The sequence below is a fragment of the Streptomyces sp. NPDC058985 genome (genome assembly GCF_042740985.1).
Taxonomy (GTDB): domain Bacteria; phylum Actinomycetota; class Actinomycetes; order Streptomycetales; family Streptomycetaceae; genus Streptomyces.
Genome location: NZ_JBHYJX010000001.1, coordinates 296,350 through 352,359 on the forward strand (window position 1 = coordinate 296,350; position 56,010 = coordinate 352,359).

Annotated in this window: 60 protein-coding genes (2 of these 60 cut by a window edge); 28 read left to right on the top strand and 32 right to left on the bottom strand. The window is 69.2% G+C overall.

Translation table 11 applies throughout. The features are described from left to right. The 8 genes in view from nuoH to ACFW01_RS01435 are tightly spaced (at most 12 nt apart) and all read right to left on the bottom strand, a layout consistent with a single transcriptional unit that may run on beyond the window. A protein-coding gene (gene nuoH, locus ACFW01_RS01400) for an NADH-quinone oxidoreductase subunit NuoH (RefSeq protein WP_384502052.1) crosses the window boundary here: on the bottom strand, positions 1-746 show its 5' portion. Its footprint begins 631 nt before the window's first position; 746 of the gene's 1,377 nt are visible here — the first part of the coding sequence; its start codon is at positions 744-746; its stop codon lies beyond the left edge, outside the window. Then, positions 743-3,247 carry an NADH-quinone oxidoreductase subunit G gene (locus ACFW01_RS01405; RefSeq protein WP_384502054.1) on the bottom strand — a complete coding sequence of 835 codons (2,505 nt, stop codon included), beginning with the start codon at positions 3,245-3,247 and terminating at the stop codon, positions 743-745. Before ACFW01_RS01405 ends, nuoH begins: the two co-directional genes overlap by 4 nt. After that, positions 3,244-4,596: an NADH-quinone oxidoreductase subunit NuoF gene (gene nuoF / locus ACFW01_RS01410; protein ID WP_206328600.1), complete on the bottom strand. Its 1,353-nt coding sequence runs from the start codon at positions 4,594-4,596 to the stop codon at positions 3,244-3,246. The genes ACFW01_RS01405 and nuoF overlap by 4 nt, the downstream gene beginning before the upstream one ends. Then, a complete protein-coding gene (nuoE, locus tag ACFW01_RS01415; protein WP_384502056.1) occupies positions 4,593-5,465 on the bottom strand; it encodes an NADH-quinone oxidoreductase subunit NuoE in 873 nt (290 codons plus the stop codon). The genes nuoF and nuoE overlap by 4 nt, the downstream gene beginning before the upstream one ends. Then, on the bottom strand, positions 5,462-6,784 hold the full coding sequence (locus tag ACFW01_RS01420) for an NADH-quinone oxidoreductase subunit D (protein WP_122615670.1): 1,323 nt from the start codon (positions 6,782-6,784) through the stop codon (positions 5,462-5,464). Before ACFW01_RS01420 ends, nuoE begins: the two co-directional genes overlap by 4 nt. Then, positions 6,781-7,536, bottom strand: a complete 756-nt coding sequence (locus ACFW01_RS01425; protein WP_234958035.1) for an NADH-quinone oxidoreductase subunit C — start codon at positions 7,534-7,536, stop codon at positions 6,781-6,783. Before ACFW01_RS01425 ends, ACFW01_RS01420 begins: the two co-directional genes overlap by 4 nt. Beyond that, positions 7,533-8,087, bottom strand: coding sequence for an NADH-quinone oxidoreductase subunit B family protein (locus ACFW01_RS01430; RefSeq protein ID WP_018528252.1), 555 nt, complete (start codon positions 8,085-8,087; stop codon positions 7,533-7,535). The genes ACFW01_RS01425 and ACFW01_RS01430 overlap by 4 nt, the downstream gene beginning before the upstream one ends. A 12-nt stretch (positions 8,088-8,099) precedes the next feature. Next, positions 8,100-8,459 (bottom strand): NADH-quinone oxidoreductase subunit A, encoded by a 360-nt coding sequence (locus tag ACFW01_RS01435; protein WP_003974383.1) that lies wholly within the window; start codon positions 8,457-8,459, stop codon positions 8,100-8,102. Between the two features lie 744 nt (positions 8,460-9,203). Between ACFW01_RS01435 and ACFW01_RS01440 the strand changes: the two genes are divergently transcribed. Further along, positions 9,204-10,031, top strand: a complete 828-nt coding sequence (locus ACFW01_RS01440; RefSeq protein WP_234958036.1) for a C40 family peptidase — start codon at positions 9,204-9,206, stop codon at positions 10,029-10,031. A gap of 471 nt (positions 10,032-10,502) precedes the next feature. Beyond that, on the top strand, positions 10,503-11,141 hold the full coding sequence (gene def, locus ACFW01_RS01445) for a peptide deformylase (RefSeq protein ID WP_384502060.1): 639 nt from the start codon (positions 10,503-10,505) through the stop codon (positions 11,139-11,141). On the opposite strand, the gene ACFW01_RS01450 is transcribed toward def, so the two are convergent. Further along, positions 11,142-12,476, bottom strand: coding sequence for a geranylgeranyl reductase family protein (locus ACFW01_RS01450; protein WP_234958038.1), 1,335 nt, complete (start codon positions 12,474-12,476; stop codon positions 11,142-11,144). Positions 12,477-12,523: 47 nt separating this feature from the next. Between ACFW01_RS01450 and ACFW01_RS01455 the strand changes: the two genes are divergently transcribed. Beyond that, a complete protein-coding gene (locus tag ACFW01_RS01455; protein ID WP_234958039.1) occupies positions 12,524-13,057 on the top strand; it encodes a GNAT family N-acetyltransferase in 534 nt (177 codons plus the stop codon). Positions 13,058-13,140: 83 nt separating this feature from the next. Further along, complete coding sequence (locus tag ACFW01_RS01460) at positions 13,141-13,524, top strand: PASTA domain-containing protein (protein WP_384502063.1); 384 nt, start codon at positions 13,141-13,143, stop codon at positions 13,522-13,524. On the opposite strand, the gene ACFW01_RS01465 is transcribed toward ACFW01_RS01460, so the two are convergent. The 5 genes from ACFW01_RS01465 to ACFW01_RS01485 form a co-directional block, all read right to left on the bottom strand. Beyond that, a complete protein-coding gene (locus ACFW01_RS01465; protein ID WP_234958041.1) occupies positions 13,511-14,206 on the bottom strand; it encodes a demethylmenaquinone methyltransferase in 696 nt (231 codons plus the stop codon). The two genes, ACFW01_RS01460 and ACFW01_RS01465, sit on opposite strands and share 14 nt — an antisense overlap. A gap of 30 nt (positions 14,207-14,236) precedes the next feature. After that, entirely contained in the window at positions 14,237-14,839 is a 603-nt protein-coding gene (locus ACFW01_RS01470) for a hypothetical protein (RefSeq protein ID WP_234958042.1), read from the bottom strand. Between the two features lie 7 nt (positions 14,840-14,846). Continuing rightward, entirely contained in the window at positions 14,847-16,046 is a 1,200-nt protein-coding gene (mqnC, locus tag ACFW01_RS01475) for a cyclic dehypoxanthinyl futalosine synthase (RefSeq protein WP_161329215.1), read from the bottom strand. Between the two features lie 78 nt (positions 16,047-16,124). Then, positions 16,125-16,982: a prepilin peptidase gene (locus ACFW01_RS01480; RefSeq protein WP_384502066.1), complete on the bottom strand. Its 858-nt coding sequence runs from the start codon at positions 16,980-16,982 to the stop codon at positions 16,125-16,127. Between the two features lie 35 nt (positions 16,983-17,017). Then, entirely contained in the window at positions 17,018-20,029 is a 3,012-nt protein-coding gene (locus tag ACFW01_RS01485; protein WP_234958043.1) for a BTAD domain-containing putative transcriptional regulator, read from the bottom strand. Positions 20,030-20,310: 281 nt separating this feature from the next. On the opposite strand from ACFW01_RS01485, the gene ACFW01_RS01490 reads away from it, so the two are divergent. Next, complete coding sequence (locus ACFW01_RS01490; RefSeq protein ID WP_384502068.1) at positions 20,311-20,970, top strand: hypothetical protein; 660 nt, start codon at positions 20,311-20,313, stop codon at positions 20,968-20,970. After that, a complete protein-coding gene (locus tag ACFW01_RS01495) occupies positions 20,967-22,076 on the top strand; it encodes a hypothetical protein (protein ID WP_384502070.1) in 1,110 nt (369 codons plus the stop codon). Before ACFW01_RS01490 ends, ACFW01_RS01495 begins: the two co-directional genes overlap by 4 nt. 84 nt (positions 22,077-22,160) lie before the next feature. Here ACFW01_RS01495 and ACFW01_RS01500 read toward each other — a convergent pair whose 3' ends face one another. Both ACFW01_RS01500 and ACFW01_RS01505 read right to left on the bottom strand, forming a co-directional pair. Continuing rightward, the gene (locus ACFW01_RS01500) at positions 22,161-23,063 is read right to left on the bottom strand and encodes a hypothetical protein (protein WP_384502072.1); all 903 of its coding nucleotides are present in this window, start codon (positions 23,061-23,063) and stop codon (positions 22,161-22,163) included. A 33-nt stretch (positions 23,064-23,096) separates the two neighbouring features. Then, entirely contained in the window at positions 23,097-23,522 is a 426-nt protein-coding gene (locus ACFW01_RS01505) for an ATP-binding protein (RefSeq protein ID WP_384502074.1), read from the bottom strand. Between the two features lie 213 nt (positions 23,523-23,735). Here ACFW01_RS01505 and ACFW01_RS01510 point away from each other — a divergent pair, with 213 nt between their 5' ends. From ACFW01_RS01510 to ACFW01_RS01540, 7 genes are all read left to right on the top strand, one after another. Then, the gene (locus ACFW01_RS01510; RefSeq protein ID WP_384502076.1) at positions 23,736-24,587 is read left to right on the top strand and encodes a helix-turn-helix domain-containing protein; all 852 of its coding nucleotides are present in this window, start codon (positions 23,736-23,738) and stop codon (positions 24,585-24,587) included. 10 nt (positions 24,588-24,597) lie between these two features. Beyond that, positions 24,598-24,792, top strand: coding sequence for a DUF397 domain-containing protein (locus ACFW01_RS01515; RefSeq protein WP_234958049.1), 195 nt, complete (start codon positions 24,598-24,600; stop codon positions 24,790-24,792). Positions 24,793-24,868: 76 nt separating this feature from the next. Further along, entirely contained in the window at positions 24,869-29,494 is a 4,626-nt protein-coding gene (locus ACFW01_RS01520) for an RHS repeat-associated core domain-containing protein (RefSeq protein WP_384502078.1), read from the top strand. Beyond that, positions 29,484-29,984 carry an Imm50 family immunity protein gene (locus ACFW01_RS01525; RefSeq protein ID WP_234958051.1) on the top strand — a complete coding sequence of 167 codons (501 nt, stop codon included), beginning with the start codon at positions 29,484-29,486 and terminating at the stop codon, positions 29,982-29,984. The genes ACFW01_RS01520 and ACFW01_RS01525 overlap by 11 nt, the downstream gene beginning before the upstream one ends. Next, the gene (locus ACFW01_RS01530; RefSeq protein WP_384502081.1) at positions 29,971-30,375 is read left to right on the top strand and encodes an Imm50 family immunity protein; all 405 of its coding nucleotides are present in this window, start codon (positions 29,971-29,973) and stop codon (positions 30,373-30,375) included. The genes ACFW01_RS01525 and ACFW01_RS01530 overlap by 14 nt, the downstream gene beginning before the upstream one ends. 143 nt (positions 30,376-30,518) lie before the next feature. Next, positions 30,519-31,040: a hypothetical protein gene (locus ACFW01_RS01535; protein WP_384502134.1), complete on the top strand. Its 522-nt coding sequence runs from the start codon at positions 30,519-30,521 to the stop codon at positions 31,038-31,040. Between the two features lie 25 nt (positions 31,041-31,065). Next, positions 31,066-31,398, top strand: coding sequence for a hypothetical protein (locus tag ACFW01_RS01540; RefSeq protein ID WP_234958053.1), 333 nt, complete (start codon positions 31,066-31,068; stop codon positions 31,396-31,398). A 12-nt stretch (positions 31,399-31,410) separates the two neighbouring features. Here the strand turns inward: ACFW01_RS01540 and ACFW01_RS01545 are convergent, their stop codons facing one another. The 15 genes from ACFW01_RS01545 to ACFW01_RS01615 all read right to left on the bottom strand — a co-directional run bounded on the left by ACFW01_RS01545 (position 31,411) and on the right by ACFW01_RS01615 (position 42,141). Then, a complete protein-coding gene (locus ACFW01_RS01545) occupies positions 31,411-31,671 on the bottom strand; it encodes a hypothetical protein (protein WP_234958054.1) in 261 nt (86 codons plus the stop codon). A 221-nt stretch (positions 31,672-31,892) separates the two neighbouring features. Continuing rightward, entirely contained in the window at positions 31,893-32,285 is a 393-nt protein-coding gene (locus ACFW01_RS01550; protein ID WP_384502084.1) for a hypothetical protein, read from the bottom strand. Positions 32,286-32,359: 74 nt separating this feature from the next. Continuing rightward, complete coding sequence (locus ACFW01_RS01555) at positions 32,360-32,995, bottom strand: hypothetical protein (protein ID WP_384502086.1); 636 nt, start codon at positions 32,993-32,995, stop codon at positions 32,360-32,362. Beyond that, entirely contained in the window at positions 32,992-33,606 is a 615-nt protein-coding gene (locus ACFW01_RS01560; RefSeq protein ID WP_234958057.1) for a hypothetical protein, read from the bottom strand. The genes ACFW01_RS01555 and ACFW01_RS01560 overlap by 4 nt, the downstream gene beginning before the upstream one ends. 23 nt (positions 33,607-33,629) lie before the next feature. Further along, positions 33,630-34,967, bottom strand: a complete 1,338-nt coding sequence (locus ACFW01_RS01565) for a hypothetical protein (RefSeq protein WP_384502088.1) — start codon at positions 34,965-34,967, stop codon at positions 33,630-33,632. Continuing rightward, the gene (locus tag ACFW01_RS01570; protein WP_234958059.1) at positions 34,964-35,284 is read right to left on the bottom strand and encodes a hypothetical protein; all 321 of its coding nucleotides are present in this window, start codon (positions 35,282-35,284) and stop codon (positions 34,964-34,966) included. The genes ACFW01_RS01565 and ACFW01_RS01570 overlap by 4 nt, the downstream gene beginning before the upstream one ends. 115 nt (positions 35,285-35,399) lie before the next feature. After that, positions 35,400-35,873, bottom strand: a complete 474-nt coding sequence (locus ACFW01_RS01575) for a TadE/TadG family type IV pilus assembly protein (RefSeq protein ID WP_384502090.1) — start codon at positions 35,871-35,873, stop codon at positions 35,400-35,402. After that, positions 35,870-36,301, bottom strand: a complete 432-nt coding sequence (locus tag ACFW01_RS01580) for a TadE/TadG family type IV pilus assembly protein (protein ID WP_234958061.1) — start codon at positions 36,299-36,301, stop codon at positions 35,870-35,872. Before ACFW01_RS01580 ends, ACFW01_RS01575 begins: the two co-directional genes overlap by 4 nt. After that, positions 36,302-36,682 (bottom strand): TadE family protein, encoded by a 381-nt coding sequence (locus tag ACFW01_RS01585; RefSeq protein WP_226485995.1) that lies wholly within the window; start codon positions 36,680-36,682, stop codon positions 36,302-36,304. A 187-nt stretch (positions 36,683-36,869) separates the two neighbouring features. Further along, positions 36,870-37,130 (bottom strand): hypothetical protein, encoded by a 261-nt coding sequence (locus ACFW01_RS01590; protein ID WP_031035077.1) that lies wholly within the window; start codon positions 37,128-37,130, stop codon positions 36,870-36,872. Positions 37,131-37,213: 83 nt separating this feature from the next. Continuing rightward, the gene (locus ACFW01_RS01595) at positions 37,214-38,134 is read right to left on the bottom strand and encodes a type II secretion system F family protein (RefSeq protein WP_234958062.1); all 921 of its coding nucleotides are present in this window, start codon (positions 38,132-38,134) and stop codon (positions 37,214-37,216) included. Continuing rightward, positions 38,131-39,192 (bottom strand): type II secretion system F family protein, encoded by a 1,062-nt coding sequence (locus tag ACFW01_RS01600; RefSeq protein WP_384502093.1) that lies wholly within the window; start codon positions 39,190-39,192, stop codon positions 38,131-38,133. The genes ACFW01_RS01595 and ACFW01_RS01600 overlap by 4 nt, the downstream gene beginning before the upstream one ends. 7 nt (positions 39,193-39,199) lie before the next feature. Beyond that, positions 39,200-40,507 (bottom strand): ATPase, T2SS/T4P/T4SS family, encoded by a 1,308-nt coding sequence (locus tag ACFW01_RS01605; protein WP_234958063.1) that lies wholly within the window; start codon positions 40,505-40,507, stop codon positions 39,200-39,202. Beyond that, the gene (locus ACFW01_RS01610) at positions 40,504-41,403 is read right to left on the bottom strand and encodes a hypothetical protein (protein WP_384502095.1); all 900 of its coding nucleotides are present in this window, start codon (positions 41,401-41,403) and stop codon (positions 40,504-40,506) included. The genes ACFW01_RS01605 and ACFW01_RS01610 overlap by 4 nt, the downstream gene beginning before the upstream one ends. Before the next feature lie 18 nt (positions 41,404-41,421). Next, positions 41,422-42,141 (bottom strand): hypothetical protein, encoded by a 720-nt coding sequence (locus tag ACFW01_RS01615; protein WP_234958065.1) that lies wholly within the window; start codon positions 42,139-42,141, stop codon positions 41,422-41,424. Positions 42,142-42,639: 498 nt separating this feature from the next. Between ACFW01_RS01615 and ACFW01_RS01620 the strand changes: the two genes are divergently transcribed. Then, a complete protein-coding gene (locus ACFW01_RS01620) occupies positions 42,640-43,536 on the top strand; it encodes a hypothetical protein (protein ID WP_234958066.1) in 897 nt (298 codons plus the stop codon). A gap of 58 nt (positions 43,537-43,594) precedes the next feature. Continuing rightward, positions 43,595-44,338: a hypothetical protein gene (locus ACFW01_RS01625; protein WP_234958067.1), complete on the top strand. Its 744-nt coding sequence runs from the start codon at positions 43,595-43,597 to the stop codon at positions 44,336-44,338. Between the two features lie 1,403 nt (positions 44,339-45,741). On the opposite strand, the gene ACFW01_RS01630 is transcribed toward ACFW01_RS01625, so the two are convergent. Beyond that, positions 45,742-46,389 (bottom strand): hypothetical protein, encoded by a 648-nt coding sequence (locus tag ACFW01_RS01630; RefSeq protein ID WP_234958068.1) that lies wholly within the window; start codon positions 46,387-46,389, stop codon positions 45,742-45,744. Positions 46,390-46,547: 158 nt separating this feature from the next. Here ACFW01_RS01630 and ACFW01_RS01635 point away from each other — a divergent pair, with 158 nt between their 5' ends. The 13 genes from ACFW01_RS01635 to ACFW01_RS01695 form a co-directional block, all read left to right on the top strand. After that, positions 46,548-47,219: a hypothetical protein gene (locus ACFW01_RS01635; RefSeq protein ID WP_234958069.1), complete on the top strand. Its 672-nt coding sequence runs from the start codon at positions 46,548-46,550 to the stop codon at positions 47,217-47,219. A gap of 35 nt (positions 47,220-47,254) precedes the next feature. After that, on the top strand, positions 47,255-48,295 hold the full coding sequence (locus tag ACFW01_RS01640; protein ID WP_234958070.1) for a hypothetical protein: 1,041 nt from the start codon (positions 47,255-47,257) through the stop codon (positions 48,293-48,295). A 39-nt stretch (positions 48,296-48,334) separates the two neighbouring features. Then, positions 48,335-48,940 carry a hypothetical protein gene (locus ACFW01_RS01645; protein WP_234958071.1) on the top strand — a complete coding sequence of 202 codons (606 nt, stop codon included), beginning with the start codon at positions 48,335-48,337 and terminating at the stop codon, positions 48,938-48,940. 331 nt (positions 48,941-49,271) lie between these two features. After that, positions 49,272-49,928 (top strand): hypothetical protein, encoded by a 657-nt coding sequence (locus ACFW01_RS01650; protein ID WP_234958072.1) that lies wholly within the window; start codon positions 49,272-49,274, stop codon positions 49,926-49,928. Further along, entirely contained in the window at positions 49,916-50,959 is a 1,044-nt protein-coding gene (locus ACFW01_RS01655) for a hypothetical protein (protein ID WP_234958073.1), read from the top strand. The genes ACFW01_RS01650 and ACFW01_RS01655 overlap by 13 nt, the downstream gene beginning before the upstream one ends. An 88-nt stretch (positions 50,960-51,047) precedes the next feature. Further along, complete coding sequence (locus tag ACFW01_RS01660; protein ID WP_234958074.1) at positions 51,048-51,338, top strand: hypothetical protein; 291 nt, start codon at positions 51,048-51,050, stop codon at positions 51,336-51,338. Positions 51,339-51,382: 44 nt separating this feature from the next. Beyond that, positions 51,383-52,723 (top strand): hypothetical protein, encoded by a 1,341-nt coding sequence (locus ACFW01_RS01665; protein WP_234958075.1) that lies wholly within the window; start codon positions 51,383-51,385, stop codon positions 52,721-52,723. Positions 52,724-52,736: 13 nt separating this feature from the next. Then, positions 52,737-53,147 carry a hypothetical protein gene (locus ACFW01_RS01670; protein ID WP_384502100.1) on the top strand — a complete coding sequence of 137 codons (411 nt, stop codon included), beginning with the start codon at positions 52,737-52,739 and terminating at the stop codon, positions 53,145-53,147. Further along, positions 53,137-53,811: a hypothetical protein gene (locus tag ACFW01_RS01675; protein ID WP_384502102.1), complete on the top strand. Its 675-nt coding sequence runs from the start codon at positions 53,137-53,139 to the stop codon at positions 53,809-53,811. The genes ACFW01_RS01670 and ACFW01_RS01675 overlap by 11 nt, the downstream gene beginning before the upstream one ends. After that, positions 53,808-54,425 (top strand): hypothetical protein, encoded by a 618-nt coding sequence (locus tag ACFW01_RS01680; protein WP_234958078.1) that lies wholly within the window; start codon positions 53,808-53,810, stop codon positions 54,423-54,425. The genes ACFW01_RS01675 and ACFW01_RS01680 overlap by 4 nt, the downstream gene beginning before the upstream one ends. 287 nt (positions 54,426-54,712) lie before the next feature. Further along, positions 54,713-55,057 (top strand): hypothetical protein, encoded by a 345-nt coding sequence (locus ACFW01_RS01685; protein WP_384502104.1) that lies wholly within the window; start codon positions 54,713-54,715, stop codon positions 55,055-55,057. Positions 55,058-55,225: 168 nt separating this feature from the next. After that, positions 55,226-55,417, top strand: coding sequence for a hypothetical protein (locus ACFW01_RS01690; protein WP_384502106.1), 192 nt, complete (start codon positions 55,226-55,228; stop codon positions 55,415-55,417). Continuing rightward, positions 55,404-56,010, top strand: partial view of a hypothetical protein gene (locus ACFW01_RS01695; RefSeq protein WP_384502108.1) — the 5' portion only. The gene runs 26 nt beyond the window's last position; the window shows 607 of its 633 coding nt (coding positions 1-607); the start codon lies at positions 55,404-55,406; the stop codon falls past the right edge of the window. Before ACFW01_RS01690 ends, ACFW01_RS01695 begins: the two co-directional genes overlap by 14 nt.

A 56,010-nucleotide genomic window follows, 5' to 3' on the forward strand; every position in this document is an offset into this window, starting at 1 on the left:
GAGTACTCGGTGTTGAAGCCGCCCACCAGGTCGCCCTCGGACTCCGGCATGTCGAAGGGGGCGCGGTTGGTCTCGCCGATCATCGTGACGACGTAGAGGATGAAGGAGACCGGCAGCAGCACGATGTACCAGCGGTCGCCCTGCTGCGCGACGATCTCCGACGTGGACATCGACCCGGAGTAGAGGAAGACCGAGGCGAACGCGGCGCCCATCGCGATCTCGTAGGAGATCATCTGCGCGCAGGATCGCAGCCCGCCGAGGAGCGGGTACGTCGATCCCGAACTCCAGCCCGCCAGCACGATGCCGTAGATGCCGACCGAGGCGACCGCCAGGATGAACAGCATGGCGATCGGCAGGTCGGTGAGCTGCATCGCGGTGCGGTGACCGAAGATCGAGACCTCGTTGCCGGCCGGGCCGAAGGGGATCACGGCGATCGCCATGAAGGCCGGGATGGCCGCGACGATCGGTGCGAGGACGTACACCGCCTTGTCGGCGCGCTTGACGACCAGGTCTTCCTTGAGCATCAGCTTGATGCCGTCGGCGAGCGACTGGAGCATGCCCCAGGGGCCGTGCCGGTTCGGTCCGATGCGCAGCTGCATCCAGGCGACGACCTTGCGCTCCCACACGATCGAGAACAGCACGGTCACCATCAGGAAGGCGAAGCAGAACACCGCCTTGACGACGACCAGCCACCAGGGGTCGGTGCCGAACATCGAGAGGTCTTCAGCGGCGAGGTACGGGCTCATGCCTCCACCTCCTTGGGGGCCTCGCCGGCGGACGTCGCCGGACCGATGCGGACGAGGGACCCGGGCAGCACCCCGGCGTCGGAGGCGACGCCCGTGCCGGCCGAGTTCAGCGGGAGCCAGACCACCCGGTCGGGCATCTCGGTGACCTGCAGCGGGAGGGCGACGGCCCCGGCGGGCCCGGTCACGGCCAGCAGGTCGCCGTCCTTGACGCCGGCCTCCGCGGCCGTGGCGGCCGACACGCGCGCGTGCGCGGCGTGCCGGGTGCCGGCCAGCGCCTCGTCGCCCACCTGGAGCAGGCCCTGGTCGAGCAGCAGCCGGTGCCCGGCCAGGACGGCCTCACCGGGGGCCGGGCGCGGCAGCGCGCTCGCGGTCTGCAGCGGCTCGCCGGCCCGCGGCCCGTCCCAGGCGCCGAGCCGGTCGATCTCCGCGCGTGTGGTGCGCAGGTCCGGCAGGCCGAGGTGGACGTCCATGGCGTCGGCCAGCATCTGCAGGACGCGGCCGTCGGTGGGCGCGAGGCGGCGGGTCATCTGGTCGGGCTTGAGCGCGGCCTCGAAGAAGCGCGCCCGGCCCTCCCAGTTGAGGAACGTTCCCGGCTTCTCGGCGACCGCGGCGACGGGCAGGACCACGTCGGCGCGTTCGGTGACCTCGCTGGGCCGCAGCTCCAGCGACACCACGAAACCGGCCTCGTCGAGCGCCGCACGCGCGCGTGCCGGGTCGGGCAGGTCGGCGACCTCCACGCCCGCCACCAGCAGCGCCTGGAGTTCGCCCCGGGCCGCGGCCTCGACGATCTCGCCGGTGTCCCGGCCGTGGCGGTGCGGGAGGTCGGCCAGGCCCCAGACGGCGGCGACCTCCTCACGCGCGCGCGGGTCGGTCGCCGGGCGCCCGCCCGGCAGCAGCGACGGCAGCGCGCCCGCCTCGATCGCGCCGCGCTCCCCGGCCCGGCGCGGGATCCACACCAGCCGGGCGCCGGTCGCGGCGGCCGTCCGTACGGCGGAGGTCAGCCCCCCGGCCACGGAGGCCAGCCGCTCGCCGACGACGATCACGGAGCCCTCGGCGCGCAGCGCCTCGGAGGCCTGGCTGCCGCCGTCCTCGAGGCCGACGCCGCTCGCGAGGGCGTCCAGCCACTCGGTCTCGGTGCCGGGAGCGGCGGGCAGCAGTGTGCCGCCGGCCTTCTCCAGGCCCCGGGTGGCGTGCGTGGCCAGCGAGAAGACCTTCTGTCCGTGCCCCCGCCAGGCCTTCCGCAGCCGCAGGAAGACGCCGGGCGCCTCTTCCTCGGCCTCGAACCCGACCAGCAGGACGGCGGGCGCCTTCTCCAGAGCGGTGTAGGTGACGCCGGTGCCGTCCAGGTCGCGGCCGCGTCCGGCGATCCGGGCGGCCAGGAAGTCGGCCTCCTCGGCGCTGTGCACGCGCGCGCGGAAGTCGATGTCGTTGGTGTCGAGTGCCACGCGCGCGAACTTGCTGTACGTGTACGCGTCCTCGACGGTGAGCCGGCCGCCGGTGAGCACACCGGTGCGGCCCCTGGAGGCGAGCAGCCCCTGCGCGGCGATCTGCAGGGCCTCCGGCCACGAGGCCGGCTCCAGGTCGCCCTCCGCGTTGCGCACCAGGGGCGTGGTCAGCCGGTCCCGCTGCTGCGCGTACCGGAACCCGAAGCGCCCCTTGTCGCAGATCCACTCCTCGTTGACCTCGGGCTCGTTGGCCGCGAGGCGCCGCATGACCTTGCCGCGCCGGTGATCGGTGCGGGTCGCGCAGCCGCCGGAGCAGTGCTCGCAGACCGACGGCGAGGAGATCAGGTCGAAGGGGCGGGAGCGGAACCGATAGGCCGCCGAGGTGAGCGCGCCGACCGGGCAGATCTGGATGGTGTTGCCGGAGAAGTACGACTCGAAGGGGTCGCCCTCGCCGGTGCCGACCTGCTGGAGCGCGCCCCGCTCGATCAGCTCGATCATCGGGTCGCCCGCGATCTGGTTGGAGAACCGGGTGCAGCGGGCGCAGAGCACGCAGCGCTCCCGGTCGAGCAGCACCTGCGTGGAGATGGGCACGGGCTTCTCGTACGTCCGCTTCTTGCCCTCGAAGCGGGACTCGGACTGGCCGTGCGACATCGCCTGGTTCTGCAGCGGGCACTCGCCGCCCTTGTCGCAGACCGGGCAGTCCAGCGGGTGGTTGATGAGCAGCAGCTCCATCACCCCGTGCTGGGCCTTCTCGGCGACGGGCGAGGTGAGCTGCGTCTTGACCACCATGCCGTCGGTGCAGGTGATGGTGCAGGACGCCATGGGCTTGCGCTGGCCCTCGACCTCGACGATGCACTGCCGGCAGGCGCCGGCCGGGTCGAGGAGGGGGTGGTCGCAGAAACGCGGGATCTCGATGCCGAGCTGTTCGGCGGCCCGGATGACCAGGGTGCCCTTGGGCACGCTGATCTCGGCGCCGTCGATCGTGAGCGACACGAGGTCCTCGGGCGGGACGGCGGCCTCTCCTCCGCCGGAGGGAGCGCTGGTGGTCACAGTCATGCGTTCACCTCCGTACGGTGGTCGGCCCAGGCCGTGGACTTGGCCGGGTCGAAGGGGCAGCCGCGGCCCGTGATGTGCTGCTCGTACTCCTCGCGGAAGTACTTGAGCGAGGAGAAGATCGGCGAGGCGGCGCCGTCGCCGAGGGCGCAGAACGACTTGCCGTTGATGTTGTCGGCGATGTCGTTCAGCTTGTCGAGGTCGGACATCACGCCCTTGCCGGCCTCGATGTCGCGCAGCAACTGCACGAGCCAGTACGTGCCCTCACGGCAGGGGGTGCACTTGCCGCAGGACTCGTGGGCGTAGAACTCGGTCCAGCGGGTGACGGCGCGCACGACACAGGTCGTCTCGTCGAAGCACTGGAGCGCCTTGGTGCCGAGCATGGAACCCGCGGCGCCCACTCCCTCGTAGTCGAGGGGGACGTCGAGGTGCTCGTCGGTGAACATCGGCGTCGAGGAGCCGCCCGGTGTCCAGAACTTCAGCCGGTGGCCGGGCCGCATGCCGCCGCTCATGTCGAGGAGCTGGCGCAGTGTGATGCCGAGCGGGGCCTCGTACTGGCCGGGGCCCGCCACGTGGCCGCTGAGCGAGTACAGCGTGAAGCCCGGGGACTTCTCGCTGCCCATCGACCTGAACCATTCCTTGCCCTTGTTGAGGATGGCGGGAACGGAAGCGATCGACTCGACGTTGTTCACCACAGTCGGGCACGCGTAGAGGCCCGCGACGGCAGGGAAGGGGGGACGGAGCCGCGGTTGACCCCGGCGGCCTTCGAGCGAGTCGAGCAGTGCGGTCTCCTCACCGCAGATGTACGCGCCCGCGCCCGCGTGCACGGTGATGTCGAGGTCGAGTCCGCTGCCCAGGATGTTCTCGCCGAGGAAACCGGCCGCGTAGGCCTCGCGCACGGCCTCGTGCAACCGCCGCAGTACCGGAACGACTTCGCCACGCAGATAGATGAAGGCGTGCGACGACCTGATGGCGTAACACGCGATGATCATGCCCTCGATGAGGCTGTGCGGGTTCGCGAAGAGGAGCGGGATGTCCTTGCAGGTCCCCGGCTCCGATTCGTCGGCGTTGACAACAAGATAGTGAGGCTTGCCGTCACCCTGCGGAATGAACTGCCACTTCATCCCCGTCGGGAAACCGGCGCCGCCGCGTCCACGCAGACCGGACTCCTTGACGTACGCGATCAGGTCGTCCGGCGCCATCGCCAGGGCCTTGCGGAGCCCCTCGTACCCTTCGTGCCTCCGGTAGACGTCCAGAGTCCAGGACTCGTCCTCGTCCCAGAAGGCCGACAGCACGGGTGCGAGCAGCTTCTCCGGGCTGCTGCCCTTGATCTCGGCGGCCACGGTCATCACTCACCCTCCTCGGCGGTAGGCCCTGCCGGGTTGGCCGGGTCGGACGCCGACGTGTCCTGCGGCGCGTCGTGCGAGCTGAGGTGTTCCGTCGGTGACGGCTCGTGCACGTCCCGGTCCGGCGCGGCGTCGTGCGGCCCGCCGTCCCGCGGGTGCACCACGCGCGCGGCGGACGTCTCGCCCTTGGCCAGCTTCAGACCGGCCAGGGAGGCGGGGCCCGCGCTGCCGCCGGCCGCGACGGCGCCGTCCCGCTCGTCGGGGAAGCCCGCCAGGACCCGGGCGGTCTCCTTGAAGGTGCACAGCGGCGCGCCGCGCGTGGGCGTCACCTGCCGTCCCGCGCGCAGGTCGTCGACGAGGGCACGGGCGCTCGCCGGGGTCTGGTCGTCGAAGAACTCCCAGTTGACCATCACGACCGGCGCGAAGTCGCAGGCCGCGTTGCACTCGATGTGCTCCAGGGTGACCTTGCCGTCCTCGGTGGTCTCGCCGTTGCCGACGCCCAGGTACTCCTGGAGGGACTCGAAGATGGCGTCGCCGCCCATGACCGCGCACAGCGTGTTGGTGCAGACGCCGACCTGGTAGTCGCCGCTCGGCCGGCGCCGGTACATGGAGTAGAAGGTGGCGACCGCGGTGACCTCGGCGGTGGTGAGGCCCAGCACGTCCGCGCAGAACCGCATCCCGGTGCGCGTGACGTACCCCTCCTCCGCCTGCACCAGGTGCAGCAGCGGCAGGAGGGCGGACCGGGAGTCCGGGTAGCGCGCGACGACCTCGCGCGCGTCGGTCTCCAGCCGGGCCCGGACGTCGTCCGGGTAGGCGGGCGCGGGCAGCTCCGGCATGCCCAGGCTGACGCCCCGCTCCGAAGAAGAGGTGGTCACCGGTCGACGCCTCCCATCACGGGGTCGATGGAGGCCACCGCGACGATGACGTCGGCGACCTGGCCGCCCTCGCACATCGCCGCCATGGCCTGAAGGTTGGTGAAGGACGGGTCGCGGAAGTGGACCCGGAAGGGGCGGGTGCCGCCGTCGGAGACGACGTGCACCCCCAGCTCGCCCTTGGGCGACTCGACCGCCGCGTACGCCTGTCCCGGCGGCACCCGGAAGCCCTCGGTGACCAGCTTGAAGTGGTGGATCAGGGCCTCCATGGAGGTCCCCATGATCTTCTTGATGTGGTCGAGGGAGTTGCCGAGTCCGTCCGGTCCCAGGGCGAGCTGGGCGGGCCAGGCGATCTTCTTGTCGGCGACCATGACCGGCCCGGGCTCCAGCCGGTCCAGGCACTGCTCGACGATCCTGAGCGACTGGCGCATCTCCTCCAGCCGGATCAGGAAGCGGCCGTAGGAGTCGCAGGTGTCGGCGGTCGGGACGTCGAAGTCGTACGTCTCGTAGCCGCAGTAGGGCTGGCTCTTGCGCAGGTCGTGCGGCAGGCCGGTGGACCTGAGCACCGGGCCGGTGGCCCCGAGGGCCATGCAGCCGGCCAGGTCGAGGTAGCCGACGTCCTGCATGCGGCCCTTGAAGATGGGGTTCCCGGTGGCGAGCTTGTCGTACTCCGGGAGGTTCTTCTTCATCTTCTTCACCAGCTCGCGCATCTGGTCCACCGCGCCGGGCGGCAGGTCCTGCGCGAGCCCGCCGGGGCGGATGTACGCGTGGTTCATCCTCAGGCCGGTGATCAGCTCGAAGACGTCGAGAACCAGTTCACGATCGCGGAAGCCGTAGATCATGATCGTGGTGGCGCCCAGCTCCATGCCGCCGGTGGCGATGCACACCAGGTGCGAGGAGAGCCGGTTCAGCTCCATCAGCAGGACGCGGATGATCGTGGCCCGGTCCGGGATCTGGTCCTCGATGCCGAGGAGCTTCTCGACGCCCAGGCAGTACGCCGTCTCGTTGAAGAACGGCGTCAGGTAGTCCATGCGCGTCACGAAGGTGGTGCCCTGCGTCCAGGTCCGGTACTCGAGGTTCTTCTCGATGCCGGTGTGCAGGTAGCCGATGCCGCAGCGGGCCTCGCTGACCGTCTCGCCGTCGATCTCCAGGATCAGGCGGAGCACGCCGTGCGTGGACGGGTGCTGCGGACCCATGTTGACGACGATGCGCTCGTCGTCGGCGCGGGCGGCGGACTGGACGACCTCGTCCCAGTCACCGCCGGTGACCGTGTAGACGGTGCCCTCGGTGGTCTCCCTGGGGGAGGCGTGTGAAGTGCTCACGAGTACGACCTCCGCTGGTCCGGAGCCGGGATCTGGGCGCCCTTGTACTCGACGGGGATGCCGCCGAGGGGATAGTCCTTGCGCTGCGGAAAGCCCTGCCAGTCGTCCGGCATCATGATCCGCGTCAGGGCGGGGTGATCGTCGAAGACGATGCCGAAGAAGTCGTAGGTCTCCCGCTCGTGCCAGTCGTTCGTCGGATAGACGGCGACCAGCGACGGAAGGTGCGGGTCGGCGTCGGGTGCGCTGACTTCGAGGCGGATCAGCCGGTTGTGGGTGATCGAGCGCAGGTGGTAGACGGCGTGCAGCTCGCGGCCCTTGTCGTGCGGGTAGTGCACGCCGCTGACGCCGGTGCACAGCTCGAAGCGCAGGGCCGGGTCGTCGCGCAGGGTGCGGGCGACGCGGACCAGGTGCTCGCGCTCGATGTGGAAGGTCAGCTCGTCGCGGTCGACGACCGTCTTCTCGATGGCGTTGTCGGGCAGGAGTCCCTGCTCCTCCAGCGCGCCCTCGAGTTCGTCGGCGACCTCGTCGAACCAGCCGCCGTAGGGCCTGCTCGCCGGTCCGGGGAGGCGGACGGAGCGGACCAGGCCGCCGTAGCCGGAGGTGTCGCCGCCGTTGTTGGCGCCGAACATGCCGCGCTGGACGCGGATCTCCTCGCCGCCCTGGCCGCGCTGGCCCGGCAGGTTCTCCGCGGAGAGGTCCTTCTCGGGGTTCACCCCGTTCGCGTCACCCGGGGTGTTGTTGGCGTCGCTCACCGCAGCAGCCCCTTCATCTCGATCGTGGGCAGGGCCTTGAGCGCCGCTTCCTCCGCCTCGCGGGCCGCTTCCTCCGCGTTGACCCCGAGCTTGGAGCTCTGGATCTTCTGGTGGAGCTTGAGGATGGCGTCCATCAGCATCTCGGGCCGCGGCGGGCAGCCGGGGAGATAGATGTCGACCGGGACGATGTGGTCGACGCCCTGGACGATGGCGTAGTTGTTGAACATGCCGCCCGAGGAGGCGCAGACCCCCATGGAGATCACCCATTTCGGGTTCGGCATCTGGTCGTAGACCTGCCGCAGCACCGGCGCCATCTTCTGGCTGACCCGGCCCGCGACGATCATCAGGTCCGCCTGCCGCGGCGAGCCTCGGAAGACCTCCATGCCGAAGCGCGCCAGGTCGTAGCGGCCGGCGCCGGTGGTCATCATCTCGATGGCACAGCAGGCGAGGCCGAACGTGGCGGGGAAGACGGACGACTTGCGCACCCAGCCCGCGGCCTGCTCGACGGTGGTCAGCAGGAAGCCGCTCGGCAGTTTTTCTTCGAGTCCCATGTCAAAGGCCCCTCAGTCCCATTCCAGGCCGCCGCGCCGCCATACGTACGCGTACGCGACGAAGACGGTGAGCACGAAGAGCAGCATCTCCACGAGCCCGAAAATCCCCAGGGCGTCGAAGGTGACGGCCCAGGGGTAGAGGAAGACGATCTCGATATCGAAGATGATGAAGAGCATCGCCGTCAGGTAGTACTTGATGGGGAAGCGCCCGCCGCCGGCCGGCGTGGGGGTCGGCTCGATGCCGCACTCGTAGGCCTCGAGCTTCGCCCGGTTGTACCGCTTCGGACCGATCAGCGTGGCCATGACCACGGAGAAGATCGCAAAGCCTGCCCCGAGGGCTCCCAGTACGAGGATGGGCGCATACGCGTTCACCGCTCCTCGCTCCTCTCAGTCGGCACTGACTGCTGGCGGTTGCACTGGACTCACAGCCGCCCCAACAGCCCCACGAGCCCCGCTCGTCCCGGCGAAGATCGCGAACATGTGAAGCAGGTCACAAGCCCAACTGCCTCGCATCCTATGCCCGCCGCTCTGTGATCTGCGACACGGGGTATTCCACAAGCTTTGTGATCTCCACCACCTGACGAACGATCATGAAGTCGGATGAGCGGTGATCTTCACACAAGAAGCGTTCAGCTGATCACCAGAGGTGACATTTTCGATCGTCGCCGCTGGCCAGAGTGGGTCACCGAGGAGCGTCTCAATATCAAGATGCTTCCCTTGCATGCAAATTGGCGCTGGGCGAAGTGGCTTGATAGAGGACGCGTTCACACGTCGGAGGGAGGGGCGGGGTGCGATGTGGACACGTGCACGCGTTCACGAGCTCCCGGGCGCGCCGAGACGCAGGCGCCGGGGTAACCGTTCCGTGACCTGTGCCACATCCATGAGAGGCCCATGAGAACCGGGCTTGGCCAACTGAACCAACCAGTGGTAGGTGCGGGGCAATTCGGGCGTAATGATCAAAGACCGTGATCACAGGCCTGATATGGACAGTCCGCAATGTCCGTTACGGCGTCAATAAAGAGCGACACGCCCGGCGTTCGGGGGCTCGATTGAACAACTGTGGCGCAGCCCACGTTTCTTGAAGGTATGGAGGAGCTACTGATACCGGTTGTCCCTATGTCCCACACCGCTCACATACGCAGCCACCGGAAGCCCCGCCGCAGCGCGTCGAAAATCGCGATGCGGGCCGGAGTTGCCGGTGGCGTCCTCAGCACCCTGGCAGTCGCCGGTGCATCGGGGTCGGCCAACGCGGCCGAACCGGTGACGCAGACCCTCGAACTGCCCACCCTGACGGCCGACCTGGCCGCTCAGGTCGCCCAGTCCGCCGACGTCACGCAGCAGGCGGCGTCGAGCTACGAGCTGCGTGCCGAGCGTGACGCGGCTGCCGCAAAGGCCGCCAAGCAGGCCAAGGCCGACCTCGCCGACGCCAAGAAGAAGGCCGCGGAGGCCAAGAAGAAGGCCGAGGAGGCCGAGCGCAAGGAGGCCGCCGAGCGCGCCGCCCGCAGCGCCGAGCGCACCACCCTCAGCGCCTCCGCCGACACCGGCACCTCCAGCAGCTCGGACAGCGGCACCAGCACGTCCACCGCCACCGGTTCGGCCGCCGCGGTCGTCGCCTTCGCCCAGGCGCAGGTCGGCAAGGCGTACGTCTCCGGTGCCACCGGCCCGTCCGCCTACGACTGCTCCGGTCTCGTGCAGGCCGCCTTCAAGCAGGTCGGCGTCAGCCTCCCCCGGGTCTCCCAGGACCAGTCGACCGCCGGCACCCAGGTCGGCCTCGGCAACCTCCAGCCGGGCGACATCCTGTACTGGGGTGGCGCGGGCAGCGCGTACCACGTGGGCATCTACGTCGGCGACGGCATGTTCGTCGGCGCGCAGAACTCCTCCACGGGCGTCGTCAAGCAGACGCTGGACTACGACCCGCCGAGCGGCGCGGTCCGCGTGCTGTAGCACTCGGACACATCCGTACGAAGGGCCGCAGCCGCTCGGGGGCCGCGGCCCTTCGCCACGTCCCGAGGTCCCTCACTCCCCCCACCGCCCGGCTTGGCGTCCCGTCGCCTTCCCGCGTCCCGTCGCCTTCCAGCGTCCCGCGTCCCGCGTGCCCCGGGTGCCCGGCGTTCCCCGCCCCTCTCGCCTCCTCCCGGGCCCCCACGTCACCGCCCTGCGTCCCGCCGCCCCGTGGCGCCTCACCGCCCCCTGGGCACCCCGTCGCCTTCCCCCGCCCCCGACGCCCCGACGGCCCACGCGCCCTCGGCCACTCACGCCCCCTCTGCCCGCGCACCCGCCCACCGGCGGTAGCCGCGGTAGCGCGCACCATCGACCCCCGCCCGGATCACGCGCGGCCCCGCCGCGCCTCCTGGCATGCTCTGGCGCGGGCCGGCGCTCCCGTCGGTCCGTTCACGAGCCGGAGGAGAGAGCGTCATGCCGAGTGTGTTCGTACAGGGGCGGCCCGCCGCCGCGTATCCGCCGCTCGCGCCCGAGGCCCGGCGCGGGTCGGTGCGGCGGGTGACCGAGGTCGGTGAGGAGGTGCTGCACAAGCCCTGCCGGGACGTCACCGAGTTCGGCCCCGACCTGGCCGCGCTCATCGACGACATGTTCCGCACGATGTACGTCGCCGAAGGGGCGGGGCTGGCGGCCAATCAGGTCGGGGTCGCGCTGCGGTTGTTCGTCTACGACTGCCCGGACGACGACGGTGACCGACATGTCGGACACATCGTGAACCCGGTCCTCGAGCCCCTGGACCCGGCCGCCCGGCGGCTGCTGGACGAGGGCGAGGGATGCCTGTCGGTGCCGGGCGCCGTCATGGCCGTACCGCGGCCCGACCGGGCCGTCGTGCGGGGCCTGGACAAGGACGGGGAACCGCTGCTCGTCGAGGGCACCGGCTACTTCGCGCGCTGCCTCGCCCACGAGACCGACCACGTGAACGGGCAGGTGTACCTGGACCGGCTCTCCGCGCGGGAGCGGAAGGCCGCGCTGCGGCAGTCGGCGGACCGGCGCGCGGAGGTCTTCGCGCGCCGGGACGTCAACGCCCGCGCCCTCGACGAGGGGCCCGAGGGCTGATCACGCCTTGGGCGCGACCTTGCTCAGTCCGTTGATGATGCGGTCCATCGCGTCGCCGCCCGTCGGGTCCGTCAGGTTGGCGAGCATCTTGAGGGTGAACTTCATCAGGACGGGGTGGGTGAGGCCGCGCTGGGCCGCGATCTGCATGACCTTCGGGTTGCCGATGAGCTTCACGAAGGCGCGGCCGAGCGTGTAATAGCCGCCGTAGGTGTCCTTCAGGACGCGCGGGTAGCGCTGGAGGGCGATCTCCCGCTGGGCCGGCGTGGCCCGCGCGTGCGCCTGGACGATGACGTCGGCGGCGATCTGGGCGGACTCCATGGCGTAGGCGATGCCCTCGCCGTTGAAGGGGTTCACCAGGCCGCCGGCGTCGCCGACCAGGAGCAGGCCCTTGGTGTAGTGGGGCTGGCGGTTGAAGGCCATGGGCAGGGCGGCGCCGCGGATCGGGCCGGTCATGTTGTCCGGGGTGTAGCCCCAGTCCTCGGGCATGGACGCGCACCAGGCCTTGAGGATCTCGCGCCAGTCGAGGTCCTTGAAGGAGGCGGAGGTGTTCAGCACGCCCAGGCCGACGTTGGAGGTGCCGTCGCCCATGCCGAAGATCCAGCCGTAGCCGGGCAGCAGGCGGTCCTGGGGGCCGCGGCGGTCCCACAGCTCCAGCCAGGACTCCAGGTAGTCGTCGTCGTGGCGGGGCGAGGTGAAGTACGTGCGGACGGCGACGCCCATCGGGCGGTCCTCGCGGCGGTGCAGGCCCATCGCCAGCGACAGCCGCGTCGAGTTGCCGTCGGCGGCCACGACCAGCGGCGCGTGGAAGGTGACCTCGCGCTTGTCCTCGCCCAGCTTGGCGTGGACGCCGGTGATGCGGCCGGTGCGGTCGTCGACCACGGGGGCGCCGACGTTGCAGCGCTCGTACAGCCGGGCACCGGCCTTCTGGGCCTGCCGGGCGAGCTGCTCGTCGAAGTCGTCGCGCTTGCGGACGAGTCCGTAGTCCGGGAAGGAGGCCAGATCCGGCCAGTCCAGCTGGAGGCGGGAGCCGCCGCCGATGATGCGCAGGCCCTTGTTGCGCAGCCAGCCGGCCTCCTCGGAGATGTCGATGCCCATGGCGACGAGCTGCTTGACCGCGCGCGGGGTCAGCCCGTCGCCGCAGACCTTCTCCCGGGGGAAGGCGGTCTTCTCCAGCAGGAGGACGTCGAGCCCAGCCTTGGCCAGGTGGTACGCGGTCGTGGAGCCGGCTGGCCCCGCGCCCACGACGATCACATCGGCGGTGTTTTCGGAGAGGGGCTCGGTCACGGCGGGATCTCCCCAGAGTTCGAAATCTGCGTGCCGACGGGCACTGGACATGGGCAGTCTATTCAGCGTCACCGATCACCCGGCTGAAGGGCTGCCCAGTGAACCGAGCTGTGCCCGTTGTACGGTTGCGCGTCCCCACCGACGAGGACGCCGTCGCCTGGCACCGGATCTTCGCCGACCCGGACGTCATGGAGTTCCACGGCGGCCGGGCGGCGGAACTGTCCGTCTACGAGGAGCTGACCGCGCGCCAGCGCCGGCACGACGCCGAGCACGGCTTCTGCCTGTGGACCATGGTGGACGAGTCCGGGCGGGTCATCGGCTTCACCGGCGCCCAGCCGTGGCCGGGCGACTGGGGTCCCAAGGGCGAGATCGAGATCGGCTGGCGGCTCGGGCGGGCGCACTGGGGCAAGGGGTACGTCACGGAAGCGGCCCGGCAGACGCTGGAGCGGGTGCGCGGGGCGGGCGTGGCGGAGGTGGTCGCGATGGTCAACGCGCGCAACGCCCGGTCCATCGCGGTCACGGAACGGCTGGGGATGCGGCTCGCCGAGGTCTTCACGATCCCCGGCTCCGAGAGGCAGGGCCACTGCTACCGCCTTCCCCTCCACAGACCCTCGGAGCGTGACGCAGTGTAATCGACTGTCACAGAAAGCCACTTGGTGCTTCCGGGCGGTGCGCGGCGGAGCTACGCTGCCGGGTACCGCTGGGGGTGACGTCCGTGCGCCTGGTACCCGAGAAACCCGATGTCCACGTACCGCGCCTGGTCGGCCTGATGGCCGTGGACGCGCGGGAGACGGCACGCGCGCGGGGCCTGTCCCTGTACGCGTCGGACCGGCCCGATGTGCGCCTCGCCGTCGTCGACCACGTCGTACGCCAGTTTCCGCAGCCCGGGGCGCGGGTGCCGCGGGAGTCGACGGTGTACGTGTGGTTCGACTTCGGGGAGGGCGAGGGCGGCGGGGGCATCCGCGAGCCGCGGGTGCCGCGGCCGCCGCCGGGCGGGCTCCGGCGGGAGCTGGCCGAGCCCGACGGTGCGCCGGGCGAACCGGGCGGAACACCGCCCGGCCCCGGGCGGCCCTGCTGCGCGGCCCTCAGCTCGCCTTGAAGCCCCGGTGCAGCGCCACCACGCCACCCGTCAGGTTCCGCCACGCCACCTTCGACCAGCCCGCCTCGCCCAGCCGCCGGGCGAGCGCCGGCTGGTCGGGCCAGGCGCGGATCGACTCGGCGAGGTAGACGTACGCGTCCGGGTTGGACGACACCGCGCGGGCCACCGGCGGCAGGGCGCGCATCAGGTACTCGGTGTAGACGGTCCGGAACGGCGTCCAGGTCGGGTGCGAGAACTCGCAGATGACGACCCGGCCGCCGGGCCGCGTCACCCGGTACATCTCGCGCAGCGCCGCGTCCGTGTCCTGCACGTTGCGCAGCCCGAAGGAGATGGTGACGGCGTCGAAGACGTCGTCGGCGAACGGCAGCCGCGTCGCGTCGCCCGCGGTGAACGGCAGCCACGCGTGCCGCTCCTTGCCCACCTGCAGCATGCCGAGGGAGAAGTCGCAGGGGACGACGTACGCGCCGGTGCGGGCGAAGGGCAGCGACGAGGTCGCCGTACCGGCCGCGAGGTCCAGGACCTTCTGCGCGGGGCGGGCGTCGACGGCGTCGGCGACCTCCTTGCGCCACGCCCGGTCCTGGCCGAGCGACAGCACGGCGTTCGTCAGGTCGTACCGTCGCGCGACGTGGTCGAACATCGAGGCGACTTCGTGCGGCTGCTTGTTCAGGCTGGCTCGGGTCACCGGGCCATTGTCGCAGGCGGCCCCGGCCGGCTACGCGCGCCGGTACACCAGACGGCCGCCCACGACGGTCGCCACGCACGTCGAGGCGCCCTCCCGCACGAGCGCGGCCCGGTCGGGCACGTCGAACACCGCGAACCGCGCGGGCTTCCCGGCGCCGAGGCCCGGCAGCAGCACGAGGGGCACCGGGGAGAAGGCGGCGGGCCCGGGCAGCGTGCCCGGGCGCCCCGCCAAGGCGAGTCCCGGCCTGCGCACCGCGTCCAGGGCCGCGCGCCCGCGCAGTTCACCGGCGACCGCGACCGTGCCGTGCGCCAGCATGCGCTGCACGCCACGGCGTGCACTGGCTCCCCGCGCGGACGGGGAGCTGTCGAGGAGGGCCCGCGCGTGCTCGCCGAACAGCGGCTCGGTGCCGAGCCGGTCCGCCTCGCGCGGGTCGGGGTGGTACGCCTGCTCCAGCAGTTCCGGACCGTACGGGTTGAGCAGGCCGGGCGTCAGGATGCCGGGCCACCGCCGCAGCCGCGCGCCCGGGTGGGCGGCGGCCAGCTCCTCGTACGGGCCGACGGCGGCGAGCTGCGCGCCGTCGACCAGGACGGCCACCTCGGGCGAGGCCTCGGCGACGTGGATCGTCGTGGGCACGGTGACCTCAGTTGGGCGCGAGCAGCTTCAGTTCGGGGTGGGCGGTGCCGCCCTCGATGGCCGTGGACGAGATGTGGGAGACCACGCGCTCGTCGACGGGGTCGTCGGCCGGGTCGTCGTGCACGACCAGGTGCTCGTAGGTCGTGGCGCGCTGCGCCGGGACGCGTCCGGCCTTGCGGATCAGGTCGATGATCTCCAGCCGGTTGGAGCGGTGCTTGGCGCCGGCCGACGACACCACGTTCTCCTCCAGCATGATCGACCCGAGGTCGTCGGCGCCGTAGTGCAGGGAGAGCTGGCCGACCTCCTTGCCGGTGGTCAGCCAGGAGCCCTGGATGTGGGCGACGTTGTCCATGAAGAGGCGGGCGATGGCGATCATCCGCAGGTACTCGAAGAGCGTGGCCTGGGTGCGGCCCTTCAAGTGGTTGTTCTCGGGCTGGTAGGTGTACGGGATGAAGGCGCGGAAGCCGCCGGTGCGGTCCTGGACGTCCCGGATCATGCGCAGGTGCTCGATGCGCTCGGCGTTGGTCTCGCCGGTGCCCATCAGCATCGTGGACGTCGACTCCACGCCGAGGCCGTGCGCGATCTCCATGATCTCGAGCCAGCGCTCGCCGGACTCCTTGAGCGGCGCGATGGCCTTGCGGGGGCGCTCGGGGAGCAGTTCGGCACCGGCGCCGGCGAAGGAGTCCAGCCCGGCGGTGTGGATGCGCTGGATCGCCTCCTCCACGGAGACCTTCGAGATCCGCGCCATGTGCTCGACCTCGCTCGCCCCCAGGCTGTGGATGACGAGCTGCGGGAACTCCGCCTTGATGGCCGCGAAGTGCTTCTCGTAGTACTCCACGCCGTAGTCCGGGTGGTGGCCGCCCTGGAACATGATCTGCGTGCCGCCCAGCTCGACGGTCTCCGCGCAGCGGCGCAGGATGTCGTCGAGGTCGCGGCTCCAGCCCTTCTTGGTGTCCTTGGGGGCCGCGTAGAAGGCGCAGAACTTGCACGCCGTGACGCACACGTTCGTGTAGTTGATGTTGCGCTCGATGATGTACGTCGCGATGTGCTCCGTACCCGCGTACCTGCGCCTGCGTACGGCGTCGGCGGCGGCGCCCAGCGCGTGCAGCGGGGCGTCGCGGTAGAGGTCGAGCGCCTCTTCGGGGGTGATCCGCCCACCGGCGGCGGCGCGGTCGAGGATGGGCTGAAGGTCGGCCTTCTCGGTCACCGGCGTCCCTTTCGCAAGGTTCGTAAGGGTTGTGGACGGACGCGACCAGCGTACGCTAGGGAGTTCGGGCGCCCGCGCTCAGGCCGCGTAGGCCCCGGCCAGTACGCCGAGGAACGCGCCCGCGATCAGGAACGGGCCGAACGGGATGGCCGTCTTGCGGCCCGCGCGGCGTGCGACGAGGAGGGCGCCGCCGTAGAACGCGCCGAGCAGGAACCCGGCGAAGGTGCCCAGCATCAGCGTGGGCCAGCCGTACCAGCCGAGGACGGCACCCGCGGTGAGGGCCAGCTTCACGTCGCCGAAGCCCATGCCGGCCGGGTTGATGAGGAACAGGACGAGGTAGCCGGCGCCGAGGGCGAGGGCACCCAGCAGAGCGGTCGTCCACTCCCCCGCGTGCTCGGGCACGAGCGCGGTGAGGCCCAGGAGGGCGACGGCGGCGCCGGCCAGCGGCAGGGTGAGGGGGTCGGGCAGCCGCCGTACCTTCAGGTCGACGGCGGCGAGCAGGACGCCCACGGGCGCGAGCAGCAGCCAGACGGCCAGCTCGGGCCGGGTGCCGGTGGCGGCGGCGAGGACGGCGCAGACGAGCGCGGTGACGAGGGCGAGGGACGCGGCGCGGGGGCCGTAGGAAGGCTCGCCGGCCTCCCGGGAGCCGTCGACCACCTCGCTGGCCTCCCGGGAGCCGTCGACCACCTCGCCGGCCTCCCGAGAGCCGTCGACCACCTCGCCGGCCTCCCGAGAGCCGAAGGGCGTCTCCTCGCCCGCGCACTGCCCGCACCGGGCCCGTCCCAGCCAGCCGCGCACCGGATGCCCCTGGGGACACCGCTCGCGCCACGCCTCCCCCGACGGAGCGGAGAAGCGGTAGGCGGCCCGGGGCAGCAGCGCGCCGGTCGCCGCGCCCCAGAGCGCGGCGACGAGGACGGCCAGGAGGCCGAGGTCCATGCCGATGTCCATCCCGACCACGCCGGTCGCCCGGATCAGCCCGCTGCCGCGACGCCGTCGCGCCAGGTCGGCAGCAGTTCGTCGAGCAGCGCCTCGGTGCGCGGCGGCAGACCGCGCGCCCCGCTGCGGCCGATGAGGTCGGCGGCGAGGGCGCGCAGGCGGTCGGCGTCCTCGGTGGCGTGCGTGGCGCGAAGCAACTCGTGCCACAGGCGCTCGTCGGCCGGGGCGGTGCGCAGCGCGGCGTTCAGCGCCTCGATGGCCTTCTCCGCGCGGCCGCGCTCCAGGTGGAACTCGGAGAGCGCGAGCCCGGTGTCCGCGACCAGCAGCGGCAGCTGGGCGTCGATGATCTCGTGGGTCAGCCAGCGGTAACGGCCCTCGGGACGGTCGGCGAGCAGCGGCCCGCGCACCAGCACCAGCGCGTCGGTGAGCAGCCGGCCGCGCACCTGGCGGCTGTCGACACCGCGGCCCTGCGTGGCCTCGTAGTAGAGGGAGCGCAGGACGTCGAGGTCGGAGACGACGGACTTGGCGAGGGTGAGCCGCCCGGTGGCGTCGGTGCCGAGCCTGGGCGTGCCGTCGGGGTCGGTGCCCAGCCAGGCCCGCAGGCGCTCCAGGAGCGCGTCGCGCACGTCCTCCGTCACGCCGCGCGGCCAGAGCGCGGAGGCCAGCACGCGCGGGTGGACGCCCTCGCGGTGCAGCAGGAGCAGCGCCAGCGCCTCGTGGAGCTGGGCGCTGCGGTCGCCGTCGGGGGCGTCCAGGCCGATGATCTCGTACGACCCGACGAGGCGCGCGTACACCGCGGGCCGCCCCTGCTCGCTGATGTCGACGAGGAACGGCGGCGTGTTGGCCGGTCCACCGGGCCCGCGCTCGGGGTCGGCGTCGGTGAACAGCTCGACCACGGCCCGCTGCTGCGCGGCCGGCAGCAACTGCGCCTCCAGCTCGAGCCCGAGGAGCGGGGCGAGCAGCTTCCCGTCCCCGGTGATCTCCATCTCCCAGGCGGCGCCGGGCAGGTCGGTGCCCTCGGTGCCGACGAGGTAGCCGATGCCGAGGCGGCCTGCGTCGGCGGCGAGTTCGGCGAGCCGCAGGGCGTCCTCGTCGGACGGCTGCGCGGCGAGCAGGACGAGGTGGGGTGCCCAACGCGTGTGCTGGGCGGGCCCGGTACGGCCGGTGAGTACGGAGTCGTGCCCGGCGGCGCCGAGCGCGCCGCGCCGCTGCCGGGTCTCGGCGGACATGGTCTCGAAGAGGTCCTCGAAGCCGTCGAGGTGACGTATCCGGTTGGGTGCGAGCGGGGTGAGGTCGTCCCCGAACCCGACCAGCGTGATGGTCATACGGTCCGACCATCCGTTGGTGGCCAGTTCGGCGGCGACCGACGCGAACACGGCGGCCCGGTCGGCCTCGGCGCCGCTCAGCGAGACGAGGCCGGGCACGGCCTCCAGGTTGAGCAGCAGCCGGGAGTCGTCCATGGTGCCGAGGCTGACGAGGCCCGGGTACGGGGCCGCCGTCTCGGCGTCCTCGTACCGCTCGGCGTCGGCGCGGGCCAGCATCCAGAAGGTCTGGTCCTGCCCGACCTGCCAGGGCGTCGGCGGCTTCCCGGCCGGCTGGGCCAGTTGCAGGTGGAGGTCGCCGTTGCCGCCCATCCAGGCCGCGTAGACGACGGGCAGGGCACGCGACTCGGCGGCGAGCGAGGCGGCAAGCCCGCGCAGCGAACGGTCCAGCAGGCGTACGCCGTCGGGGTCGGCGCCGACCAGCAGCGCGTCCTGCGCGTCCTGGGCGTCGCCGGTCGGGGTGGGCGGCTCCATGCCGCGCCGTCCGCCGACCGCTCCGAGCGCCGAGTGCCACAGCGCCTGCCGGCGCCGGCGGCCGAGGGCGCCGAGCAGACCGGCGGCGAGCAGCGGGGCGGCGAGCAGGGCCTCGGGGAGCCCGAAGGAGCGCCCGGACTCCTCGGCGGCCGGGGTGGCGTGCTGCCCGCCGGTGGCGGGGCCGGGTGCGGGGGTCGCCGGGGTGACGGGCGTCGCGGGGGTGGGCGCGGGCCGCTGCTCGGGAAGGGAGACGTGGGCGTCCCCTCCCCCCTGGGCTCCGCCGCCTCCCTGGGCGTGGTCGCCACCCGTCTGTGCGTAGTCGCTGATTTGCTGCTGCACCTGCTCGGAGACGTTCGGCGCCTCGTCGGGCATCTCGACCAGCTCGCCGCCGCGGGCGTCGCCGGGCATCTCCATGATCCAGCCCGGCCGGATGAGGGACGCCTCGGACAGCTTGGACCCGTCGGGCTGCACGCGGTCCTTGTTGAGCTCGAAGATCTCCTTGTACCGGCGTCCGTCGCCGAGGTGCCGGTCGGCGACCTCCCAGAGGGAGTCGTGGTGACGCCCCTCGGGCGGCTGGATCCGGTAGTACTTCGTGTCGCCGCTCGCGGCCGACGCCCCGCCGTCGGCACGGGCCGCGGCCTGGCCCGCCTGTCCGGCCTGCTCGGCGAGGGCGTTCGCGGTGGAGGCGGCCTGCTCCTGCTGCTGGGCGAAGAGTCCCGGCGTCTGCTGGGCGGCGGCGACGGACGGCTTCTGGTTGCCCTCCAGGCTCTGGCCGAGCTGCGACAGCCCCGGTGTGAGGCTCGCCGCGGTGGCGCCGACGAGCAGCAGGGCGGCGACGAGCTGCCGGGCCAGCAGCTGACTGGGCCCGGATCCCGGCACCCGCCCCGGCACCCCTACACCGGAGAGCGCGGCCTTGACCTCGACCAGCACACAGGCGGTGAACTGGGCCCAGGCGAGCCAGACGATGACGGTGAGGATGCTCAGGAAGGTCTGCACGGTGATCTCGCGCTGGAGCCAGTCGAGGCCGGGCGCCCCGTTGGGCAGCGGCCAGCCGACCGCCACGGCCAGCGCGAGCGGCACCCCGACCACCAGCGCGAGGAGCACGACGAAGGCGAGGAACGCCTTGACGAAGTCCCCGAACGACCGCCGCCGCACGCGCACGGGCTGAGGCGTGCGGTTCCTCGGCGTCGCCGGGGCAGCCGAGGGAGCCGTCGAGCTGCTGGAGGAGCTTGAGGTGCGGCGTCGCGGCATGGGCGGAGTCCTGGGTCGTGGTCGTGGGCGGCGAAGCCCGCTGGGGCGTTTGGTATGAGGGGTGTGCTGAGCCTACAGAGATCTTATGGACTGCCACCGACAGCGTCGAAGGTGCGAGGGAAACGGAAGAGTCAACTTCCGCCCCCTATCACCCTTTCTGTCACCTTCCACCACCCAGCCCTTCACGCCCCCCACACAATCCCCCGAAACCGGTCAGGCCCCCTGCACCGCCCACTGATAGCTTCGTTCCCTGTCGCAACGCCTTACCCAGGGGGAACACCGTGGCCCGCAGAGCCGTCACCATGACCACCGCCGCCGCCTTCACCACGACGGCAGCCCTGCTCCTGACCGCGTGCGGCGGGGGCGAGGGGTCGTCGCCGGAGGACATCAAGGGGGCGGGGGGCGGAAGTCCTTCGGCTTCGGCGTCGGCGTCGGCCGGGGCGGATGTGAAGCGGCCGGATGTGAGCCTGCCCGAGGACCTGAAGCTGGTCTTCGACTTCGAGGAGCCGTCGGACGCGGGGGAGGCAGCGGCGCTTGAGGACGCGGCGAACTACATCCGGGCCCTGGACCACGGCATCGCGCAGCAGGACTCGAACGACCCCGCCTATCAGTTCTACTCGACCGGCGGCGCCGAGAAATACGCCAAGTCGCAGATCGAGGCATGGGTGAAGGACGGCTGGACGGTCACCGGCGAGGACCGTTACTTCAACGCCGCTTTCGAGTCCGTGGGGCAGGGCGAATCGACCCTCGTCACCTTCTGCCGTAATCAGGCGAAGTTCTACAGCAAGAAGGTCAAGACCGGGAAGGTCAACTACACCGAGGAGAACCTGGACAGCTATCAGAAGTTCAGTCTGCTGATGAGCCCGTCCGAGGCGTCGGCTGCCGTGTGGCAGGTACGACAGATCGAGGTCCAGGGACGAGTTGGGGAGTGCAAGGGATGACGACCCCCCGCCGCGTACTGCACTGGTCGTCCGCAGCACTGGCGATCGCCATGGTCGGAGGCCTGTCCCCCGCAGCACATGCCAACGGAACGCCCGGCAACACCACGACCCCTCCGGCCGACGAGAGCCCTGGGGGTGACCGCCAGGGCAGTACTCTGCTGGCCTCCGTCTCCCAGTCCCGTATCCAGGTCACCTATCCCGACGGCCGAACCGGCAGCGGCTCCATGGAGGACCTGACCTCGGTCGACCCCGACTGGGAACCGCCGGTCTGCTGGTACGAACCGGTGTTCACCCCGGAACAGCTGAAGTCGGCCGTCGCGAACCTGAAGAAGAACGGCGGCCTGGGCGCGGTGAACGCCCACGAGTTCTGGACCTCGGGAATCTTCGTGGACCACTACGAAGAGGGCGAGGAGCAGGACAACTTCGACGTCAACTCGTCCAAGAACACCATGGCCAAGGGCTACAAGGACTACAACACCGGCAAGGACGGGATGTTCTGGCGCAGTGTGGTCCGCAAGGGCCACGAACACGACACCAAGGCGTGGGACTGCGGCCGTGTCATGTTCTGGCAGGACGCCGGTACCATCCCGGACGACGAGCACGCGCCCACTCCCGAGACGCTCGCCGCCTACGCCTACGACCAGATCGACGTGCCCAAGACCGAGGTCGAGCTGAAGCCCCAGACGAAGTCCACGGTCAACCTCCCCACCTGGGTCTGGCTGGACAAGGGCACCTTCAAGGACGTCAAGGTCCGCGCCGAGCTGCCGAACACCGGCCTGTGGGCGGAGACGACCGCCAGGCCCGTCGCCCTCCACCTGGAGCCCGGCACGGAGGACGCCGAGACCTTCCCCGCCTCCGGCGACTGCGAGATCAACGCCGACGGCTCCATCGGTACGCCGTACGCGAAGGGCAAGGCCGACGAGACCCCGCCCTGCGGCATCCGCTACCTCCGCGCCTCGGACGGCGAGCCGTACCCGCTCAAGGCGTCGATCACCTGGGACATCTCCTGGCAGGGCACCGGCGGTGCGGCGGGCGACCTGCCGGACGGCACCTTCGAGACCACCCAGGACATGGACGTCCAGGAGATCCAGTCCATCAACCGCTGAAGACGTCCTCGGCCCGCTCGACCGTCAGCGCACGCCGCGCCCAGACTTCGAGCTGGTCGAGGTCATAGCGGGTCGAGCTGGGCATCAGGCCCGCCCTTCGCTGAACAGCTCCTCCGCGCGAGTGACGTGGACGGCCCGCTGGGACCAGACCTTGAGCTGATTCAGGTCCGTGCAGGCGAGCACACGCTCCCGCACGGCGCCGGACACGGGGATGCCCCGCCACTCCAGAATCTCCAGCGTGATCTCGGAACGGTCCTCGGCCCGCCCTTCCTCACGACCCTCCACCCGGCCTTCCTCACGGACCTTCTCGGCCACCGGGTTGTTGAAGAAGTAGCGGATCTCCGACATCAGGTCCCTCCAGAGGTCCTTGGCCCGGGGATCGCCCAGGCACGATTCGATGAGCTGTCCGAACACCGCCGCGCTCTCGCCGTCGACGGTCCGCAGGGCGAAAGCCAACGGTTCCAGTATGGCGGCGGCCCGTGGGCCCCGCCCGTGCGTCATGGCCGACAGCACGGCAAGCGGAACGTCCCTCTCGGCATCCCGCTCACTCGCGATCACCGGCACGTTGTCCGGACCGATCACCAACGGCCGCACCGTCAGCGAGTCCCAGCCGGGCAGCCCGCGCCGGATGGGCTGCGCCGCCCAGCGCGCGGTCGCGCTGCTCTGCGTGATCACGACGAGCACGGGTTCACAGCGGTACTTCGCGTACAGATACGAGAGGTAGTACGGCCAACTGCTCCGCTTCTCCTCGTCCTTCTTCCCCTGCGCCTCGATGACGAGCAGGTACGCCCCGTCATCCGTCTCCACTCGCATCAGTGTGTCCACCCGCCGTTCGACGGGCTCGATCTCCGTGACGTCGGTGTTCAGCACCGCGAAGTCACGCGGTTCGGGGAACGGAACACGCAGGACGTTCTGGAACGCCCGCGTGAGCAGTGCCGGATCCTTCTGGAAGACCCAGTGCAACGCCTCGTGCGACGAGCTGACCATCGGCCCTCCTTCCTGTACTACGCGATCAACGCGCTACGCCGCGACGAGGTCACACCACACGTACTTGCCCCGGTTTCCGTCCCTGGCCAGCGGCTGCCACCCCCACAGGTCGTCGCACGCCCGCACGAGCGCGAGCCCGCGCCCTTCCTCCGCGTCCGCGAGCGCCTCGAAGGCCGTCGGCGGCTCGGGCGGTCCCGGGTCGGCGTCCCACGCCCCGATCCGCAGCACGCCGGCCACCCATCGCACACGCAGCGCGGCGGGGCCCGTGGTGTGCCGTACGGCGTTGGAGACCAGCTCGGTGGCGAGCAGTTCGGCGGTGTCCACGAGGCGGATGAGGCCGTGCATGGTGAGGATCAGACGAAGGGTGCGGCGGCAGACGGTGACGGCACGTAGGTCGTTCGGGATGTACAGGGTGTACTCCCAGGGGGTGGCCGGGTCGACGGGATCGGTTGTGGGCATGGCTGAACTCCGCTCTACACGAGGGACGGTGACCGGTGGCACCGCCGCAGCCGTCACCACCAGGACGGTGCGGTGCACTTCCAGCCGTGGACAGCACAGCGTGTGCGTCGCATCACTGAAGGTAGAGCAAAAATTTTTCCCCATGCAAGCCATTGCCCTAATCTGACCCCGTAAGCGGTACAGCGATGGGCAAGTTGAGGTCCGGAGGGGCACGTGGCGCCAAGGAACCGACCGACGGCGCGCCAGGTACGTCTTGGCACCGAGCTGCGCAGGCTGCGGGAGGCGGCCGGCCTCAAGGCTCGCGAGGTGGCGGGGCTGCTCAGCTCAACCTCAGCGCAAATGAGCCAAGTCGAGGCCGGGTTCGCCGGTGCGAGCGAGGAGCGCGTGCGCCGGCTGGCGGCTCACTACGCCTGCGCGGAGGACGCCCTCGTCGAGGCTTTGGTGACGATGGCCACGGGCCGCTCCACCGGCTGGTGGGACGACTTCCGAGGTGTCCTACCCCCGGTCTTCCTGGACGTCGCCGAGCTGGAACACCACGCGACCTTCCTGCACGAGGTCGTGATCACGCACGTACCCGGCCTCCTTCAGACCCCGGATTACGCCCGCGCCGTCTTCGGCTACATGGTTCCGGAGCTGCCCGACAGCGAACTGACGCCCCGGGTGGAACACCGCATGGGACGCCGTGCGGTGATCGACCGCCACCCGCCCGTTCCATACGAGACCATCGTCCACGAGGCCGCACTGCGCATCCGCGTGGGCGACCGCGCGGTGTCCCGCGCCCAGCTCCGAAGGGTCCTGGACGAGTCGGAGAAGGACCACATCACCGTGCGCGTGGTTCCGTTCGACACCGACCACTTCGCAGGCGCCAGCGCCGCCATGATGCACGTGGGCGGTCCACTCCCCCTCCTGGACACCGTCCTGCGCGACTCCCCCAGCGGCACGGCCTTCCTGGACGCCCAATCCCAACTGGAGCGCTTCCGAACTCTCTTTCGTAAAGTGGGCGAAGCAGCGCTCGACCCCACCCGAACTCGGGACTTCATCCACAAGCTGGCGAAGGAACTGTGAGGCACAGCACATGACCGGACCCATCAACTGGCGGAAGTCCTCGTACTCCGAGGGCGGCGACGGCAACACCTGCGTGGAGATCGCCCCACTACGCAGCCGCCGCGTGGCGATACGCGACTCGAAGAACCCCGCCCACGGCACCCTGACCGTCCCGTTCGCATCCTTCACCGCACTCGTGCGGAGCCTCAAGACGCCGGCCACCTAACCCCCGACAACACGTGCGCTAAGTTCATACGTGCGTTCTGAACGCAACGCATCGCTGGTGTACGGGGGAGAACACGGTGTCGCACAGGCCCACGGACTGGCACGTACTCGACCTGGAGAGCGACCCGACGCCGGGCGATCCGCAACGCATACGCAAACTCGCCGGCACCCTGCACGACTTCGCCGACGACGTGGGCGACGTACTGCGCGATCTCAAGGGCATCGCCAAGGAGGAGGAGATCCTCTCCTGGGCAGGCAAGACCGCGGCCGTGTTCGTGGAGGAGTTCGCGGACGCCCCGAAGAAGCTGCGCAAGCTGAAGAAGTCGTACAACTTGGCGGGCGACGCGCTGACGACGTTCTGGCCCGACCTCCAGGACGCCCAGGACAAGGCCGACAAGGCACTGCGCGACGGCCGCAAGGCACGCGAGGAACTCACCACCGCCCAGACCGCGCTGACCGGCGCGGACGACTGGGTCCGCAGGGCGACCGAGAAGACCGACTCGTACGACCCCGCCAAGAACGGCGGCAAGGACGTCCCCAAGCCGGACGAGGCCGACGTCCGCCGCGCGACCCGGGACGCCCAGCACGCGAAGGCCCGCCAAGCGGCGGCCGAGCGGAACGTCGAGAGTGCCCAGAACGCCCTCGACGCGGCCAAGAAGCTCGCCGGTCAGGCCAAGGGCCTGCGCGAGGAGGCCGCCCGCCGCACGGTGACCAAACTCCAGGAAGCCTCCGACGCCGGCATCCCCAACCGGCACTGGTGGGAGGAGATCGGCGACTGGGTCGCCGACAACTGGGACGAGATCGTCACCATCTGCAAGTGGGTCGTGACGATCGTCGGCATCATCGTGATGATCGTCGGCGGACCGCTGGGGTGGCTGGTCTTCGCGGCGGCGCTCGTCGTGATGGCCGACACGATACGAAAAGTCATCAAGGGCGAGGCCGGGTGGGGTGATCTCCTATGGGCAGCCCTGGACTGCATACCCGCCACGAAGGGCTTCACCAGCCTTGCCAAGCTCGGACAACTGTGGAAAGCGGGAGGGCTGAAGGCGCTGGGCGCCGGAGCAATGAGCGGCATCGGCGGAGGTCTCAAGAATCTCGCAAACGGTGTCCGCGACCTGAAGAATGTCGGCAACAGAGTCCGGGGTGTGAAGGACTGGGTGAAGGGGCTGGGTCGAAAGAGCGTCAAGGACTCTCCTACAGGCACCAGCCGCCCCAAAGACAGCGTCTGCTCCAATGGCACTGACCCCATTGACCTGGCCACCGGTCGAATGTACCTGCCCCAAGCGGACGTGGTACTGCCGGGCGTGCTCCCCCTCGTGTTTCGACGCCGCGTCGAGTCCGGATATCGCCTGGGGCGCTGGTTCGGCCCGTCCTGGTCCTCAACCATCGACCAGCGACTCGAATTCGATGCCGAAGGTGTCGTGTTCATCCACGAAGAAGGCCTGGTCCTCGCCTACCCGATGCCAGGAATCGGAGCATCCGTCCTGCCGGCTCGTGGTCCACAATGGCCGCTCACGCAACACGACGCCACCACCTACACGATCAGCGACCCCAAGACAGGACAGAACCGGCACTTCATCCGCCATGAAGAAGCCGCTCTGCTGCATGAACTGGAAGATCGCAACGGCAATCGCATCACCTTCACCTTCGACGTAGCGGGCGCACCGACTTCGATCACGCACAGCGGTGGATACCAGCTGAAGGTCACTACGGCCGACGAGCGGATCACGGCTCTGCGTCTGGTTGGTGCCGGAACAGAAGGCAGCGATCAGGAGCTGCTCCGCTACGGGTACTCACGCGGCCATCTGACCGCGGTCACCAACTCTTCGGGACGCCCGCTCCGCTTCACGTACGACGCTTCAGGACGAGTCACTTCCTGGAGCGACACAAACGACCGCAGCTACTTCTACTCCTACGACGAAGAACACCGCTGCGTCAGCGAAGGAAGTCCGGATGGCCATCTCGCACTCCGCCTGACCTACGACGGCATCGACGAAGCCACAGGTCATCGGGTCACCACCGCAACCACGGGAGAGGGCCACACGCGTCGGTACCTGGTCAACCGGGCGCATCAGGTCGTCGCCGAGATCGATCCACTGGGCGGCGTCACGCGATACGAACGCGATCGCAACCATCGCCTGCTGTCGAGGACCGACCCCCTCGGCCACGCGACCCGCTTCGCGTATGACGCGGACGGAAACCTCAATGCCATCACCCAGCCGGACGGACATCAGCTCACCGCGGTCTACAACGAGCTGGGACAGCCGACACAGGTGACCAACCCCGACGGCGGCACGTGGCATCAGACGTATGACGACCGGGGCAACCGCACCACTGTGACAACACCGAGCGGAGCCGTCTCCCGCTTCACCTATGACGCCGCCGGCCACCTGTCGTCAGCGACCAACGCACTCGGTCACACCACGACGTTTCGATCGAACTCCGCCGGGCTCCCCTTGACGGTCACTTCCCCGTCGGGCCACAGCACCCGCTATGAACGGAACGCCTTCGGGCGTGTCGTCGAGATCACGGACCCCCTCGAATCGGTCACTCAGTTGCAGTGGAGCGTGGAGGGCCAATTGGTCCGGCGCACCTCAGCCGACAGTACGACGGAATCGTGGACGTACGACGGTGAGGGCAACTGCACCGGCTACACGGATGCCACGGGAGCCGTCACCACTTTCGAGTACACGCATTTCGATCAGCTGGCCGCTCGCACAGGCCCGGACGGAGTGCGCTACGCGTTCTCCCACGATGCCGAGATGCGGCTCACGCGTGTCACCAATCCCCTGGGTGATGTCTGGAGCTATCAGTACGACGCTGCAGGACGCCTCACTACCGAGAGCGACTTCGACGGCCGCACTCTCTCCTACACCCACGATGCCGCCGGACGACTGAGCAGCCGAACGAACGCGCTGGGGCAAGTCGTGCGCTATGAGCGCAACTCCCTGGGCCAGATGACCAGAAAGGACGCGGACGGAAGCATCACCACTTTCGAGTACGCGGCCTCCGGTGATCTGGTACATGCCATCGGTCCGGACGCGGCCATCTCAGTGGACATCGACGAGGAGGGCCTGCGCCAATCCGAGACGGTCAACGACCGCACCATCGTCTACGCGTACGACGCGGTAGGCCGCCGAGTCCGCCGCAGCACTCCGACAGGCGCCACCAGTACATGGTCCTACGACGCGTCGGGCCGGCCGGTCGACCGGATCGCGTCCGGGCAGGGGGTCACATATGAGCGTGACCCCATCGGCAGGGAGATCGTGCGCCGAGTGGGCGACAACGTCACCCTGACGAGCGCCTTCGACTCCATGGGCCGGCTGACCCGGCAGGACCTGTTGGGCTCGGACTCCTCGGTCCTCCGAGGCCGAGCTTTCACATACCGCGAAGACGGCCTCCTCACCGGCATCGACGACGAGACGGGTGACACGCGCCGTTTCGATCTGGATGTCGTTGGCCGCGTGACGTCTGTCCGCGCGCGAGGGTGGACGGAGACGTACGCCTACGACGAGGCCGGCAACCAGACGGAGGCCTCGTGGCCCAGCACGCACACGGGGTACGAGGCGACCGGGGTGCGCGCGTATGGCGGCACCCGTATCCGGCGTGCGGGGCGGGTTCGCTACCAACACGATGCCCAGGGCCGTGTCATCAAACGATGGAAGCGCCACCTGTCGGGCACATCCGAGACTTGGAAGTACACCTGGGACGCCGAGGACCGCCTCACGGCCGTGACGCAGCCCGACGGCACCCGATGGCACTATCAGTACGACCCACTCGGCCGCCGCACGGCCAAGCAGCGTCTCGCCGCCGACAGCGAGTCCGTGGTGCAGCAGATCGTCTTCACGTGGGACGGCCACACCCTGTGCGAGCAGGTGTCATCGGCACAGGACCAGAGCCACCTCGTGATTCTCACCTGGGATCACGACGGCCAACGCCCCATCACACAGGCAGAGCGCGTCCTCACCGCTTCCTCGGAAACCCCGCACTCCTCTGGTCCGACGCAAGAAACCGTCGACGAGCGCTTCTTCGCGATAGTCACCGATCTGGTGGGCATGCCGACCGAGCTGGTCGACCAAGAGGGAGCCATCGTCGGGCACGCACGCTCGACACTTTGGGGCACCACCACCTGGAACCACGGCGGGACGGCCCACACTCCACTCCGCTTTCCCGGCCAGTACTACGACGAGGAATCGGGCCTCCATCACAATTACTTCCGGACCTACGACCCCGAGACCGCCCGGTATCTGACCCCCGACCCCTTGGGGCTCGCCCCAGCTCCGAACCCTGTCAGCTACGTTCACAACCCTCACATCTGGACCGACCCACTGGGCCTCACGCCGGGTTGCGGGGAACCGGTAGGACGCTCCCTCGACGAGGCGAAGGCACAAGCTCTGAGCGATGCCGGAATTCCTCACGGTGCGGAACCACTTGAAGTGAGTACGCACGTACCGGCAACAACCCCGGAGTGGCAAGGGTCCAAACAGTTGATGACAGATGACTACAAGCCGATCACTTACCGGGAAGAAGTCTACGAGCATCCCAATGGTCAGGATCTCGTGGTATTCCAGGATCACTGGTTCGGCCATCAGAAGCCTGGCGAACCCGGCTACCAAGGACCGCACGTCCATGTGCGCCCCTTCGAGGACACCAGAAATGGCCAGATTCCGGGATGCGAGGAACACTACTACTATGACCGTTGACACCTTCCTCACGAATACCGAGAAGATCCTGCAGCTATACGGAAAGGTTCCAGAAGTACGCGAGACCAGGCTACGGTCGATCAACCTGAACTGGCGTGGACCCACCGTAACTCTGCGAATCGACCTTCCGGGATTCCCCCAGAACGCACCTCAAGAATGGACCGATGCCGGACTGGACGCTGTCCAGTGCCAGCTTCAATTCCTTGCGGTACAAAACTTGTCCCTCCTTAGCTGGGAACCACCGACCACCACGATCATCGAAGCTGAAAACCTGACAGAACACCATCGAATTCGAGTTCGCGCTCAGGGAGATGGGATGGAAGCTTCATTCACCTGCAGCGACTCCGTACTTGTCGGCCATTTGAGCGCCTACCGCATCCAAGCTGACGGCTCGGACAGCGGGCCTCATCTGTACGTGAGTAAGATCGACGCCCGCCGTCACACATCACTCCCCCGAACTGACGAGAAGACTTTCTATGAGCGTCTCTGACTGGCACCGCTTCCTCGACGACCGCGGCGAGCTGGGTGACTTGTACGACAGCCTTCCCGCACTGGATCTTTGCGACCTCTTCTACGTTCACTTTGATGAACGCGACATCTCTGCGACCCTGGGCTTCACCACGAGCGTGCCACCCTCCAATATGCCCTCGGAGTGGATTGAGAAAGAATTCAACACCACTGAGTTCTACCTGGTTTGCTCCAATATGACCGAAACAAGAGTCTCCGGCTGGGGATCTGTTCAGGCGAAGCAGGTGAAACTAGCTGCGGATGACAGGGGCGTCCGCGTCACGATCGGAACTCCGGGAGCAGGAATCGATTTCCGGGCGTCAGCTCTGTCCGTAACCAAAACACGCGCTTACAAGGCGACGAGTTCTCTCTGATTCACCAGCAGCCGTCCAGCCCACGCGACCCGATGGAGCCAGCACCCGTGGACGTCACCCCTGTCGGAGTTTCCCTGTCCGTTCCCGAATCGTGGTGGGAGTTCGACATCCGGCCCGAAGGGCGAGAGGCGACGATCCGCACGCTGGTGGACGAACGCGTCCGGGAGACGCCGGAACTGGCGCCGTATCGCGCCGAGGCGAGCGCCATGCTGCGGAAGATGGCGAAAGAGGCCCACGACTCCGGCGCGGTCTACCTGGGCTGCATGGCCGAGAACTTCGACGGCGTCCCGCTCTCCGCGACCGTCACCGTGTCCATCCTCGGTGCGAAGAACCAGCAGGGTGTGGCCCTCTCCACCGACCCCCGCGCCATCGCCGAAAGCCTGCGCACCATCACCCCCCGCCGCGAGGGTGACGCCTGGCGCAAGGTGACGACCGTCGAGATTCCGGACGTGGGTCCGGCGGCCCGGACGTACGGTGTCGAGGACGTGCCCGTGGCGCAGGGCGACAGTCGTACCCTGCCTATGGTGCTGACGCAGACGTACATCCCGGTGCCGGGAACCACCGACCAGGTCGTCCTCGTCTCCGGAGCCAGCCCGGTGCTGGATCTCGCCGAGGCGTTCCACGACGTCTTCGACGCTGTGACCGGCACGTTCCGGTTCGTCTGACCCGACCGCAGAGGGGACTTCGCGCATGGCCAAGAGTGACCTCGCACTGCCGTTGACCGAGCTGGAGGACTACGGGCGCCGACTGCGGTCGCTCAAGACGCGGCTCAACCACACCAAGAGGCTCTTCGAGTCGTACAAGGACGACATCGGCGACGGCAGCGTCAACGACGCCCTCGGGGACTTCGAGTCCAACTGGGAGGACGGCCGTGAGGACATCACCCAGCAGCTCGACGCGCTGGGCGACATGTCGGACGCGGTGGTCCGCGAGTTCAAGAAGCTCGATGACGAGCTGACCAAGCAGGTCAACAAGGCCGTGAAGACGGAGGACAAGCGGGGCGGGAAGGGCGGCGGCAAGTAGGCCGCCGGGGCGTCACATGTGGAGGGTCCGGGCGATGGCGTCCACGACGGCCTCCAGCGGTTCGTCCAGCACTGGTTCCGTCCAGGACGCCAGCAGGGTGACGGCGGCGTCCGTCGTCGGCGGGCGGACTCCGTAGAACAGGGTGCGGACCACGGGGCGTGGTCCGAGGAGGCGCTTCTTCTCCTCGATCAGGTTCTGCCGGATGCGGACCGCGTCGCCCAGCGGCAGCCGGAGTTCGCGGACGTCCGGCTCGCCGAAGTCGCGCGCCGACATGTGCTCCGTGAGCAACCCGAGGGTGACCTCGGGGAAGGTGCCGTCCGGATGGATCCTGCTGCCTGGCCCAGTAGTCGAGGGTGATCGCCCCGGCGACGGGGAAGGGAACCCAGTCCTCCGAGCACTCCAGGCCGAGGTTCGACAGGTCGTCGGCGGTCATGTCGGCGGTCACTCCGTCCAGGTCGGCGAACCGTGGCTCCTCGGGCAGAGGCTGCGGACATCTACGGTCTCCCCCGCATCGCCCTGGCAATGACGAGGGCCCAGCCCATCATGGCCGCGAACGACAGCGCCAGCGCCCACCAGAACGCCCCAGGTGCGGCGTTGCTCAGCCAGGCGCCGAATTCCGAGGCGACCTCCGCGTCCTCCCGCTCAGGAGCAGCCGCCAGTAGCGGCACCACCGCTGTGCCCGCGAGTGCCGCCGCAACCGCCGCCCACAGCCAGACCAGGGGACCGGCACCACGAGCGCGTCCGGCCCACGCGAGGACGATGCCTGCCAAGCCGGTCGGGGCCAGGACCGCCATGCTGAGCAGGAACCCGTACGCGCCCCCGGGCCACGCCCTTGCGCACGAGATCATGACGCCCTGGAGCAGCCCTGCGGCCAGGGCGACTCCCACAAGCCAGACGGTGAAAGCCCCGGCCAGCAGCCAGAGCGCGCGTGCGGCAAACCGTTCCGACTCCGTCCGTTCCTCTACTCGCGCCATGTCAGCGAACCGGCGACCGCGTCGAACAGCTCCACCATGGCGTCGGCGATCGGGTCGAGCGGTGTGGAGAAGGACAGCAGAAGAAGCGCCGGGGAGCGGGGAATCGGTACGTAGTAGTCGGCAGACGTGACGGGCAACTCGTTTCCCTGGGGATCGTCCGGTTCGGGTTCCGTGCGCACGCGGGTCCGGACGATGTCTCCTGTCGGCTGCTCCAGGATGCTCACCTCCTGGCCGAGCGGGCCGGAAGCGGCGAGGCTCACCGCCAGCTCTCTGGCAGTGAGCGCGTCCTGCCCCGGTGGCACGAAGGTCACCACGAGAGAGGCCGGGACCGGGACCGGGCCCGCCATCTCCAAGCTCAGGTAGAACTCGATGCCGCCGTTGCGATAGGACTTCCGGGCGCGTTTCAGCAGGTCGCGGCGGATCTGTCGCTTGAGGTGGGGGGCATCGTCCACGCCCTTGAACTGTCGCTCAACCAGGGCGTCGACGGAGGCCTCAAGTTCCTCGGGGTCGAGTGGGACCCTGAACCACCCCTCGGGCAGCGTCAGGGCGTAGTCACTCGGCGGTTCCGCCACGTCCGGCCGAGTGTGGCCCTGCACGCCATCGGGCGTCGAGTCGTCACTCATTCGGTGTTCTCCCGCTCGGTCGCCGCCGTCACCGTGAGCGTCTCCGCGGCGTGGTCGGCCATGGTCTCCACCGGCTCGTCCAGTGCCGCCGAGCGCCAGGACACCCGCATCACCACGGCCTGGTCCGTGATCTCGGGGCGGACGGCGTACGTCAGAGTGTGCAGCACCCGCCGCGGTCCGAGCCGGAGCAGACGCTCTCCGCGGACGTTCTGCCGGATGCGGACACCGGGTCCCGCCGCGGTCTGCACGTCCCGCAGATCCGGTTCACCGAAATGGCGGTACGACAGCGCTTGCGTGAGATGCTCCAGGGACAGCTCAGGCATGGCCTCGCTCGGCTTCCACACCTCGGTCTCGAGCCAGGCGACCGATGCGCTGAAACCGGCCAGGAACAAGGCCAGGGCGAACTGCGGCGCCCGTTCGCGGCTGTCCTCCGCGCGCCCCCGCAGATCCCGGACGAGCGCCTCGGGCATCGCCTCCTCCCCTTCCGCGGCGTACCGCTCGGCGATCTGCCCTGCCGTCGTCACCGCCCAGGAGCCCAGGTCGACGGCCGGAGACAACGGCAACTCGATCCAGTCGGGTGTCAGCTCGATCTCTACTGCGATATCGCTCATGTCACTACTTTCCGACGCCGGCCCTACTTGAGATCGTCATACCAGTGCCCCCACGAGTTCCCGGGTCCGACGGCCATGCTGGTCGCCGTGGAACCGGCCCATACCGCGGTCTGACCTGCCGTGTTCAGCATGGCCGACCGGACCTCCGGATTCTGGAAGCCCGCACTGCCCAGGTCTTTGAGGCCTTTGAGGCTGTCGACGACGTTGGCGTCGCCCAGCGATCGCGCGTCGACCTTGAACCCGCCTTTGAGTACCCCGGCCAGGTCCTTGCCCATGCCGGCCGGGCTGAAGCCCGCCCCGATGTTCTTCAGTCCTGGCCACCCCTTCTTCGGAATGGCGTCGATCAAGGCCTGTTTGCCCGGTCCGAGCAGAGCCCCGGGCGCCTTCTTGTTCGCGAACCGGAGCGCTGCACGGGCCGGGTAACGAGCCCCTGCCTTGGCGGCTGCCTTGACGCCCTGCTGAAACAGCCTGGAATGGGCCAGGGCCTTGGTTCCGTTGATGCCCGCCTTGGCCCCCAGAGCAGCGGCCCGGCCGACGCCCACCGTCGCGAGCCCGACGACGTCGAGCGCCACGTCGGCCCAGCTTCCCTCCCCCATGGCGAGTTTGGTGATGTTGGAGAGCAACGAGATCACGGTAGCCACGGTCGCGAGCACCGCCAGCACCTGCCCGAGAACGGGGACCCAGGAGAGCAACAGTGCCGCCACCCCCAGCCAGGAGGCCGCCTGGCCCGCCCAGTAGGAGATCTCGTTGACGACCTCCTTGAACTTGTCCCAGAAGCCGTCCTTCAGACCGTCGTTGTCGATCGCGTACTCGATCGCCTCCGCCGCGGCCGTGGCGGCGCCGTCACGAACGGCCTTGGCGCCATCAAGCGCACGCTTGGCCGCACGGACCGCTCCCTCGGCGGCTTCTTTGGCGTCCTCCTTCTTGCCCTTGTCCGTCTCCGAGAGGTCGCCTTCGAGCGCCTTGTCCGCGCTCCGCCGGTCCGAGTCCGCATCCTCGGCATCCGCCAGCGCCTTGTCGGCCGCCTGCTGGGCCCGGTGCAGCTCCGAGGCGTACTCCTTGCTGCACACGCCCTCCCGGACTTCGGTGCCCAGGGCGTCAGCTGCGGCGTCGTAGCGCTTGAAGGCCTTCCGCAGCCTGCCCTCGGCGCCCTCCGCCGCCTCACGGAACTCTGTGGCGGCCTTGCTCTGCCAGTTCTCGACACTGGACAGCGCCTTGATGCTGTCGGCCTGCTTCTGGATCGACTCCGCCGTGCTGCGGAGCTTCTTTCCGAGCGCCGCCACCTCGTAGGGATCGCCCGGTACCGGATCGGACGACTCTCCCAGCACCTCCCACCGGTGCGCCGCGGGGCGCGCGCTCACTTGCCTCCCCGCTTTCCGGCGTGCTTGGCATCCACCTCGCGGAGGGCCTTCGCCAGTTCGCTGTCGATGGTCTCGTATGCCTCCGCGGCGGCGGAAGTGATCCCGGCCAGCGCCTTCACCTCTTCGGCGAGCTTCTCCCGGTGGATCTTCCAGTTGCTGCCGAAGGACGACAGGGCATCGATCACCTTCTCACTGCCGAGCACGGACACTCCCAACCCGGCCGCGGGGTCGGCGCTCTTGGTGAACGTGCGGTGGATCTTGTTCAGCTCCCGGGCGCACTCCGCTATGCGGTCGATGTCCGCCTGCTGGTCGCTCACGGTTGTCTTCCTTACGCTCTCAGCGGTTCACCGGTTGGACCTCCCGCACCGTCACGTCCCGCGTCGCGCCGAACGTGCCGTTCGGGGAGGTCGTCGCCCTGGCCCGTGGTGCTGGTCACCCCACCTCGTTCTCCGCCACCGCCTGCCCGTGGACCACCACGTCGCCGCCGTAGAACATGCCGGTGAAGACCGGGGAGTACGTGAGCTGGACCTCGACCTCGACCTGGGCCGCGTCGGCCGTGACGCAGTGGGTCGCGGCGATGTCCGCGCCGGTCATGTCCATCTCCGCGGCGAAGGTCTTGACGCGGGCGTCGCAGTTCTCGTAGTTGATGGGGGCGGGGCCGCCGACGTCGTCGTAGAGGGCCTCGCGGTCGATGTCCTGGGCGGCGTAGCGCGCGGCCTGTTCGGCGATGTCCGCGGCGCGTTCGCGCTTCGAGATGGACATGCCGCCGTCGATGACGAAGGCGGAGAGGGAGAGGAAGACCAGGGCGAAGATGATGACCGCGCCGGCGCCCGAGCCGCGGTCGTCCAGGTGGGCGCGCCGGTGCGCCGTCCATTCCGCGAGCCATTCGCGTACGGGAGATCTCACGCGGTCCTCCGGTACGGGTCCAGCGGGGAGCTGAAGGTCGCCGACAGGGTGGTCGGGACGTTCAGGCCGATCGAGGCCAGGCCGCGTACCTCGCAGCTCACCTCGACCGTGAAGAGGGTGTCCGGCTCGAAGCCCGCGCTCTTCTGGACGACCGAGACGGGGCCGGAGCAGACGTCCGTGAGGTTGGACTCCGCAGCCTTCCTCGCCTCCGCGATCGCCGTGCCGTGGTCCTTCTGGATCGAGCCCGCGCGGGCGGCGTCCCGCGCCGCGCCGTCGAGCGCGCCCCGGCCTTCGACCAGCTGGCCGAAGGCCACCAGGACCAGGATGAAGAGGATCATCACCGGGGCGAGGATGACCACCTCGATGGTGGACAGGCCCTCGTCCGTCCCTGGCCGACGGCGGCTCTTCGTGATGCGGGAGAGGTTCATCTAGTTCTCCCCCTCCTGCACGAAGCGCTCCACCGGGCCCACCGACTGCGCGTGCACCGTCAGGTCCAGGCCCGGGAACACCGTCGGGATGCGCGCCGTGATCTCCACACCCACCGTGTCCTGTTCCGGCTGGAGCAGCTTCACGTCCGGGGACAGGACCAGCTGCGGGCCGAGTTGGCGGATGTAGCTGTCGACGACGTCCTGGGCCTCGCCGCGCCAGCCGCCGGGCTGGGCGTCGGCCGTCGCACGGGCCTTGCGCGCGCCCGCCTGGGCCGCCGCCTGCGCCACGTGGTCGGCGAAGAAGTACAGCCCGAACTGCACCGTCGCGAAGATCATGAAGAACAGCACCGGCGTGAGCAGCACGAACTCGATCGCGGTCATGCCGGAGTCGTCGCCACGGGTGGCCGCGGCCTTGCGCGCGGTCGCCACACTGCGGCGCACCCGCTCGCGTACGCCGCCCAGCACCCCTCCCAGGGTGCCTGCGAGCACGCCGCGTACGGCGTACGGCATCCCGGCTCTCCCCGTCTGTCCCGTCACATCGTCCCCGTCAGCGCCGTACGTCGGCCGGTCAGCAGGTCTTGCCCGCGTCCGCGCCCTTGATGCAGTCGCCGACCTTGTTGGCGCCGTCGCTGAGCGCGGCGTTGATGATGGCGGCCACCACGCCGACGATCGCGACGACGACCGCGGAGATGATGACCCACTCGACCGCGGACGCGCCGCGGTCCAGCTCGCCGGAGCGGGCGCGGTCCACACGGGCCCGCAGGAAGGTGATCAGGAAGTCCACGGGCACGATGCCCGTCGTGCCGGTGCGGAAGTTCCGTCCGTTCATGGTGAGTTCTGTCCTCTCGTGTCAGTTCTGGGGCGAAGCGGCCCGGAGCGGCCCGGAGCGGCCTGCGGTTGGCGTCACTGGCGTCACACCTGGAACACCCGCATCGCCGCGGGATAGATCAGGAACACCAGGAACCCGGCGCACAGCAGGAGCTGCGCCACGAGCATCGACTGGGACTTCTCGCCCGCGCTGCCCTCGATCTCGGACAGTTCGCGGTGGCGCATGGTCTCCGCGCGGGAGGCCAGGGACTCCCGGACCTTCGCGCCGTCGTCCGCCACCAGGGCGAGCGAGGCGGAGAGGTCCTTGAGTTCCTCGACTCCCAGGTCCTCGCCGAGCTGGCCCAGCGCCTGCCACTGGCTGATGCCGGTGATGCGGGCGTCGGCCAGGGCGTTGCGGATGCGGTGGGTCGCCCAGCCGTCCGACACCTCCGCCGCCGCCATCAGGGCCTCGGGCAGACCGCGTCCGCCGGCCAGGCTCATGGAGACCAGGTCCAGGTAGGCGCCGATGACGCGCCGCAGGTCACGGCGCTTCTCCGCGGCGTCCCTGCGGACCTCCAGGTCGGGGAGGAAGAAGAAGAGCGCCGCGCAGAGCAGGGCCAGCCAGACCGGGATGATGGGGCTGTCGCCGAAGCCCAGCGTCCATACGATCGCGAAGAGGAACGGCCCGAAGAACAGACCGCCCGCCGCCAGCAGCGCCTTCGTCGCCAGGAACTTCTCCCAGCTGCGGTCCAGCACCGCCAGGTCCGCGCGCAGCGAGCGCTGCTCCCAGCCCTGCTGGAGGTACAGCTCGGCGACGCGCGCGCCGACCTGGGCCCGCAGCGAGCCGAGGCGGCTGGTGTCCTGCGGCGCCCGCGAGGACCCGTACGCCGCCCCGCGCGCCCGCATCGCGTCGATCCGGGCGACCTGCTGGATCGGGCTGCGCCTGCTCGGCATCAGCGCACGGACCAGGGCGTAGATGCCCAGGCCGATGACGGCGCCGACCAGGACCGGCATGGTCAGGTTCATCGTCGTACCCCCTCGTCCCCAGACGCCTGCGACGGCTGTGCCGGTTGCGGCAGTCGCTGCGCGGGCTGACCCGGCTGGCCCGGCTGTCCCGGCAGACCGGAGTTGCCCTGCTGACCGGGGGTGCGCGGGCGCACGAACTGCACATCCGAGCCGTCCCGGACCAGGAAGCGCTCCGGCGTCTCGATGGTCGACAGCTTGCGCAGCCACCAGAAGCCCAGCGCGAACAGCCCGCACACGCAGGCCAGCACGAGCTGGCCGACGGGCGATCCGTACGGCTCGACGAAGTCGCGGTTGAAGACGGACAGGCCGAGGACGAACAGCACCGACACCGCGACGACGATCTGCACCGAACGGCGGGTCGACGCGCGCTGCGCCATCACGCGCTGGCGCATGTCGACCTCCTCGCGGGCCGACTTGGCGAGTGCGCCGAGGACCTGCCGCAGACCGGGGCCGCGCAGCCGGGCGTTGAGGATCAGCGCGGCGACGATGATGTCGGCGGACGCGTCGTTGATCTCGTCGGCCAGGTGCTGGAGCGCGTCGGGCAGCGGGGTGCGCGAGCGCAGCCGGTCGACGAGGGCGTCCAGATGGGGGCGGAGTACGGGCGCGGCGGCGCGGGCGGAGGCCGGGATGGCCTGCTCCAGGCCGACGGCGCCCGCGATGGTGTCGCGCAGCGACTCGGTCCAGGAGGCGAGCGCCTCCACCCGCTTCATGGCGGCGCGTTCCTCGGCGGCGCCGCCGAAGAGGCGGTCCCAGAAGAAGACGAGGACGCCGGCCGCGATGCCCAGCACCGCCCAGCGGGTGAGCAGCAGGACGACGAGGCCGACGATGGCCGCGAGGGAACCGCGCCGGCCCGCCCAGCGGATGAGTTCGTTGGCCCGCTCGCTCGCCTGCCGCTTCTCGTGCTCGGGCTTGACGGGCAGTCCGCGTACGGCGACGAGGAACAGGGCGAGGCCGCCGCCGACGGCGACTCCGCAGCCGATCGAGTAGAGGACCGTGGTGGAGAACAGGCCGCCCATGGAGCCGAGCGAGTCGAGGGCCGCGAGGGTGTTCATCTCCATCTCCGCGTCACCCCCACGTTCCGTTGGGCCGGTAGCCGTAGGCGATGAGTTCCTCCAGGCAGGCTATGGGTGCGTGCGGTACGACCTGGCCGTCGGGCGCCTCCGCGAACACCTCGCTGGACAGCACGCGGCCGTCGACGCCGTTCACCTCGCGGACCGAGGTGACCACACGCTGGAGGCGGCCGCCGCTCTGGAAGTTGTTGCGCCGCTGGATGAAGACGACGAAGTTCACCGCGCCGGCCACCAGCATCTGGCTGGCCTCGATCGGCAGCCGCTCCGACGCCTGGAGGGCGTACGTGGAGATGCGGTTGAAGACCTCGTGCGAGCTGTTGGCGTGGATCGTGGAGAGCGAGCCGTCGTTGCCCTGCGACATCGCGTTGAGCATGGTCACGATCTCGTCGCCGAGCACCTCGCCGACGATGACGCGGGAGGGGTTCATACGGAGGCTGCGGCGGACCAGCTCCGCCATGCTGATGGTGCCCTGGCCCTCGGAGTTGGGCAGCCGCTCCTCGAACGCGACCACGTTGGGGTGCAGGTCGGGGAAGGTGTCGAGGCCGAGTTCCAGCGCACGCTCCACCGTGATCAGCCGCTCGTGCGGCGGGATCTCGTTGGCGAGGGCGCGCAGGAGCGTCGTCTTCCCGGCGTTGGTCGCGCCCGCGATCATGATGTTCTTGCGGGCGCGGACCGCGCAGGCCAGGAAGTGGCCCAGCTCGGGGGCGAGGGTGCCGTTGCCGACCAGGTCGGAGATGAAGACCTTGCCCATGCGGGCGCGGCGGATGGAGAGCGCGGGGCGCCGGGCGACGTCCATGACCGCCGACAGACGCGAACCGTCGGGCAGCCGCAGGTCGAGCTGCGGGTTGGCGGAGTCGAAGGGGCGGGACGACAGGCCTGAGTAGGCGCCGAGGATCTGGATCAGCTCGATGAGTTCCTCGTCGGTCTCGGCGACCGGCTCGCCGCGCGTCTCACGTCCGTCGGAGTAGCCGACGAAGACGTGGTCGCAGCCGTTGATGTCGATGTTCTCGACCTCGGGGTCGTCGAGCAGCGGCTGGAGCCGCCCCACGCCGAACAGCGCGGCGTGCACGGCGGCGGCGTAAGCCTCCTCCGTCTCCGCGTCCAGCGGCGTACGCCCGGCGTTGATCTCGGCGCGGGCGTACTCCTCCAGGATCTGGGCTATGACCGCGCGCGCGTAGTGCCGTTCGTCCTCGGTGGACATCGGCGTGACGCCGCCGACCTGGTCCTGGCGGCGCTGCTCGGCGATGCGGTCGCCGGCGTCCTGCCGGAACCGCTTGACCAACGAGTGGTCGACAGCGGTCATCGGCCGGCCCCCGCGTGGCCGGGCATGCCGGTGCCGGCGGGTCCGTTGTGGCCGGCGGGGTTGTGGCCCGTGGGTCCGGCGGGTCCGGTGGGCATCGACCAGGCGGCGCCGAACTGCTGGTACAGGTCCGACGTGACCTTGCGGGCCGAGCGGATGAGCAGCGACTTCTCCAGCCGCCCGCGCCTGCGCCCGGCCAACTGGTCGGCGCCCGCCGGGTCGTCGGCGATCGTGCCGACCACGCGGGCGCCGGTCTGGGCGTGCACCAGCATGTCGTTGACCTGGCCGGACAGCTTGGCGGCGTTGTTCGTGTCGGCGACGAGGACGACACCGATCAGCGGCATCCCGGCGTTCGCGGCGCCGCGCGGGCCGCCGTGCAGCTTGTTGGACAGGGCGGCGGCGCGGTCGCGCACGCGGGCGATGGCCTCCGGCTCGGTGCGGGAGACGAGAAGGACGAGCGCGGCATGCGGGAACAGCTCCGCCACGGGGGTGTCGCCGCTGACGCGGCCGCAGTCGGCGATGACGTCGGCGGGCGCGTTCGGGGAGTCGGCGAGGGAGGCGAAGGCCCGGCCGAGGGTGGGCCACAGGCCCGCGAGCCCGGCGGCCTGCTCGGAGATGCCGAGCCCGACGAGGACTTCGAGGCCGCCGCTGAGGGGCTGTACGTGGTCCCAGAGCTGGTCGGGTACGAGGCCGCGGCGCGCGGTGGCGGCGATCGAGAGCATGCCGGTGTTCGGGTTCAGCGGACCGCCGTGCGCGGCGGCGGACCGGTACACCAGGTCACCGCCGGCCGGGTCGGTCTCGGCCACCAGGACACGGCGCGGCCAGACCGCCGCGAGGGCGACGGCCGCGGTGGTGACGCCGGGGGAACCCTTGTCGGCGGCCAGTGCGATGAGGGCCATGGCTTCTTCGGTCGCCTTCTAGTTGCCGGGAACGCGTACGAGGGCGACCTCGCCGGCAGAGGAGGCCGACGCGAGAGCGGCCGCGTCGCCTTCGTCGACGAGGAGGGTGATGGACTTGCTGCCGGTGCTCACGGTGGCGTCACTGTCCCCCTTGACGTTCTCCACCGAGGCGTTCGCGATGAGACCGTTGTCTGAAGAGGACGACGTGGAGTCCTTGTCGGTCGAGTCCGAGCCGCTGGAGCCACTCGTACCGACCCTGTATGCGGCGACCTGGTCGCCGTTCTTGATGTCCGCGTAGTACTGGCCCTCCTTGAGGGCCAGGCCGACGGATGCCTTGCCGTCGGGGACCTTGGGCTCCTTGGCGAACATCTCACCGACGGGGAGAGTGCCTCCAGGGATCATGGTCACTGTCTTGTAGCCCTTGATGGCCTTGAGCTGTGATTCCTTGATGTAGTTGATGTCGGGATCGTCCGCGACCATCACGATGCTGGAGTTCTGATCGGTGATCCGCCCGCCCGGCGGAATGTCCTGCGTCACCTTGACGACCTCGACCCGCTTGCCCACCTGCAGCACGAGCATCGTCGCCCCGAGCGCGCCCAGCAGGATCAGCAGCACCGCCAACGCCGCGAGCGCCGGTTTGCGCTCGCGAGGAGGACTGGGAAGCCGGTCACCGACCGACGGCTGAGCCGGAGCCGCGGAACGCCCCGCGCCCGCCCCCGTACGCTCCTGGATCTTCACGCAACCGCTCCCCGTACGACCAAGAAATTGTCTGCCACGTTCACACCCGAGCCAGGACGGCCCAAGTACGCAGAATCACCTGCAAATTCGGACACTCCACCCGCGTCCACCCGACCGGTGACGCCCCGGGACATCCCCTCACACACCCGTCCTACCTGGGCGAATGACCAGCAGTGAGGCGGGTGTCAAGCCATCGCACCGTATCAGCCGCACATAAGCCCCTCAAGGCATCCCCACCCCCGCACCTCCACCCCGCCCACCGTTACCCATCTGCAACTTCGCACCCACGGAACCCCCTTGAGAACCGCGCGACAAACGGCCCTTCAACTGTGCACGCGCGAATCCACGCGCGGTACCGCCGGGCACCGTCCGCGTGCTCTTCGTCACGGGGCGCCCATCAGGCCCGCACGATTCACTCACGAGGGAGCGGACCGGGCGTGCCATGATCTTCGCTCGGATCAGTGACGGGGCGAGCACGGAGAGATCACCGGGGCATCGATGGACCTTCTTCCTGTGAACGGGGCGGCGTTGGCCGCCGACCCGCGGGCCGCGGAGGCGATACGCGCCGTGAGCGCCCGGCACGAGGTCGACTACCTGGACGACGGCGCGGTGAGCGCGTTGCTGGCGGAACGGCGGCGGGCACTGGACGCGGAACGCCGACACCCGTCCGCATGGTTCGGGATGCTCGCCCTGACGGTGGGCCTGCTCCTGCCGTTCGTCGTCCCGATGATCCGCACGCTGAGCGACCACCACCTGATCGCGGCCCTGGCCGCCTCGGGGTGCCTGGTCGTGACCGGCACCGCCCTGGTCGTATACGCGTACACCCGCTGGAAGCGAGCACTGGCCCATCCCACGCTGGCCGGCTACCGCGAGACCTTGGGCATCGCCCGCGCGCACGGCATCCCACTGACGCACATCCCGCCGTGGCTGGAGGGCAAGTCACGGACCGGAGGCGGGAAGGGGTCGGCGCCGGTCCCGTCGTATCCACCGGTCGAGCCCGTCGGCGAGGCCGACCAGGTGCCGCGGACGGACGGCCGGCCCCTCGCGCCCCCCGCCCCCGTCGCCGTACCTCCGAAGCCCGCCGCCGTGTCGGAGTACGAGTTGCGGGTCGACGAGGGCGGCTGGCACGACGAGGCGGGCTGCCTGCTGATCCTGATCGGCGGAGGCGGCGCGATCTGGGCCGCGACGTCGAGCGAGCCGGTGGGCTACGGCGCCCTCCTCCTCGTACCCGTGGCCCTGTACATCTGGCTGGCCGGCGTACGCCAGTACAAGGAGGGGGAACGCCGACGGGAGGCGGCCCTGGCCTACGTGAGGACGATCGCGGCAGCGCAGGCGGCCGGCGCCCAGGTACCGGAACTCTCCCCCGAACTGCGGAAGCTGGTGGACGACGCGTAGCCGCCACCCAGCCGCCAGCCGCCCACCCTCTCCCCTCCCCCACACCAAGGAGCCCTTGATGCACCGCGCCACGAAGGCCGCCCTCTCCACCCTGGCCCTGCTCTCCCTCACCTCGCTCACCGCGTGTGGGGGTGAATCCGGCTCGGACGCGGACTCGGCGCAGAAGCCGGCAGCGACCGCTTCTGCGGAGAAGCAAGAGACGCCTGAGGAACGACTGAAGCAGACGGTGATCACCAAGGCGGACGTCTCGGGCATGGACGTGTCCGATGCGGATGTGGCGACCTCCGACGCCGGCGAGTACGCCTTCGCCAAGTCCCAGCGGGAGGTCACGGTCGAGAAGCCCGTCTGCGCCCCGCTGGCCTACGCCATGAACCAGCTTCCCCTCGACGAACCGCAGGCCGACGTCACGCGTTCCGTCTCCAAGGGTCTCAACGATCCGTTCACGTACGTGCTGCTCGCGACGTACGAATCGGGCCGGGCCGAGTCCGCACTGACCGACCTGTCCAAGGCGGTGGACGCGTGCGCCGGCGGCTTCACGGCCAAGGCGAACGGCAACACGAGCGCGTACGACTCCGTGACCGCCGAGAAGCCCGTGGCGGAGGCCGGCGACGAATCCGTCGCGTTCCGGTCGACCCTGACCTTCCAGGGCGTCGAGCACACGGTGCACACCCAGGCCGTACGCAGCGGGGAGATGCTCGCCGTGTACTTCTCGGTCGACGGTACGGCCATCGCGAACGCGAGGCCGAGCGACGCGAAGCTGCCGCCGGCCGTGGTGAAGGCGCAGAACGCGAAACTGGCGTGACGGTGTGAGTCCGTTCCGGGTGCGTGTCGCGGCGGGCGTCACCGCGGGCGCCGTCTCGCTCGTCCTGACGGTGCTGTTGCCCTCATCTTCACCTGGGCACTGATCGCGCTGCCCGTGGCCGGCCTGCTGCAGACGCCGGTGGCGAGACGGCGCGGGGCGCGGATCGGCGCGGGCTGGGCACTGGTGGCGGGCTGCTGGCTGTTCGTGCTGCTGCTCGCACCGCTGGCCTGGCAGGCTGTTCCCCGCGTCCGACGGGCCGTGCAAGAGCGGCGGTCTCTTCGGCGCGGCGCCCGAACTGGTGATCGGCACGGTGGTGTACGCGGTGGGGTCGGGGTCGGTGTTCCGCGAGGTGCGCGCCGGGGAGAGCCTGGCCGCTCAGGTCTCCGACCACCTCGCGGGCGTGCTCGTCCTCACCGCCGTGTGCACCGGCGCCGTCGTGGGCCTCGCCTGCGGCCACGACTTCGCGTTCCCGAGCGCGGGCGCCCCGGCGATGTTCCTCCCGGGCGGCATCCTCTGGGGCCTGCACGCGGGCGCGGCCGTGGGCCTCCTGGCCGCCGCACGTCTCCGGCCGTATCCGGACCAGCGCCTTGCGACGACCGGGCCGACTTCGCCCGTACGGCGACGGCGCTTCTCGTCTGCTGCCTGTGCGTGTCCCAGTTGGGGTGGTTCCTGCCGGGGTGGGTGGTCGCGGTGGTGGGGTTCCGGCGCCGTTCCTGTTGTTCGTGGTGGCGGGGCGGAGCGAGTGGGTGGGGCGGTGGGTGCGTTTCCAGACGATGTGGTTGCCGAAGGGGGCGCTGGCCTGAGGCACGGCAGCCCCGGGCCCTGGCCTACCTCCTGCTACCTGGCGCCGCGGCTCTCCCCCTTGCCCTTCTTCCGCAACTTCCGCAAACGCTCCCGCTCCCGCGCACGGCGCTCCTCACTGCGAACGCGGCGCCATTGGTAGCAGAGCCAGCCCGCTCCGCCCGCGATGACGACGTACGCGAGTACTGCCGGACCCGTCCCGGAGAAATACGCGCAACCGGGCTCGTGGGAGCGGCAGTTCCTGCCCCTAAAGCCGCTGATCAGGAAGACGACCGGCGCCAGCGCGGCGGCCCAGCACACACCACGGGCCACGACTCGCGCCCCGCGTGACACAGCCTGCCCGTACGGACCCCGCCCGGGCACTTGAACCGACTCGACACCGCGCCGGCCCACCCGGCAAGGCTGAGCAGCCCCAGAATGCCCCCGACTGCCCAGGAGCCACCGGGCAGGTCTTACAACACCGGCGCGATGTGACACGAGAACCAGCCGTACCCCCGATGCCGAAGACCAGCAGCGCCCCGCCAACCACGAGGTACAGCAGCAGTCCGACCGCGTCCCGCACCCGGACGCGACCGTCGCCCCTCTCACCGACCGCTCCCCGGTCAGCTTCCGTCATACTCCCGATCCCACCTGCTCTGCCTCACGCCACCCCAGGTTCCCATCAGGACGGCCGCACCGAAGAGCACCGCGAGCAGCCCTCCGTTCGAGCTGCTGTCCCTGTCCTCGGTCGGGCCGGCGATGCCTTCGGGGTCGTACCGGACGTGCAGCTCGTCGCCCTTCTCGACCCAGTCCTCGCAGCCGGCGCCCTCCGAGAGCGAGGGGGAGATCTCCTGCCCGTCGACGGAGCGCAGGTCGCAGTGGTTGGTGCTGCTGTCGTCCATGGCGACGACCACCGCGTCGGTCCACACGCCCCGGTCCGCCAGGGCGGCCTGACCGCCGGCTTCGGTCCCCAGGAAGCCCATGGCCATCCCGGCGGCCAGCGGCACGATGAGCTGCCACGCGAGCTTCCTCTTCTTGCGAGGCACCCGCCGCAACGTGAGCAACGGAACCAGCAGCGACGCGAGCGGGAGCACCAGGATGGCGAGCAAGCCCCCTGCTCCCCGCACGGCAGACGGGAGCGGCACGAAGGGCCCCAGCCAGGAGAGCCCCAGGGAACCGCCGGCGCACACCAGACTGAACAGCAGCCAACGGGCCAAGTCCACGCGCCACCACTCGGGTTCGCCGACGGTGTGGGGTGTGTCGTCTGCCACGTGGTCCCCAGCCCTTCAACCGCACGTCGCGTGTCCGGAGCCACCCTAACGACAGCGGGCCTCGTCCCGGATCTGCCGAAGTTCGCTCTGGCGAAACCAGCAACCCCACAGATACCGTCAGTAGCGTTGACCGCACCTTGTCTCACGGGGAGTTCACTGTGAAGCGCCGCTCTTTGCCCGTTGCTGCCGCGCTCGCCGCCTCAGCAACCCTGCTGCTGACGGCCTGCGGGGGCGGGGACGACAAGTCCAGCGACAATGACAAGATCGCCGGAGCCGACCAGGGAACGGAGACGCCGAAAGAGTCGACGAAGCCCGCGGGAGCCCCGGAAGCAGACAAGCCGGACGGCGTGGACCTGTCCCTTCCAAAGGATATGAACCTGGTCTTCGACTGGGACGCGCCGAAGGCCAAGAACGAAGCGGCGGCGATGGACGACGCAGCCAATTTCTTCCGTGCCATCTACCGAGGCGTCGACAAGCGCACAGCAAACGAAGCTGCCGTGGCCGCCTATGCCACCGGCGATGGGCTGCATTACGCGGAGACGCAAGTCAACGCGTGGATTGAGGGCGACTGGACCGCCACGGGCACACTGCGCCACTACGACGCCACCACTCGGTCGGCCGCCAACGGCAAGTCGGTAGAGGTGGCGTTTTGCGCGGACTCGGGCAAGTTCTACGGCAAGGAAGTCAAGACTGAGAAGATCTTGAAGACCGATCCCAGCATCGAGGACTTCGACTACTACAAGATCATCATGGTCAAGAGCCCCACAACTGACGACCTGTGGCAGGCGTCCAAGGTGTTTGTCGAGACGAAGGCGGCGAAGTGCCAGTGAGAGGTTCACTCCGCACATTCGTCGGCGCCGTAGGGATGAGTCTGGCCCTCAGCACCATCATCCTCACAGAACCCGCCTACGCGGCGAAGCCGGTCGGCTCCGGCAAAGGAGCCGACACAGAACAGACCGGCGGGGGCGACAGAACCGGCATCTACGCCGCCGCACAGATCCACTACTCCGGATCCGTCGCCAAGAACGGTAGCAAGGGAAACGTGACGTCCTCCGACGTCAACTGGGACCCCCCACCCTGCTGGTACGCCCCCTACCTCGGCGCCAAGGACTTCAAGAAGGAGATGTCAGCGAACCTCGAGGAGGCCGCGAGCACTCCCGGAATGGCGGGCACTCCCGGCGCGGCGATCAGCGAGACACAGCGCCACTACGAGGACGAGCTCGGCTGGGCGGACACCCCCGGCTACAAGGACTACAACGTAGCCAAGGACGGGGAGGGAATGTTCTGGGCCGGAGTCGAGAATCCCAACGAACCCGACTTCCTGGAACGAAACTCTTGCAGCGAGCTCCCCTTCTGGGTGGACAACGGCGAGGCCCCGCCGCCCCAGTACGAGGAGGCCATCACCCCGGAGATACTTGCCGCCCTCGCTTACCAGCACATGCAGCTCCCCGACACCAAGGTCGCCCTCGCCCCTGCGCAGACCACAAAGGTGAACCTGCCGACCTGGGCCTGGCTCGACAAGGCCGTCTTCGACGAAGTCCAAGCCACGGCAGCCATCAACGTTCCCGGCTTCGCCATCGAGGCCACGACAACCGCCAAACCGGTGTCCCTCAAGCTGGAGCCCGGCACCGAGGACGCCGAGTCATACCCGGCATCCGGCGAGTGCACGATCAACGACAACGGATCGATCGGGGAACCGTACGCCAAGGGCAAGGCCGACCAGACCCCGCCCTGCGGCCTCAAGTACCTCCGCTCCTCCGGAAACGACACGTTCGACCTCCAGGCCACCATCACCTGGGAAATCGCCTGGACCGGCACCGGCGGCGCGGGCGGCGACCTGCCGGACGGCACGTTCGGCACCACGCAGGCCATCACCGTCGAGGAGATCCAGTCCGTCAACCGCTGAGCCGTGGCCCTCTGGCTGCCGTCAGGGGCAGGAGCACACGTGATCTTTTTCGAGACCGAGGCCGACCTCACGCACTGGTTCCCGCTCCCCCTCCACTGGACGGACCAGAACCAGGACGAAATGATGCAATGGCCCGTCATGTGTACGGAGATCGTCCACCAGCGGCACAAGGCCTGGTGGCGGCTCCCCAGGCGACTGACACTCGCTGACCGCTTCCTGCAGCTGGCCGAGGCCCACCCGGTCCCGAGCGTTCCGGCGGATCAGGCGTTCCTTTACTGCGATGGCCCCCGCATGATGCCCCAGCCCTTCTACGCCCTTGCCGTCCAGTCGGAGGGCGAGGACCACGAGGCCGGCCTCCGCATCACGGCCCAGGCCGCCGACACAAACCCGGTCCGCCCGCCCGAGATCACACCGTTCCACTCGGAACGGCTCGGGCACGGGCTGCGCTGCATCCATTACTTCGGGGACCCGTCAGACCCCGGCGCCTCCCTCAACTACGGCTGGTGGTCCGAGGAGCACCAGGTCCACGCGTCCGTACGCACGGTCCCGCCGGAAGCCGCATGGATCAGGGCCAACCTCGACATCTGCGACGACTTCGCCCGCAGCATGTGGCTCAACCCGGATCCGTTGGGCGACTCCATCTGAGGCGCTCACGCCTGAAGGCATCTTGACTCCAGATGGGCACCCTCAAACTGAGCGGATTCCACAAGAGCTTCTACGAGCGACCTACGACCAGGGCTGAGACCACCTGTCGACGCCAGAAGCATGCACCTCACTCCTGGCGGACCACCCTCGGCCTGCGTATGTCCGGAGTCGTCACCGATCGGGACACGGACAGGACACGGCCACTCCCCCAAGCACCCATTACGCCCAGCATTGTCCCTCTTCCCAGAGCAGTTCGCCCTGGCGAAACCAACAACCCCACCACTACCGTCAGATCTCTTGACCGAATCTTTGTCTCACGGGGGAGCTCACTGTGAAGCGCCGTTCTGTGCCCGTTGCCACCGCGCTCGCTGCATCGGCTGCGCTGCTTCTGACGGCCTGCGGCGGTGGGGACGACACGTCCGATGACGGTGACAAGATCGCGGGCGCCGACACCGGGGGCTCGCCGTCGGCCACGGCGCCGAGCGACGCCGCGTCGGACTCCGCCGACCGCCCGGACATCACGCTTCCCAAGGACGTCCAGGACGTCTTCGAGAAGTGGGAGACGGGCGACGCGACCAAGGACGCCGTCCTCGCCGACGCGGCGCGGGCACAGACGGCGATGAACGACGCCATCGTGCAGGGCAAGACGGACACGGCGGGTCTGACCTTCTACTACGAGGGCAAGGCGCTGACCACGTCCGTGAAGTGGGTGCAGAAGTGGCTGGACGCCGGAATCACGTACACCGGCACCACCCGGTACTTCGACCCCAAGGTCGAACTCTTCGACGCGAAGTCCGCGGGCGTCTCGTTCTGCGCCGACGAGACGAAGGCCTACAACAAAGAGCGAAAGACCGGAAAGGTCGACAAGTCTCCGGCCACGAGCGATTCCTACGTGCTGTACAACACCCGGCTGGAGAAGAGCGACCAGGGCGTCTGGCGTACGACGGACGGCACTTCTGTACGGGGGAGCGAGACATGCGTGCAGTGAGAAAGGCCCGGCTCGTGACGGCGACGGGGGTGCTGGCCGCCACGTGCGTGTTCGCCACGGCCGGCGCCGCGTTCGGCAAGGATCCCGGCGGGTCCCAGTTCGACGTCGAGGGCAGCAACGACCAGGACGAGGGGCAGACTCTCGAATCACGGATCGTCTTCACCGGGTCGACCGGCGGGGGCGGCGAGGAGGAATCCGGAGGGTTCACCCCCGCCGGGGACTGGAGCCCGCCGGCCTGCTGGTACGAGCCGAAGTGGACTCCGGACGAGTTCGCCGACGAGTTCCGCGAACGCTGGGACATACCGCACGCGAGTGGCGTGGGAGAGGCTTACCAGCTCTCGCAGGACCACTACATCAACGGCGAGCCCTACAAGGACTTCAACAAGAAGGAAGCCGGCAAGGGCATCTGGTGGGATTCGGTCCGGGACGAGAACCGCGCCGAAGCGGGTGACCCGGCCGCCTTCGCCTGCGACACCGAGACGTTCTGGGTCGAGAACGGGGAGGCCCCCGAGGTCGAGAACGCCGTGACCCCGGAGATCCTCGCCGAGCTCGCCTACGCCAGGATCAAGGTCCCCGACACGGCGGTCACCCTCGCCCCGGGCGGCGCGACCAAGGTCAACCTGCCGACGTGGGCCTGGCTCGACCGGGCCAAGTTCGACGAGGTGTCCGTCACCGCGTCGCTCGACGTGGGCGGCGTGAACATCTCGGCGACCACCACCGCCACCCCGGTCTCCCTCAAGCTGGAGCCGGGCACGCCGGACGCCGAGACCTACCCCGCCCCCGGGGAGTGCGCGATCAACGACGACGGTTCGATCGGCCAGCCCTACACCAAGGGCAAGGCCGACCAGACTCCACCCTGTGGCATCAAGTACCTCCGCAGTTCCGGAGAGGGAGCCTTCGACCTCCAGGCCACGGTCACGTGGGAGGTCGACTGGACGGGTTCGGGAGGAGCGGGCGGCGACCTGCCCGACGGGACCTTCGGGAACGGCCAGGAGGTCGTCGTACAGGAGATCCAGGCTGTCAATCGATGACAACATACCTAGCATGAAAACCTGCGAGCGTAGGGCGCGGCCCTGAGCGCAGATCCCTATCTCGGCCACCACAGACTGGATTGACCTCATGTCGGACCTGACCGTCGACTTCGAACTCCTCAAGACCTCGGCCAAGCAGCTCAATGCGATTCGTACTGAGTTCAAGGACCTCGGAGAGTGGAAGGACGATATCACCTCGGTGGTGGGTGCTTCCGAGCTCAGGGGCGCCATGACGGACTTCATCGACAACTGGGACGACAACCGCAAGCGATTGGTCGAATCGCTGGAGGAAGTCGGGAAGATGGTCGAAGGGACACGCGACGCGTTCAAGGGACTCGACGACGAGTTGGCCAAGGCCGGCAAGAAGAAGAACAAGTAGCCAGCTGCCGGTTCACGTACTGAACTGCTGACTCAGGGGGAACAATGGCGAGGCCCAATGACTGGCAGCCGCTGCGGGAGAGCGACCCGGTGCCCGGTGATCCGAGCGGTGTCCGCAACCAAGTCACGCATATGAAGAAGATCGCCGAGTACTTGCGGACTCAGGCGAAGTCACTCACTGCCATGGCTGATGCGGACAATCTCAAGGGTAAGTACGCGGACAAGCTGGCCGAGGACGCTCGCGGCCTGGGACGCAAACTCGATCTGGCCGAAGACCGGTACCGCGAGGTCAAGGGACATCTCTCCGGCTGGGCTGACGAACTGGAGGACTTCCAGAAGGCCGCAGACAAGGCGCTCGGCGACGCCCAGGATGCACAGCGAGTCATCGACACCCACGCGGGCAAGGACGACAAGAAGCCGACGGACGAGAAAAAGGGCGAGGGCGAAAAAGCCGGATCCACCGACGAGGATCCGGCTCTGAAGCGAGCGAAGGAAGACCTGGCCGACGCACGTCGACGCCTCAACACCACAGAAGGCGATTACCAGGAGCGCGCCACCCACTACGCCGGCAAGATTCGGTCGTCCATCGACGACGACATGAAGGACAGTTGGTGGAACGACTTCAAGGGCTGGGTCGCGGACGCCGACTGGCTCGGCGACATCGCCGACTGGGCCAGTTGGGCAGCGACCTTCGTCGGAGTCGTGGCGATGTTCTTCCCGGCGGTGGGTGTCATCGCCCTGGCTCTGACGGTCGTGGTCGCCGCCATCCACATCACGCAGGCGCTCACTGGCAACGGCTCATGGTTCGATGTGGTCATGGATCTCGGCGCACTTAAATTGGCGCGCAATGGGATGAAAGCTGCAAAAGCTGTGAAGGCCCTGCAGAATAGCTCCCGGAAGACCGCCGCCGGACTGGCCAATCGCCAGGCCAAGTCACAGGCTGCCCACGGGAACGCAGGAGCTCGCAAGACGGCCGCAAGGTCCGAGCGCAAGCGCGGCGGAACTTCACGGAAGAATCGCGAGCGGGCCAGGGCGAAGCGGCTTCGCCTGGAGGGCGAGAACAGGGCGGCAGGCAAGCGCGCGTCCAACGAGGTGCGCGATGCGGAGATGCCGCAGATCACCGCGCAGGAGAAGGCCAGCGCCATCGGCGACAAGGCGCTGGCCCGACAGATGAAGGACATCAACAAGTGGCGCGATGCCTATCCCGACAACCCCACGCTGGCTTCCAACGCCAGTCAGGCCCAGCGCCACAAGGATGCGGTTCAGGGCTCCTGGGCTGCTTCTACAGGCCTCGACGCCGCCGACAAGAGCGCGGATGCCGTCACGGACGATGGATACAGCAGGATGAAGGACCGCATGACCGCACCCGTCGGCTCGCAGTGGTGAAGGAGACCGATCGATGACCGAAACCGGTGACACCGGGGAGGCCTGCCATGCAGTCCCCTGGCTGCAGTACGGCGTCGCAGGCGTAAAGATCGTCTTTGTACTGGCCGTCTTCCGCCTCTTCTCCACGCCCTTCTCCGAGGAGATGTTCGGGGAACAGTGGCTGCCCATGCCTACGTGGGACTGGGCCGTGGCCTCCGTGACTCCGGTGCTGCTCATCGTGCTCGCCCGTAGACCGACCGACTGGTCCGCCCTCTCTGGCGAGCAGACGATCCTGCGCATCGCGCTCATCTTCTATCTCGTATACGGCCTGGCATTCGCTGCCTTCCAGGGCGAAGCGGTTCTGTGGGTGTCCGTCGCCGCCAGTCTCGCCGGTCTGGTGGGGATGCATCTCCTCAACCACGAGGAGTCCGTCCATGGCAGCTGAGCAGAAGGCCGCCGCTGTCGGCCAAGGGACCGGGCCGGCCACGGGATACCGTCTCCTTCTTCCCTCGCAGTGGGCACAGATCCCGCTACGAAGGGGTACGGATGAAGCGATCGAGCGGATCTTGCAAGATGCGTACGCCCGTATACCCGCAGATGCCCCCCGGGACAAGATCGGCCCATACAAGCAGGAGCTGGCCCGCCGGTTCCGCAAAGCTGTGGCCGGGGCCCAGGAACACAAAGGTCTCGATCTGTACCTTCCGGTCAGGCCCGTAGGCGATGACGATTTCAACCTCGGGGCGTCGATCCTCGTGGCCGAGACCGTGCTCCCCGTACGCGATTCCTCCGCGTCCCAGACTCCCCCCAGCGAGATAGCAGTTCAGCTGCTGACCAGGGACGGTGCCGGGGAGGCGGATCTCAGCTCCGGCGAAGTGGATGGCGCGCTAGCAGTCCGGCGGGAGCACGTCGCCGCTGCGGCTCCCGACAAAGGACTGGTAGCAGCTTCGCGCCGCGTCGAGTACATCGTCTCGGTCCCCGAAGACCCCGACCGATGGTTCATTGCCGCGTTTTCCACGATCGGAGGAGGCGACCCGAGGGACGAATTGTCGGAAGCGCTCGTGGAATGGTTCGACGCGGTCATGGCCACATTCCGCTGGAGGCGTGGATGAGCGAGGTTTTTTGGCCGATCATCGACATCGAATACATCGATGCCTACCCCTGGGTGATCATCCCGCCCCGAGCGGGGGTATCCGCCCCCTTCGAGGAGTGGGACGACATTCACGGTTGGTGCCTGGAACGGGCCGAGGATCTGTGGGCGGACAGGGAACTTGCCCCCGGGGCCAAGGGGGTGGCATTCGTGGGAGAGACGCTGGCGCGCTGTGCCGAGTCCTTCTGCCCTCCTGGCTCGGATCACTGGCTGTTCCTGCACCTCGATCACCCGACGGACACGCCACTGCCCGTCTGTGCCGCCATCGGCCCGGCCCGCGAGCCACGCGAGACCACTCTGCGCGCCCTCACGGAAGCGGACGACCGTACGGCTGTCGAACCACCCGTCGTGAAGGCGTTCGTCTCCCCGCACCTCGGTGAGGGGGTGACCACGTTCCGGTACGTCACTCAGGAGGGCTCACCACACTTGGCCGCCTGTGTGCGCTACGCATGGCAGGTGGCAGAGCACGGAGCCGACGTCGTGATGTGGACGGCGACCGAAGACGTCGCTCGAATCCTCACCGCTGCCGAGGACGTGGAAGAACTGGCCCGTTCGTTGGCCATTTTCGTACCTTGAGGGCCAAGTAGACCCGGCCGCGCCGTGCGGAGTACCACGTCCCCACCTGCCACGACGACCGGTGACCTGCGGCGGCCGAAGAGCCTGTTCAGGTTCACCCCCCTCGCCCCTTTTCCGACGGCACGGACAGCTTCACACCATTACCACCTTTGTCGTATTTGAGAACTTGGTCACCTTGACAAGCCTTGAGTGCCGTTCACCCTCATACCATCACATTTGCAAGAAATGGCCTTCCCCCAGCTCGACCTTGATCTTGCAGAGGCGCTGTCGAAGGCGAACAAGAAGCAGTGAGCGCGCCCACCATCGACGACTTTCCGGCGCTGGGCTTCGTGCCGTGCCCCGGAGACCACGCCGCCGTGGACAAGGACTCCGACTCCATTCGCCATACGGTGGTAGCGCTCGGAGAGATCAAGAAAGTGCTGGATGGAGCGGCCAAGGGCGACTGGCGCGGCAAGGCCGCCATCGCGTTCCGGGAACTGCTCGACGACGACTTCCGCCCGAAAGTCGTCGACGCCTACGACTCCCCTCGACAAGGCCAAGGGCGTCATCCAGGGCTGGTCCGGCTACATGGAGGACAAGCAGAAGAAGGCCCGAAGCCTGGAGCGGTAGGCGGTCGAAGCCAAGAGCGCTGAGAAGTCCGAGGTCAAGGACGGATCCGGAGACGAGAGGAAGTCCTCCTCCGGAAGCGGCGACGACGCCGATCCCCTCGAAGACGTACGCAAACGCGCCTGCACTCTCCACGCGGACTACGAGGAAGAAGGCTGCAACGGCGCGCGCTCGTTCTCGCGGTCGTCCTCTCGGTGGCCGCACTCGCCGATGCGTCCGACCCGGGGGTGCTCGCGCTGCTGCCCTCTCTGGTCGTCGCCGGCGCCTTCGCGTGGAGCGTGGCACGGAAGGACGGGCCGGGCATGATCGCCGCCCCGGCGTGGGCGCTTTTCGTAGGCGTTACCTATGCCGTGGAAGTGACACGGGGGCGCAATGACCACCGCTGAGCACCGTCGGTCCCCGAACGGTTTCAACCTGGTGCCGCCACCCGGCTGGGACGTGATTCCGCTGCGCACGGGCACCAGGGAAGCGATGGACCACATCGTCCGCAAGGCCGTCGCACAACTGCCCGTGGGCTTCCCGAAGGACGACATTCCGAAGGCACGGCTCAAGCTCACCCAGGAGATGAAAAAGGTCGTCCGCCGGGCCAGGGCCAAGGGTGGAATGACCCTCTACCTCCCCACCGAACGCGTTCACGGCGTCGCGTTGCCCGTTTCGATCGTGGCCTCCGAGCCGATCGAGATTCCACGGGTCAGGTCCGACAGCGGCCCGGAAGCGGTCCTGGCAGCGCTCGCCTCTGTGACTCCGGGTGCCGAGACGCGGACGCTCGACGACACGGCGGCCCTGCGCTCGGAGCGAGCTGTACCCGCCGACCCGGCCCAGGGCGTCGACGTCGCTCACCGCCGGGTCGAGTACTTCGTTCCGGTCCCGGACAGCACCCTCGACCAGTACCTCGCCTTCTCCTTCAGCGCCCTGATCGCGCCCGGCTCGGATCTCGCCTTCTACGACACCCTCGTGGAGTTGTTCGACGCTGTGATGG

Excerpts from the sequence above, each read along its gene's own strand:
- ACFW01_RS01540 (WP_234958053.1), top strand. The coding sequence starts at position 31,066 with ATGGCCAAGAGTGACCTCGCACTGCCGTTGACCGAGCTGGAGGACTAC.
- ACFW01_RS01595 (WP_234958062.1), bottom strand. The coding sequence starts at position 38,134 with ATGAACCTGACCATGCCGGTCCTGGTCGGCGCCGTCATCGGCCTGGGC.
- ACFW01_RS01495 (WP_384502070.1), top strand. The coding sequence starts at position 20,967 with ATGACGACCCCCCGCCGCGTACTGCACTGGTCGTCCGCAGCACTGGCG.
- ACFW01_RS01500 (WP_384502072.1), bottom strand. The coding sequence starts at position 23,063 with ATGGTCAGCTCGTCGCACGAGGCGTTGCACTGGGTCTTCCAGAAGGAT.
- ACFW01_RS01555 (WP_384502086.1), bottom strand. The coding sequence starts at position 32,995 with ATGAGTGACGACTCGACGCCCGATGGCGTGCAGGGCCACACTCGGCCG.
- ACFW01_RS01605 (WP_234958063.1), bottom strand. The coding sequence starts at position 40,507 with ATGACCGCTGTCGACCACTCGTTGGTCAAGCGGTTCCGGCAGGACGCC.
- ACFW01_RS01515 (WP_234958049.1), top strand. The coding sequence starts at position 24,598 with ATGACCGGACCCATCAACTGGCGGAAGTCCTCGTACTCCGAGGGCGGC.
- ACFW01_RS01560 (WP_234958057.1), bottom strand. The coding sequence starts at position 33,606 with ATGAGCGATATCGCAGTAGAGATCGAGCTGACACCCGACTGGATCGAG.
- ACFW01_RS01525 (WP_234958051.1), top strand. The coding sequence starts at position 29,484 with ATGACCGTTGACACCTTCCTCACGAATACCGAGAAGATCCTGCAGCTA.
- def (WP_384502060.1), top strand. The coding sequence starts at position 10,503 with ATGCCGAGTGTGTTCGTACAGGGGCGGCCCGCCGCCGCGTATCCGCCG.
- ACFW01_RS01530 (WP_384502081.1), top strand. The coding sequence starts at position 29,971 with ATGAGCGTCTCTGACTGGCACCGCTTCCTCGACGACCGCGGCGAGCTG.
- ACFW01_RS01505 (WP_384502074.1), bottom strand. The coding sequence starts at position 23,522 with ATGCCCACAACCGATCCCGTCGACCCGGCCACCCCCTGGGAGTACACC.
- ACFW01_RS01440 (WP_234958036.1), top strand. The coding sequence starts at position 9,204 with ATGTCCCACACCGCTCACATACGCAGCCACCGGAAGCCCCGCCGCAGC.
- ACFW01_RS01430 (WP_018528252.1), bottom strand. The coding sequence starts at position 8,087 with ATGGGACTCGAAGAAAAACTGCCGAGCGGCTTCCTGCTGACCACCGTC.
- ACFW01_RS01485 (WP_234958043.1), bottom strand. The coding sequence starts at position 20,029 with ATGCCGCGACGCCGCACCTCAAGCTCCTCCAGCAGCTCGACGGCTCCC.
- ACFW01_RS01665 (WP_234958075.1), top strand. The coding sequence starts at position 51,383 with ATGGCGAGGCCCAATGACTGGCAGCCGCTGCGGGAGAGCGACCCGGTG.
- ACFW01_RS01660 (WP_234958074.1), top strand. The coding sequence starts at position 51,048 with ATGTCGGACCTGACCGTCGACTTCGAACTCCTCAAGACCTCGGCCAAG.
- ACFW01_RS01600 (WP_384502093.1), bottom strand. The coding sequence starts at position 39,192 with ATGGAGATGAACACCCTCGCGGCCCTCGACTCGCTCGGCTCCATGGGC.
- ACFW01_RS01405 (WP_384502054.1), bottom strand. The coding sequence starts at position 3,247 with ATGACTGTGACCACCAGCGCTCCCTCCGGCGGAGGAGAGGCCGCCGTC.
- ACFW01_RS01610 (WP_384502095.1), bottom strand. The coding sequence starts at position 41,403 with ATGGCCCTCATCGCACTGGCCGCCGACAAGGGTTCCCCCGGCGTCACC.
- ACFW01_RS01640 (WP_234958070.1), top strand. The coding sequence starts at position 47,255 with ATGAGTCTGGCCCTCAGCACCATCATCCTCACAGAACCCGCCTACGCG.
- ACFW01_RS01680 (WP_234958078.1), top strand. The coding sequence starts at position 53,808 with ATGAGCGAGGTTTTTTGGCCGATCATCGACATCGAATACATCGATGCC.
- ACFW01_RS01620 (WP_234958066.1), top strand. The coding sequence starts at position 42,640 with ATGGACCTTCTTCCTGTGAACGGGGCGGCGTTGGCCGCCGACCCGCGG.
- ACFW01_RS01675 (WP_384502102.1), top strand. The coding sequence starts at position 53,137 with ATGGCAGCTGAGCAGAAGGCCGCCGCTGTCGGCCAAGGGACCGGGCCG.
- ACFW01_RS01655 (WP_234958073.1), top strand. The coding sequence starts at position 49,916 with ATGCGTGCAGTGAGAAAGGCCCGGCTCGTGACGGCGACGGGGGTGCTG.
- ACFW01_RS01580 (WP_234958061.1), bottom strand. The coding sequence starts at position 36,301 with ATGAACCTCTCCCGCATCACGAAGAGCCGCCGTCGGCCAGGGACGGAC.
- ACFW01_RS01585 (WP_226485995.1), bottom strand. The coding sequence starts at position 36,682 with ATGACCGCGATCGAGTTCGTGCTGCTCACGCCGGTGCTGTTCTTCATG.
- ACFW01_RS01625 (WP_234958067.1), top strand. The coding sequence starts at position 43,595 with ATGCACCGCGCCACGAAGGCCGCCCTCTCCACCCTGGCCCTGCTCTCC.
- ACFW01_RS01480 (WP_384502066.1), bottom strand. The coding sequence starts at position 16,982 with ATGGACCTCGGCCTCCTGGCCGTCCTCGTCGCCGCGCTCTGGGGCGCG.
- ACFW01_RS01670 (WP_384502100.1), top strand. The coding sequence starts at position 52,737 with ATGACCGAAACCGGTGACACCGGGGAGGCCTGCCATGCAGTCCCCTGG.
- ACFW01_RS01450 (WP_234958038.1), bottom strand. The coding sequence starts at position 12,476 with ATGTCCAGTGCCCGTCGGCACGCAGATTTCGAACTCTGGGGAGATCCC.
- ACFW01_RS01545 (WP_234958054.1), bottom strand. The coding sequence starts at position 31,671 with ATGTCGGCGCGCGACTTCGGCGAGCCGGACGTCCGCGAACTCCGGCTG.
- ACFW01_RS01590 (WP_031035077.1), bottom strand. The coding sequence starts at position 37,130 with ATGAACGGACGGAACTTCCGCACCGGCACGACGGGCATCGTGCCCGTG.